At 73.5% G+C, this 53,896-nt stretch carries 62 protein-coding genes and 1 riboswitch (1 of these 63 cut by a window edge); of the genes, 47 read left to right on the top strand and 15 right to left on the bottom strand.

The window, feature by feature from the left end; all coding sequences use genetic code 11:
• Positions 1–246: 246 nt before the first annotated feature.
• The 4 genes from ABKW28_RS10125 to ABKW28_RS10140 form a co-directional block, all read right to left on the bottom strand.
• Complete coding sequence (locus ABKW28_RS10125; RefSeq protein ID WP_348608956.1) at positions 247–555, bottom strand: hypothetical protein; 309 nt, start codon at positions 553–555, stop codon at positions 247–249.
• 45 nt (positions 556–600) lie between these two features.
• The gene (locus tag ABKW28_RS10130) at positions 601–861 is read right to left on the bottom strand and encodes a hypothetical protein (RefSeq protein WP_348608958.1); all 261 of its coding nucleotides are present in this window, start codon (positions 859–861) and stop codon (positions 601–603) included.
• 342 nt (positions 862–1,203) lie between these two features.
• On the bottom strand, positions 1,204–2,088 hold the full coding sequence (locus ABKW28_RS10135; protein ID WP_348608961.1) for an AAA family ATPase: 885 nt from the start codon (positions 2,086–2,088) through the stop codon (positions 1,204–1,206).
• Positions 2,060–2,518, bottom strand: a complete 459-nt coding sequence (locus tag ABKW28_RS10140) for a hypothetical protein (protein WP_348608964.1) — start codon at positions 2,516–2,518, stop codon at positions 2,060–2,062. The genes ABKW28_RS10135 and ABKW28_RS10140 overlap by 29 nt, the downstream gene beginning before the upstream one ends.
• Positions 2,519–2,804: 286 nt before the next feature.
• Here ABKW28_RS10140 and ABKW28_RS10145 point away from each other — a divergent pair, with 286 nt between their 5' ends.
• Together ABKW28_RS10145 and ABKW28_RS10150 are read left to right on the top strand one after the other, a co-directional pair.
• Positions 2,805–3,170, top strand: a complete 366-nt coding sequence (locus ABKW28_RS10145; RefSeq protein WP_348608967.1) for a hypothetical protein — start codon at positions 2,805–2,807, stop codon at positions 3,168–3,170.
• Positions 3,171–3,349: 179 nt separating this feature from the next.
• Positions 3,350–3,964, top strand: a complete 615-nt coding sequence (locus tag ABKW28_RS10150; protein WP_348608970.1) for a DUF998 domain-containing protein — start codon at positions 3,350–3,352, stop codon at positions 3,962–3,964.
• Here ABKW28_RS10150 and ABKW28_RS10155 read toward each other — a convergent pair.
• Entirely contained in the window at positions 3,919–4,587 is a 669-nt protein-coding gene (locus ABKW28_RS10155) for a hypothetical protein (protein WP_348608973.1), read from the bottom strand. The genes ABKW28_RS10150 and ABKW28_RS10155 overlap by 46 nt on opposite strands.
• Positions 4,588–4,713: 126 nt before the next feature.
• Between ABKW28_RS10155 and ABKW28_RS10160 the strand changes: the two genes are divergently transcribed.
• Complete coding sequence (locus ABKW28_RS10160; RefSeq protein ID WP_348608976.1) at positions 4,714–5,733, top strand: LLM class flavin-dependent oxidoreductase; 1,020 nt, start codon at positions 4,714–4,716, stop codon at positions 5,731–5,733.
• Between the two features lie 61 nt (positions 5,734–5,794).
• Complete coding sequence (locus ABKW28_RS10165; protein WP_193670799.1) at positions 5,795–5,977, top strand: zinc finger domain-containing protein; 183 nt, start codon at positions 5,795–5,797, stop codon at positions 5,975–5,977.
• 22 nt (positions 5,978–5,999) lie between these two features.
• On the opposite strand, the gene ABKW28_RS10170 is transcribed toward ABKW28_RS10165, so the two are convergent.
• Both ABKW28_RS10170 and ABKW28_RS10175 read right to left on the bottom strand, forming a co-directional pair.
• Positions 6,000–6,191, bottom strand: a complete 192-nt coding sequence (locus tag ABKW28_RS10170) for a hypothetical protein (protein WP_348608979.1) — start codon at positions 6,189–6,191, stop codon at positions 6,000–6,002.
• A 74-nt stretch (positions 6,192–6,265) separates the two neighbouring features.
• The gene (locus ABKW28_RS10175) at positions 6,266–6,970 is read right to left on the bottom strand and encodes a helix-turn-helix transcriptional regulator (protein ID WP_348608982.1); all 705 of its coding nucleotides are present in this window, start codon (positions 6,968–6,970) and stop codon (positions 6,266–6,268) included.
• A 191-nt stretch (positions 6,971–7,161) separates the two neighbouring features.
• On the opposite strand from ABKW28_RS10175, the gene carA reads away from it, so the two are divergent.
• The 16 genes from carA (at position 7,162) to ABKW28_RS10255 (ending at position 24,607) form a co-directional block, all read left to right on the top strand.
• A complete protein-coding gene (gene carA / locus ABKW28_RS10180; protein WP_193670796.1) occupies positions 7,162–8,331 on the top strand; it encodes a glutamine-hydrolyzing carbamoyl-phosphate synthase small subunit in 1,170 nt (389 codons plus the stop codon).
• A gap of 1 nt (position 8,332) precedes the next feature.
• The gene (carB, locus tag ABKW28_RS10185) at positions 8,333–11,665 is read left to right on the top strand and encodes a carbamoyl-phosphate synthase large subunit (protein ID WP_348608985.1); all 3,333 of its coding nucleotides are present in this window, start codon (positions 8,333–8,335) and stop codon (positions 11,663–11,665) included.
• Positions 11,662–12,714: a quinone-dependent dihydroorotate dehydrogenase gene (locus ABKW28_RS10190; RefSeq protein ID WP_348608988.1), complete on the top strand. Its 1,053-nt coding sequence runs from the start codon at positions 11,662–11,664 to the stop codon at positions 12,712–12,714. Before carB ends, ABKW28_RS10190 begins: the two co-directional genes overlap by 4 nt.
• Positions 12,711–13,559, top strand: coding sequence for a dihydroorotate dehydrogenase electron transfer subunit (locus ABKW28_RS10195; protein WP_193670793.1), 849 nt, complete (start codon positions 12,711–12,713; stop codon positions 13,557–13,559). Before ABKW28_RS10190 ends, ABKW28_RS10195 begins: the two co-directional genes overlap by 4 nt.
• Complete coding sequence (locus tag ABKW28_RS10200) at positions 13,556–14,407, top strand: nitronate monooxygenase (protein ID WP_348608995.1); 852 nt, start codon at positions 13,556–13,558, stop codon at positions 14,405–14,407. The genes ABKW28_RS10195 and ABKW28_RS10200 overlap by 4 nt, the downstream gene beginning before the upstream one ends.
• Positions 14,407–15,252 carry an orotidine-5'-phosphate decarboxylase gene (pyrF, locus tag ABKW28_RS10205; RefSeq protein ID WP_348608998.1) on the top strand — a complete coding sequence of 282 codons (846 nt, stop codon included), beginning with the start codon at positions 14,407–14,409 and terminating at the stop codon, positions 15,250–15,252. Before ABKW28_RS10200 ends, pyrF begins: the two co-directional genes overlap by 1 nt.
• Positions 15,249–15,692 (top strand): hypothetical protein, encoded by a 444-nt coding sequence (locus tag ABKW28_RS10210; RefSeq protein ID WP_348609001.1) that lies wholly within the window; start codon positions 15,249–15,251, stop codon positions 15,690–15,692. The genes pyrF and ABKW28_RS10210 overlap by 4 nt, the downstream gene beginning before the upstream one ends.
• Positions 15,693–15,803: 111 nt before the next feature.
• Positions 15,804–16,130, top strand: coding sequence for an integration host factor, actinobacterial type (gene mihF / locus ABKW28_RS10215; RefSeq protein WP_193670789.1), 327 nt, complete (start codon positions 15,804–15,806; stop codon positions 16,128–16,130).
• Positions 16,127–16,732: a guanylate kinase gene (gene gmk / locus ABKW28_RS10220; protein WP_348609004.1), complete on the top strand. Its 606-nt coding sequence runs from the start codon at positions 16,127–16,129 to the stop codon at positions 16,730–16,732. The genes mihF and gmk overlap by 4 nt, the downstream gene beginning before the upstream one ends.
• 7 nt (positions 16,733–16,739) lie before the next feature.
• Positions 16,740–17,075, top strand: a complete 336-nt coding sequence (gene rpoZ / locus ABKW28_RS10225; protein WP_193670787.1) for a DNA-directed RNA polymerase subunit omega — start codon at positions 16,740–16,742, stop codon at positions 17,073–17,075.
• A gap of 73 nt (positions 17,076–17,148) precedes the next feature.
• Positions 17,149–18,348 carry a bifunctional phosphopantothenoylcysteine decarboxylase/phosphopantothenate--cysteine ligase CoaBC gene (gene coaBC, locus ABKW28_RS10230; protein ID WP_348609007.1) on the top strand — a complete coding sequence of 400 codons (1,200 nt, stop codon included), beginning with the start codon at positions 17,149–17,151 and terminating at the stop codon, positions 18,346–18,348.
• A gap of 71 nt (positions 18,349–18,419) precedes the next feature.
• Complete coding sequence (metK, locus tag ABKW28_RS10235) at positions 18,420–19,616, top strand: methionine adenosyltransferase (protein WP_193670786.1); 1,197 nt, start codon at positions 18,420–18,422, stop codon at positions 19,614–19,616.
• 47 nt (positions 19,617–19,663) lie between these two features.
• Complete coding sequence (locus ABKW28_RS10240) at positions 19,664–21,721, top strand: primosomal protein N' (RefSeq protein WP_348609010.1); 2,058 nt, start codon at positions 19,664–19,666, stop codon at positions 21,719–21,721.
• A gap of 28 nt (positions 21,722–21,749) precedes the next feature.
• Positions 21,750–22,295, top strand: a complete 546-nt coding sequence (def, locus tag ABKW28_RS10245) for a peptide deformylase (RefSeq protein WP_193670784.1) — start codon at positions 21,750–21,752, stop codon at positions 22,293–22,295.
• 16 nt (positions 22,296–22,311) lie between these two features.
• Positions 22,312–23,247 carry a methionyl-tRNA formyltransferase gene (gene fmt / locus ABKW28_RS10250; RefSeq protein ID WP_348609013.1) on the top strand — a complete coding sequence of 312 codons (936 nt, stop codon included), beginning with the start codon at positions 22,312–22,314 and terminating at the stop codon, positions 23,245–23,247.
• A gap of 1 nt (position 23,248) precedes the next feature.
• Complete coding sequence (locus ABKW28_RS10255; RefSeq protein WP_348609016.1) at positions 23,249–24,607, top strand: transcription antitermination factor NusB; 1,359 nt, start codon at positions 23,249–23,251, stop codon at positions 24,605–24,607.
• 21 nt (positions 24,608–24,628) lie between these two features.
• On the opposite strand, the gene ABKW28_RS10260 is transcribed toward ABKW28_RS10255, so the two are convergent.
• Positions 24,629–25,378 carry an AAA family ATPase gene (locus ABKW28_RS10260; protein WP_348609019.1) on the bottom strand — a complete coding sequence of 250 codons (750 nt, stop codon included), beginning with the start codon at positions 25,376–25,378 and terminating at the stop codon, positions 24,629–24,631.
• 23 nt (positions 25,379–25,401) lie between these two features.
• On the opposite strand from ABKW28_RS10260, the gene ligD reads away from it, so the two are divergent.
• From ligD to ribH, 6 genes are all read left to right on the top strand, one after another.
• The gene (gene ligD, locus ABKW28_RS10265; RefSeq protein WP_348609026.1) at positions 25,402–26,349 is read left to right on the top strand and encodes a non-homologous end-joining DNA ligase; all 948 of its coding nucleotides are present in this window, start codon (positions 25,402–25,404) and stop codon (positions 26,347–26,349) included.
• 81 nt (positions 26,350–26,430) lie between these two features.
• Positions 26,431–27,093 carry a ribulose-phosphate 3-epimerase gene (rpe, locus tag ABKW28_RS10270; RefSeq protein ID WP_348609028.1) on the top strand — a complete coding sequence of 221 codons (663 nt, stop codon included), beginning with the start codon at positions 26,431–26,433 and terminating at the stop codon, positions 27,091–27,093.
• 93 nt (positions 27,094–27,186) lie between these two features.
• Positions 27,187–27,332, top strand: a riboswitch (FMN riboswitch).
• 86 nt (positions 27,333–27,418) lie between these two features.
• Entirely contained in the window at positions 27,419–28,504 is a 1,086-nt protein-coding gene (ribD, locus tag ABKW28_RS10275) for a bifunctional diaminohydroxyphosphoribosylaminopyrimidine deaminase/5-amino-6-(5-phosphoribosylamino)uracil reductase RibD (RefSeq protein WP_348609031.1), read from the top strand.
• The gene (locus ABKW28_RS10280) at positions 28,504–29,127 is read left to right on the top strand and encodes a riboflavin synthase (RefSeq protein WP_348609034.1); all 624 of its coding nucleotides are present in this window, start codon (positions 28,504–28,506) and stop codon (positions 29,125–29,127) included. The genes ribD and ABKW28_RS10280 overlap by 1 nt, the downstream gene beginning before the upstream one ends.
• Positions 29,124–30,407, top strand: coding sequence for a bifunctional 3,4-dihydroxy-2-butanone-4-phosphate synthase/GTP cyclohydrolase II (locus ABKW28_RS10285; protein ID WP_348609036.1), 1,284 nt, complete (start codon positions 29,124–29,126; stop codon positions 30,405–30,407). The genes ABKW28_RS10280 and ABKW28_RS10285 overlap by 4 nt, the downstream gene beginning before the upstream one ends.
• Positions 30,407–30,883, top strand: coding sequence for a 6,7-dimethyl-8-ribityllumazine synthase (gene ribH, locus ABKW28_RS10290; RefSeq protein ID WP_348609040.1), 477 nt, complete (start codon positions 30,407–30,409; stop codon positions 30,881–30,883). The genes ABKW28_RS10285 and ribH overlap by 1 nt, the downstream gene beginning before the upstream one ends.
• Before the next feature lie 29 nt (positions 30,884–30,912).
• Here ribH and ABKW28_RS10295 read toward each other — a convergent pair whose 3' ends face one another.
• Positions 30,913–31,260, bottom strand: a complete 348-nt coding sequence (locus ABKW28_RS10295; RefSeq protein WP_348609043.1) for a hypothetical protein — start codon at positions 31,258–31,260, stop codon at positions 30,913–30,915.
• An 83-nt stretch (positions 31,261–31,343) separates the two neighbouring features.
• On the opposite strand from ABKW28_RS10295, the gene ABKW28_RS10300 reads away from it, so the two are divergent.
• Entirely contained in the window at positions 31,344–31,682 is a 339-nt protein-coding gene (locus ABKW28_RS10300; protein WP_193670774.1) for a hypothetical protein, read from the top strand.
• On the opposite strand, the gene ABKW28_RS10305 is transcribed toward ABKW28_RS10300, so the two are convergent.
• Positions 31,636–32,259, bottom strand: coding sequence for a GNAT family N-acetyltransferase (locus tag ABKW28_RS10305; protein ID WP_348609046.1), 624 nt, complete (start codon positions 32,257–32,259; stop codon positions 31,636–31,638). The genes ABKW28_RS10300 and ABKW28_RS10305 overlap by 47 nt on opposite strands.
• 79 nt (positions 32,260–32,338) lie before the next feature.
• Between ABKW28_RS10305 and ABKW28_RS10310 the strand changes: the two genes are divergently transcribed.
• Genes ABKW28_RS10310 through ABKW28_RS10320 form a run of 3 tightly spaced genes read left to right on the top strand, consistent with a single transcriptional unit; the run spans position 32,339 to position 33,905 of the window.
• Positions 32,339–32,602 carry a phosphoribosyl-ATP diphosphatase gene (locus ABKW28_RS10310; protein ID WP_179616417.1) on the top strand — a complete coding sequence of 88 codons (264 nt, stop codon included), beginning with the start codon at positions 32,339–32,341 and terminating at the stop codon, positions 32,600–32,602.
• 12 nt (positions 32,603–32,614) lie between these two features.
• Positions 32,615–33,463: an ATP phosphoribosyltransferase gene (gene hisG, locus ABKW28_RS10315; protein WP_193670772.1), complete on the top strand. Its 849-nt coding sequence runs from the start codon at positions 32,615–32,617 to the stop codon at positions 33,461–33,463.
• Positions 33,447–33,905 carry a PH domain-containing protein gene (locus tag ABKW28_RS10320; protein ID WP_193670771.1) on the top strand — a complete coding sequence of 153 codons (459 nt, stop codon included), beginning with the start codon at positions 33,447–33,449 and terminating at the stop codon, positions 33,903–33,905. Before hisG ends, ABKW28_RS10320 begins: the two co-directional genes overlap by 17 nt.
• A 24-nt stretch (positions 33,906–33,929) precedes the next feature.
• Here the strand turns inward: ABKW28_RS10320 and ABKW28_RS10325 are convergent, their stop codons facing one another.
• Genes ABKW28_RS10325 through ABKW28_RS10340 form a run of 4 tightly spaced genes read right to left on the bottom strand, consistent with a single transcriptional unit; the run spans position 33,930 to position 37,155 of the window.
• Positions 33,930–34,853, bottom strand: coding sequence for an aldose 1-epimerase family protein (locus ABKW28_RS10325; RefSeq protein ID WP_193670770.1), 924 nt, complete (start codon positions 34,851–34,853; stop codon positions 33,930–33,932).
• 10 nt (positions 34,854–34,863) lie between these two features.
• Entirely contained in the window at positions 34,864–35,454 is a 591-nt protein-coding gene (locus ABKW28_RS10330; protein ID WP_307822742.1) for a 4-amino-4-deoxy-L-arabinose transferase, read from the bottom strand.
• A gap of 1 nt (position 35,455) precedes the next feature.
• Complete coding sequence (locus ABKW28_RS10335) at positions 35,456–36,706, bottom strand: amino acid deaminase/aldolase (protein WP_348609049.1); 1,251 nt, start codon at positions 36,704–36,706, stop codon at positions 35,456–35,458.
• A complete protein-coding gene (locus ABKW28_RS10340) occupies positions 36,706–37,155 on the bottom strand; it encodes a hypothetical protein (protein ID WP_348609052.1) in 450 nt (149 codons plus the stop codon). The genes ABKW28_RS10335 and ABKW28_RS10340 overlap by 1 nt, the downstream gene beginning before the upstream one ends.
• Before the next feature lie 62 nt (positions 37,156–37,217).
• Here ABKW28_RS10340 and ABKW28_RS10345 point away from each other — a divergent pair, with 62 nt between their 5' ends.
• From ABKW28_RS10345 to pheT, 8 genes are all read left to right on the top strand, one after another.
• Positions 37,218–37,781: an SseB family protein gene (locus tag ABKW28_RS10345; protein ID WP_348609055.1), complete on the top strand. Its 564-nt coding sequence runs from the start codon at positions 37,218–37,220 to the stop codon at positions 37,779–37,781.
• Between the two features lie 352 nt (positions 37,782–38,133).
• Complete coding sequence (gene infC, locus ABKW28_RS10350) at positions 38,134–38,856, top strand: translation initiation factor IF-3 (RefSeq protein WP_341229822.1); 723 nt, start codon at positions 38,134–38,136, stop codon at positions 38,854–38,856.
• Between the two features lie 67 nt (positions 38,857–38,923).
• Positions 38,924–39,118 (top strand): 50S ribosomal protein L35, encoded by a 195-nt coding sequence (gene rpmI / locus ABKW28_RS10355; protein ID WP_179616425.1) that lies wholly within the window; start codon positions 38,924–38,926, stop codon positions 39,116–39,118.
• 83 nt (positions 39,119–39,201) lie between these two features.
• Positions 39,202–39,594, top strand: coding sequence for a 50S ribosomal protein L20 (rplT, locus tag ABKW28_RS10360; RefSeq protein WP_179616426.1), 393 nt, complete (start codon positions 39,202–39,204; stop codon positions 39,592–39,594).
• Positions 39,595–39,746: 152 nt separating this feature from the next.
• On the top strand, positions 39,747–40,418 hold the full coding sequence (locus tag ABKW28_RS10365; RefSeq protein ID WP_348609058.1) for an RNA methyltransferase: 672 nt from the start codon (positions 39,747–39,749) through the stop codon (positions 40,416–40,418).
• A 32-nt stretch (positions 40,419–40,450) separates the two neighbouring features.
• Positions 40,451–41,536 (top strand): PAS domain-containing sensor histidine kinase, encoded by a 1,086-nt coding sequence (locus ABKW28_RS10370; protein ID WP_348609061.1) that lies wholly within the window; start codon positions 40,451–40,453, stop codon positions 41,534–41,536.
• A gap of 52 nt (positions 41,537–41,588) precedes the next feature.
• Complete coding sequence (gene pheS, locus ABKW28_RS10375; protein ID WP_348609064.1) at positions 41,589–42,686, top strand: phenylalanine--tRNA ligase subunit alpha; 1,098 nt, start codon at positions 41,589–41,591, stop codon at positions 42,684–42,686.
• A 6-nt stretch (positions 42,687–42,692) separates the two neighbouring features.
• Positions 42,693–45,173, top strand: coding sequence for a phenylalanine--tRNA ligase subunit beta (gene pheT, locus ABKW28_RS10380; protein WP_348609067.1), 2,481 nt, complete (start codon positions 42,693–42,695; stop codon positions 45,171–45,173).
• 13 nt (positions 45,174–45,186) lie between these two features.
• Here pheT and ABKW28_RS10385 read toward each other — a convergent pair whose 3' ends face one another.
• On the bottom strand, positions 45,187–45,900 hold the full coding sequence (locus ABKW28_RS10385) for a maleylpyruvate isomerase family mycothiol-dependent enzyme (protein ID WP_348609070.1): 714 nt from the start codon (positions 45,898–45,900) through the stop codon (positions 45,187–45,189).
• A 95-nt stretch (positions 45,901–45,995) separates the two neighbouring features.
• Here ABKW28_RS10385 and argC point away from each other — a divergent pair, with 95 nt between their 5' ends.
• The 9 genes in view from argC to argH are tightly spaced (at most 26 nt apart) and all read left to right on the top strand, a layout consistent with a single transcriptional unit that may run on beyond the window.
• Positions 45,996–47,033: an N-acetyl-gamma-glutamyl-phosphate reductase gene (gene argC / locus ABKW28_RS10390; protein WP_341229992.1), complete on the top strand. Its 1,038-nt coding sequence runs from the start codon at positions 45,996–45,998 to the stop codon at positions 47,031–47,033.
• Positions 47,033–48,184, top strand: coding sequence for a bifunctional glutamate N-acetyltransferase/amino-acid acetyltransferase ArgJ (gene argJ / locus ABKW28_RS10395; RefSeq protein WP_348609073.1), 1,152 nt, complete (start codon positions 47,033–47,035; stop codon positions 48,182–48,184). The genes argC and argJ overlap by 1 nt, the downstream gene beginning before the upstream one ends.
• A gap of 26 nt (positions 48,185–48,210) precedes the next feature.
• A complete protein-coding gene (gene argB, locus ABKW28_RS10400) occupies positions 48,211–49,143 on the top strand; it encodes an acetylglutamate kinase (RefSeq protein WP_193670811.1) in 933 nt (310 codons plus the stop codon).
• Complete coding sequence (locus ABKW28_RS10405) at positions 49,140–50,327, top strand: acetylornithine transaminase (protein ID WP_348609075.1); 1,188 nt, start codon at positions 49,140–49,142, stop codon at positions 50,325–50,327. Before argB ends, ABKW28_RS10405 begins: the two co-directional genes overlap by 4 nt.
• The gene (argF, locus tag ABKW28_RS10410) at positions 50,327–51,277 is read left to right on the top strand and encodes an ornithine carbamoyltransferase (RefSeq protein ID WP_341229990.1); all 951 of its coding nucleotides are present in this window, start codon (positions 50,327–50,329) and stop codon (positions 51,275–51,277) included. The genes ABKW28_RS10405 and argF overlap by 1 nt, the downstream gene beginning before the upstream one ends.
• An 11-nt stretch (positions 51,278–51,288) precedes the next feature.
• Positions 51,289–51,828: an arginine repressor gene (locus tag ABKW28_RS10415; RefSeq protein ID WP_193670809.1), complete on the top strand. Its 540-nt coding sequence runs from the start codon at positions 51,289–51,291 to the stop codon at positions 51,826–51,828.
• Positions 51,825–53,258, top strand: a complete 1,434-nt coding sequence (gene argG / locus ABKW28_RS10420) for an argininosuccinate synthase (protein WP_348609078.1) — start codon at positions 51,825–51,827, stop codon at positions 53,256–53,258. Before ABKW28_RS10415 ends, argG begins: the two co-directional genes overlap by 4 nt.
• Positions 53,259–53,271: 13 nt before the next feature.
• Entirely contained in the window at positions 53,272–53,745 is a 474-nt protein-coding gene (locus ABKW28_RS10425) for an NUDIX domain-containing protein (protein ID WP_193670757.1), read from the top strand.
• Positions 53,742–53,896: the 5' end (the start) of an argininosuccinate lyase gene (gene argH / locus ABKW28_RS10430; protein WP_193670756.1), read on the top strand. It continues 1,303 nt past the right edge of the window; 155 of the gene's 1,458 nt are visible here — the first part of the coding sequence; the start codon lies at positions 53,742–53,744; its stop codon lies off the right edge, out of view. The genes ABKW28_RS10425 and argH overlap by 4 nt, the downstream gene beginning before the upstream one ends.

Genomic DNA, 53,896 nt, shown 5'->3' on the forward strand with positions numbered 1-53,896 from the left:
GGTGATCTCGACCTGGCGCGCAGCGAGGTGCGACTTCAGCGCCTCGAGCTCCTCCAGCATCGCGACACACTCGCCCGCCGTGGCGGGCAGTTCGTCGCTGGTGGTCATGTCTTCGACCCTAGAGGCGACCACCGACAGTGGCGCTGGACCCGGGATCGATCTCCACAAGCCACGATCAAGCGGCTGCTCGGGGCGTACGCCCATCCCGCCGCGGGTGAGCGCTCCAGTGCGCCGTGGGCGTCGCGTCTAACCCGAGAGCGGCGGCACCCCTCGACGGTAGAAGCGAATGGACTCCGACGACAGAAAGCCTTTGCGGTCTGCGCGCGTGCATATGCCTCCCTGTCCGTAATTGCTGTCGACGACCTGGGTCCATTCCAGCGCCGGGCCGAACCTCGGCTTATGCACATTCGTCAGGCCTCTACCAAGGAGGTCGACGAAAATCGCTTCCATCTCCTTAATGCGGTCTTCGGTGTTGCCTCCGCTCAACTTCTCCCTGTCTCTGATGCGAGCCCAGTTAGAGTGGATCGGGTCGGCGCGAGTCCCGGTGTCGGTCACGCCGTCGAAGCTGAACCAGGAGAAAGTCGTCCACTCCTTCTTGCCTTAACGGTGATGGTTGACCAACCTTCCGGCAAAGCCCTTGTCGCCTCGCGCGATGCCGACGTACGCAGGTTTGCCGCGACGTTCCAGTACGTAGACGCCTCGCGCCGCCTTGAAGTCGCACAGCCGCAGTCCGGGGCGCCTGTTCCCGACGCGCCCGAGCATCTGCCAGTCCCAACCGGTGCTCCAACTGACTTCGTTGCGCTTCCAGTTCAGCCCGTAAGCAAGGACGAGCCGGGACTTGTCGAGAGGTTCAATACGCATGCCCCAACTCTGCCCTTCCTGACCGGCCGGAGACGTGGCATTGCGCAACGGGTTGCCACCAGCGGAATGCGTCCTTCCGTCGCTCCAGACCTATCTCCGCGCATTACGGACACCCCGCGCGCGGGGGGGCCGGGGCTCATCTAGGTCTCCTCACACACCTCGGTCCGCACTAGCGTCTCAGCAGCGCAATTCAAATGGGTTCGCATCTAACGATCAACGTCCTTCGGCACGACCGGCGCTGACGCGTCTTCGTCCCTCCTAGCAGCCGAAGGCACGCGCCTGGGAGCCAACGTCTCAGAAGGTCTCCTCCACGTTGCACCTTCGGCACGGGTGTCTGTCTGCCTAGCTCGGGTCAGCGGGCGGGAAGATGTCGCCTACGACAAAACCCTTCCGGCTCTGGCGTCGTAAGGCCGTGGTCTCGTGGTCGCCATTTCTGGTCACCCGCTCGTGAACCACATCGAAGTCCTGCCAGGTGCGGTCCCATAGCTCGTCGGCAGTCACCGCGCACTTCGAGTGCGTGGCGTCCAGGAAGGCCTCGTGTACCCACTCGTCGAGCATGAACCGGCCGCCGAGCGGGTCGGTGCACCGGCGGTTCCACCAGCGCTGCCGTGCGCTCTCGATTGCGAGGGTCTCGTCGACCTCGACGTCGATGATGTGCAGCGAGTCGTAGCGGAAACGGCGCAGGGCGGTGTCGTACTCCTGGGCGAGCGGTCGGTATTTCAGTGTTCCCTCAATGACGATGTTTTCGCGACGGCGCATCGAGGCGCGCACGACGCGATTCCAGACCGAGGTCGAGGCACCGTGGACCCAGCCCGCGAGTTCACGGCGCATGATCGGTCGCCCGTCGACCAGCGACACGGCAGCCAGGAAGTCGAGCTCACCCGCCTTTGCGAGCAACTCCAGCAGGAGGTCCTTGATCTCGTCGGCGTCGACGCGGCGGTAGGTGTCGAGGTCTTCCACATGCTCGACTGACGTGCTCTTGCCGGCGCCCGGCGGTCCGGCAGTCACTACGGCCATAGCCCCACCGCGCGCGACATCAGCCTGGGAGTCCAGGTAGAGGCGTGCGACGGCGTTGATGACGTCGGTGTCGAAGTTGTAGCGCGGGTTCTCGTAGGGACCTCCGGGGCCGAGGAATTGCGCCAGTTGCAGGTAGACCTCGTCGCGCAACTCTGTGTCGGCGGTCGAATCCCCGCTGTCGTCAAATGGCGTCGGGTCCGGCGACGGCACGGATCTCCTCGTACTCGTCCTTAGTCAGCAGACCCTCGAAGTAAGCATCCTCTATGTCGTCCCAGGTACCGGTAGTAGTCCCCTCGAACGGTGCGGGTGCGGCTTCGCCGTAGGTGAAGGGAAACTTCTTCAGCGCCGCGACCAGCGCTGCGCGGTCACCATGCTGGACGACGGTGCGCAGGATAAGTTCTTCGACACTCTCGGGTGGCGTGCGATCCGGGGTGCCGAGTATCTTCTCGATCCGGCCGATGCGCGGCTGAGTGGTGTTCAGGCGCTCGGCGATGTCGCGCTGTGAGAGTCCGTCGCGCCACAGTAGACAGACGTCGCGCATCTCCTCGATCTCCGAGAGACGGAGCCGGGCGAGACGCTCGATGGCGCGCGAACGCACGGCGACATCGGATGTCTTGATCGTGCCTAGTGCGAAGTTCATCGAAACCTCTCTCCGCTTCGAGGATAGTCTGGTGAAACGCGACGTTTCAAGGCGGAGCCCGCGCCCCTAGCCCCTGATGAGTGCGGTCGCTGTCTCCGCCGCTGCCCCGCTCGTGTCCCAAGTCGAGAAGGAGCGCGGAGAAGCACAGTCCCAAAGCAGTGATCAGCCGCGCTAGAGCGAAGGTGAGGGTGGCCCCGTCGCGACAAGGCCCACCCCGGCGAGTGCGTCACTTCGCCGCGATCGGCTCGGCCCACGCTCTCTCAGGCACTGACTATCGTTGGGGACGATGATCACCCGCCGCGACGCTGCCCAACGCTTGGACATCCCCCTGGAGATGGCCACCCGACACGGCTTGCCCACGACGCTCACCGAAGCCCAGCTGCGTGAGATAGAGGACAACCCGCCACCGTGGCTGGTCCAGTCCCGTGCCAATCGGACCGGCAAGAAGCCGGTGTGGGTCGATCTGGTCTGCAGTGTCTGCGGGTCCGCCGAGAGAGCTCGGCCGAAGAAATGGTGGCCGACATTCACCTTCATCAGTTGCGACCACCATCAGCCCTCCGAGCTGCCGCCTCCGCTCCGCGGCGCCCATCGTGAGGAGATCATGGGAGTTGGCAGCCGGTTCATCGGCTGGGTCGACACCCCACCGGACTGAGCGAACGGTCGGCCAGCTCTGGGACTGAGAACCGGTGCTCCGCCGCACAGGTACTGGGGGAGGGTTCACGGCCCCGACGGGGACGTGAGGGCTCCAGCGCGGTCTAGGGTGACCAGGTGCTTCGAGCCCAAGGACGACGGCGTTGGCAGTCGCCCGGCTCCGGTCACCGCGCTGCGCAATTGGGCGCGCTCGCACTCCTCGTGCGGCCGCTCTACATCGCGACCGAGTTCGTCGTCGCGGCGGCGACGACGGGTGGCTACAGCTTCGTCTCCGACTCGGTCAGCAGGCTGGGGGAGGTGGGCTGCTCGGTGGCGTACTGCTCGCCGCGTCACGAGGTCATGAACGGTTCGTTCATCGGCTTCGGGCTGTTGCTGGCCGCCGGTGCCGTGCTGCTCTCGCGGTCGTTGGGACCATGGGTCACGGCGTTGCTCGTGGTCTCCGGGTTGAGCTCGGTCGCCACTGGCCTCGCGCCCCTCGACCAGGACGCCGCCCTGCACGCGTTCGCCGCGACCCCCTTGTTCGTGGCGCAACCGGTCGCGCTGGTCGTCCTCGGCGCACGGTTGAGGAGTGGCCGCCCGCGCCTGGCCAGGGCGCTGCTGGCTGGGGGAGTCGTGACCGCCGCGGCAGCCGTGGGGTTCGTGCTCTCCGCTGACGGCCCCGCAGCGGGTGCCCTCGAGCGCCTCGCCCTGTGGCCGGTGCTCGTCGGGCTGGCCGCGTTCGCCTGGACGCAGCTCCCCGCCGGGCGTCGTCAGCCGGCGGCCGAGGGCGCCGCCGGGCGCACGGCAGGCACGTAGGGCTCCAGCTGGGGCGCCGCCGACATCAGCAGGCCGCGTCGCCACATCCCGTGCACGACGACCCCGGCCACCACGGCGCCCAGGGAGCCGAGCGCGAGGTCGCCGAGCGTGTCGGCGTACGCGTGCCGCTTCTCCGACGACTTGCTGATGAAGGCGAAGTACTCCGCGATCTCCCAGCTGACGGCCGCGGTGACCCCGAAGGCCAGCGACCTCTCCAGGACCGCCGCCAGGGTGGAGCTGTGCCGCATCGTCAGCAGGATGATCGCGGCGGTGATCAGCCCGGTGTTCATGAAGTGCATCAGGTCGTCGAACCAGACCACCGAGTCGTAGAGGTCGAGCCGGTTGCCGAGGGTGTCGGTGAAGCACGTGGAGGTGATCATCAGGTCGGCCACCCACGGGAACGACGCCCGCTCGCGCCAGAACACCCACCACACCAGCGGCACGGTGAAGGCCAGCATCGGGTACGCGGCCGCGCGCAGCCCCGCGGCCTTGTCCTCGACGTTGCCCAGGTCGGGGTAGAGCAGCGACATGACCAGGAGCATCACGAGACCCGCCTTGGCCGTCACATCGAGCGCCGCCACCAACGGCGGGGTGGCATGGCGCAGGGCGTCGGTCTCGTTCATCCGGCGCAACGGTATGCCACCCCCTGCGCCACGACCGATCTCGCCGCGCTCCGCCCGGGTCAAGATCGGCCCGCACCAGCGCAGGGGCGCGGGAAGAACGACGGGCCCGCGCCGGTTGGCCACCACATGAAGAAGATCGGCTTCCTGTCCTTCGGCCACTGGAACCCCTCGCCGCAGTCGCAGGCGCGCACCGCCTCCGACGTGCTGCTGCAGTCCATCGACCTCGCGGTCGCGGCCGAGGAGCTCGGCGTCGACGGCGCGTACTTCCGCGTGCACCACTTCGCCCGCCAGCTCGCCTCGCCGTTCCCGCTGCTCGCCGCGGCCGGCGCGAGGACGAGCCGGATCGAGCTCGGCACCGGCGTGATCGACATGCGCTACGAGAACCCCCTCTACATGGCCGAGGACGCCGGGGCCGCCGACCTGATCGCCGGCGGCAGGCTGCAGCTCGGCATCAGCCGCGGCTCACCGGAGCAGGTCGTCGAGGGCTACAAGCACTTCGGCCACGACCCCGGCGAGGGCGGCGACCACGCCGAGATGGCGCGCGATCACACCCGGAGGTTCCTCCGGGCGATCGACGGGGACCGGTTCGCCGAGCCCAACCCACGGCCGATGTTCCCCAACCCGCCCGGCCTGCTCGGCATCGAGCCGCAGTCGCCGGGTCTGCGCGAGCGGATCTGGTGGGGCGCCGGCACCCGCCAGACCGCCGTCTGGACCGCCGAGCAGGGCATGCACCTGATGAGCTCGACCCTGCTCACCGAGGACACCGGCGTGCCGTTCCACCAGCTGCAGGCCGAGCAGATCCAGATGTACCGGGACGCGTGGACCGCCGCCGGCCACCAGCGCGAGCCCCGCGTCTCGGTCAGCCGCAGCATCTTCCCGATCGTCAACGGCACCGACCGCGCCTACTTCGGCGTGGCCGGCGGGGGAGGGGACCAGGTCGGCCACATCGACGGTGGCGTGGCCCGCTTCGGCAAGACGTACGCCGGCGAGCCCGACCAGCTCGTCGAGGAGCTCGCCGCCGACGAGGCGATCGCCGCCGCCGACACGCTGCTGCTGACCGTGCCCAACCAGCTCGGCGTCGACTACAACGCGCACCTGCTCGACAGCCTCGTCAGGTACGTCGCGCCCGAGCTCGGGTGGCGCTGAGCCCAGGCGACGCCGGGGCGTGTGCCGGTACGGTGTCGAACCCGGCGACGTGGAGGTCCACATGGAGCAGGACGAGAAGAGGAAGACCCTGCGCTGCTGGGTCGGCGCCCACCGCTGGGTGACCCGCACCAACGCCGGGGCCCGGTGGCACGAGTGCGCCCGGTGCGGCAGGTACAGCAAGAAGGTGAGGGTGGCCCCCCGCTACCCGCCCGGAGGGACAGGGGCCAGCGCCGGCGGCCTCTAGGCCTGCCACCGGCGCCGTGCGCTCAGCAGGTCGGCTGCGGGCCGTCGAGCGCGTCGTTCCAGTGGGCGCGGACCATGAAGCAGGGTCGCTCCTGGTCGGTGGACCCGGGGCCGGGCTGCGGCTCCGGCTCGGGGATGGCGGCGGACGCGCTGCTCGCGAGTGCGAGGCAGAGCAGGGCGCCGGCGGCGGTGACGGTGCTGCAGTGGTGGGACATGGGTGGCTTCTCTCGGGAGTGGGTCTGCTTCTCCCTCGAGACTGCGCCGGTCGACCGGCCGGGGGTATTCGCCGTCAGGCGTATCTCTGCACCCGCTCGAGCAGGTCGAGGTCGGGCTCGTCGCTGCCGCGCAGGACGGCCAACGCCTCCAGACGGGTGTGCACGCCGAGCTTGGCGTAGACGTGCTCGAGGTGCTTGCGCACGGTGCTCGGCGCGATGAACATCGCCTGGGCGATCTCGGCGTTCGAGGCCCCGGTCGCGACGTGCATCAGCACCCGCCGCTCCTGCACGGTCACCGACGCCGGCAGGTGCGGGGTCGGGCGCTCCCGCAGCAACCGCAGCAACACGGGCGCGACGAGCCTGAGCAGCGCCAGATCGCGCTCGGAGAACGGTCGGTGCCGCCGGTCCAGGCAGACCTGGGCGACGTGCTCCGCCCCCACCCGGAACCCGATCGCGATGGCGTCGACGCCGGGCAGGCTCTGGCAGGCGGCGGCCTCCGCCGGGTGCTCGGGCCAGTGCATGAGGCCGACGTAGAGCGGGCCGCAGTCGCCCGCGCAGTCGTCGTTCGCCCAGGGTGTCCAGAGCGGCAGGTCGATCCGGTCGGCCACGATCCGGCCCCGCTGGTCGGCGAGCACCGTCTCCAGCGCGTCGGCCGGCACCAGCGTGAGCAGGGCCTCGAGCGCCTCGACCGGCGGCATCGGATCTCCCGGCACCGGCTCGGCGGCCACCAGCGTCGCGAGCGCGGACTGCTCAGCGGGGTTCAGCAGCAGGTCGGCCATCCGGGGCCCCCTCGGGAGAAGGGTCTCGACGCTACGCCTGCCGTCCACCGGATTCATCTCCATTGCCGGCGAGCGGCGCACCGCCCGAGCCACGGACACGTGGTCGGACGCAGGGCCGCGCGCTGCTAGGCTCAGCGCGCTGATCACATCCTTTAACGATCCGTCCTGTGAGGCGGAGAAGGAGGTACGGCGTGCCCGTGCATGCCCCTGCCCCGGCGATCCTCGTGCTCGAGGACGGCCGCACCTTCCACGGCGAGGCGTACGGCGCCCCCGGGGAGACCTTCGGCGAAGCCGTCTTCAACACCGGCATGACCGGCTACCAGGAGACGCTCACCGACCCGTCCTACCACCGCCAGGTGGTCGTGATGACGGCCCCGCACATCGGCAACACCGGGGTCAACGACGACGATCCCGAGTCGCGCCGCATCTGGGTGGCCGGGTACGTCGTGCGCGACCCCGCCCGGGTGCCGAGCAGCTGGCGATCGGTGCGCTCGCTCGACGACGAGCTGCGCGAGCAGGGCGTCGTGGGCATCAGCGGCGTCGACACCCGCGCCCTGACCCGCCACCTGCGCGAGCGCGGCGCGATGCGCGTGGGCATCTCCTCGACCGAGACCGATCCCGCCGCGCTGCTGGAGCGGGTGCGCACCTCCGGCGAGATGACCGGCTCCGAGCTGGCCAGCGAGGTCTCCACCACCGAGGCCTACGTCGTGCCGGCGCACGGCGAGAAGCGCTTCACCGTGGCCGCCCTCGACCTGGGCATCAAGACGATGACCCCGCACCGGATGGCCGAGCGCGGCGTGGAGGTGCACGTGCTGCCCGCCACCGCCAGCCTCGACGACGTGCTCGCCGTCTCGCCCGACGGGCTCTTCTACTCCAACGGCCCCGGTGACCCGGCCGCCACCACCCACCAGGTCGAGGTGCTCCAAGGCGCCCTGGCCCAGGGCGTGCCCTACTTCGGCATCTGCTTCGGCAACCAGCTCTTCGGCCGCGCGCTGGGCTTCGGCACCTACAAGCTCACCTACGGCCACCGCGGCATCAACCAGCCGGTGATGGACCGCACCACCGGCAAGGTCGAGGTCACCGCGCACAACCACGGCTTCGCCGTCGACGCGCCGCTGGCCGGCAGCACCACCACGGCGTACGGCGAGGCCACCGTGAGCCACGTCTGCCTCAACGACGACGTCGTCGAGGGTCTCGAGCTGCGTGACGACCAGGGGGCCCTGAGGGCCTTCTCGGTGCAGTACCACCCGGAGGCGGCCGCCGGCCCGCACGACGCGGCGTACCTCTTCGACCGCTTCGTCGACCTGATGGTTTCGAGACGGTCGCAGGGCGACCTCCTCAACCACCGAACGGGAGCCTGACATGCCCAAGCGCGAGGACATCAAGAGCGTCATGGTCATCGGCTCCGGGCCGATCGTCATCGGCCAGGCCTGCGAGTTCGACTACTCCGGCACCCAGGCCTGCCGGGTGCTCAAGGAGGAGGGCCTGCGGGTCGTCCTGGTCAACTCCAACCCGGCCACGATCATGACCGACCCCGAGTTCGCCGACGCGACGTACGTCGAGCCGATCACCCCCGAGTTCGTCGAGAAGGTGATCGCCAAGGAGCGCCCCGACGCGCTGCTGGCCACCCTCGGCGGCCAGACCGCGCTCAACGCGGCGATGGCCCTCGACAAGGCCGGGGTGCTCGAGAAGTACGGCGTCGAGCTGATCGGCGCCTCGATCGAGGCCATCGACCGCGGCGAGAACCGCCAGGTCTTCAAGAAGATCGTCGAGAGCCTGGGCGGCGAGTCGGCCCGCTCGGCGATCTGCCACAGCATGGACGACTGCCTCGGCGCCGTGGGCGACCTGGGCTACCCGGTCGTCGTGCGGCCCTCCTTCACCATGGGTGGCGCCGGCTCGGGCATGGCCTACGACGAGACCGACCTGCGCCGCATCGCCGGCGCCGGCCTGGCCGCCAGCCCGACCACCGAGGTGCTCCTCGAGGAGTCGATCCTCGGCTGGAAGGAGTACGAGCTCGAGGTGATGCGCGACACCGCCGACAACGTGGTGATCATCTGCTCCATCGAGAACCTCGACCCGATGGGCGTGCACACCGGCGACTCGATCACCGTCGCCCCGGCGATGACGCTGACCGACCGCGAGTACCAGCACATGCGCGACATGGCGATCGGCATCATCCGCGAGGTCGGCGTCGACACCGGCGGCTGCAACATCCAGTACGCCGTCAACCCCCGCGACGGGCGCCTGGTCGTCATCGAGATGAACCCGCGGGTCAGCCGTTCCAGCGCGCTGGCCTCGAAGGCGACCGGCTACCCGATCGCCAAGATCGCCGCGAAGGTGGCCATCGGCTACACCCTCGACGAGATCCCCAACGACATCACGGTGCGCGCCGACGGCACCAGCACCCCGGCGGCCTTCGAGCCCACCCTCGACTACGTCGTGGTCAAGGTGCCGCGCTTCGCCTTCGAGAAGTTCCCCGGCGCCGACCCCACGCTCACCACCCACATGAAGTCGGTGGGCGAGGCGATGGCGATCGGGCGCAGCTTCACCGAGGCGCTGCAGAAGGCGCTGCGCAGCCTGGAGTCCAAGGACGCCGTCTTCGACTGGGAGAAGGAGTTCGTCGACCTCGACAAGCCCGCCCTGCTCGAGGCCGTGCGCACCCCCCACGACGGGCGCCTGCGCAAGGTGATGGACGCGATCCGCGCCGGGGCCAGCGCCGAGGAGGTCTTCGAGGCCACCGGCATCGACCCGTGGTTCGTCGACCAGCTCGCCCTCATCAACGAGGTCGCCGTCGAGGTCACCAACGCCCCCGAGCTGACCCCGGGGCTGCTGCGCCGGGCCAAGCGGCACGGCTTCTCCGACCACCAGATCGGCAAGATCCGCGGGATGAGCGCCGACGTGGTGCGCGGGGTTCGCCACGCGCTGGGCATCCGCCCGGTCTACAAGACCGTCGACACCTGCGCGGCCGAGTTCGCCGCGGCCACGCCCTACCACTACTCGGCCTACGACGAGGAGAGCGAGGTGGCCCCGCGCGAGCGGGAGGCGGTGATCATCCTCGGTTCCGGGCCCAACCGGATCGGCCAGGGCATCGAGTTCGACTACTCGTGCGTGCACGCCTCGCTGGCGCTCTCCGAGGCCGGCTACGAGACCGTGATGGTCAACTGCAACCCCGAGACCGTCTCGACCGACTACGACACCTCCGACCGGCTCTACTTCGAGCCGCTGACCCTCGAGGACGTCCTCGAGGTGGTGCACGCCGAGATGGCCGCCGGCCCGGTCGTCGGCGTGATCTGCCAGCTCGGCGGCCAGACCCCGCTCGGCCTGGCCCAGGGCCTGGCCCGCAACGGGGTCCCGATCGTGGGCACCAGCCCCGACGCCATCGACCTCGCCGAGGAGCGCGGCGCCTTCGGGCGGGTGCTGGCCGAGGCGGGCCTGGTCGCGCCCAAGCACGGCACCGCGACGTCGTACGTCGAGGCGCAGCGCATCGCTGCCGAGATCGGCTACCCGGTGCTGGTGCGGCCCTCCTACGTGCTCGGCGGGCGCGGCATGGAGATCGTCTACGGCGACGAGTCGCTCGAGGTCTACCTCGAGAAGTACGTCGCCGCCGGCCTGATCAGCCACGAGGCGCCGGTGCTGGTCGACCGCTTCCTCGACGACGCCGTCGAGATCGACGTCGACGCCATCTTCGACGGCGAGGAGCTCTTCCTCGGCGGGGTGATGGAGCACATCGAGGAGGCCGGCATCCACTCCGGCGACTCCTCCTGCGCGCTGCCCCCGATCACCCTGGGCGAGCTCGAGATCGGGCGCATCCGCGAGGCGACCGAGGCGATCGCGCGCGGCGTGGGCGTGCGCGGGCTGCTCAACATCCAGTTCGCGCTGGGCTCCGACATCCTCTACGTGCTCGAGGCCAACCCGCGCGCCAGCCGCACCGTCCCCTTCGTCTCCAAGGCGACCGCGACCCCGCTGGCCAAGGCGGCCGCGCGGGTGATGCTCGGCGAGAGCATCGCCGACCTGCGCCGGGTCGGGCTGCTCCCGGCCACCGGCGACGGCGGCACGCTGCCGGCCGACCAGCCGATCGCGGTCAAGGAGGCGGTGATGCCCTTCAACCGCTTCCGCACCGCCGACGGCTCGCAGGTCGACACCGTCCTCGGCCCCGAGATGAAGTCGACCGGCGAGGTGATGGGCTTCGACCGCGACTTCGGCACCGCCTTCGCCAAGGGCCAGGCGGCCGCCTTCGGGCCGCTGCCGACCAGCGGCAAGGTGTTCGTCTCGATGGCCAACCGCGACAAGCGCTCGATGATCTTCCCGGTCAAGGTGCTGGCCGACATGGGCTTCGAGATCCTCGCGACCCAGGGCACCGCCGAGGTGCTGCGCCGCAACGGCGTGGCGGCCACCGTGGTGCGCAAGCACTACGAGGGCCCCGGCCCGGCGGGTGAGAAGACCACGGTGCAGCTGATCCACGACGGCGAGATCCAGCTGATCGTCAACACGCCGTACGGCGCCGGCGGCGGCGGGCACGCCCGTCTCGACGGCTACGAGATCCGCACAGCGGCGGTGATGGCCAACGTGCCGTGCCTGACCACGGTGCAGGGCCTCGGCGCGGCGGTGCAGGGCATCGAGGCGATGCGGCGCGGCGACATCGGCGTGCGCTCGCTGCAGGACTGGGCGGCAGCGCTGAGGGCCACCCGCTCGTGACCGCCTACCGGGTGCTCTTCGACCGGCTCGCGACCCGGGTCGACCCCGAGCGCGCCCACCACGCGGGGTTCCGCGCGGTGCGGGCCGGGGCACCCGTGCTCGGCCGCCTGGGCGTGCCCGGGCGCCCGGTCCAGGCGCTGGGCACCGTCTTCCCCAACGTGCTGGGGATGGCGGCCGGCTTCGACAAGAACGCCGTCGGCATCGACGCCCTCGGGGCGCTCGGCTTCGGCCACGTCGAGGTCGGCACCGTCACCGGTCGCGCGCAGCCCGGCAACCCGCAGCCGCGGCTCTTCCGGCTCGTCGAGGACCGGGCGGTGCTCAACCGGATGGGCTTCAACAACGACGGCGCCGAGGTGGTGGCCGCCCGGCTCGCCGAGCGGGCCCGCCGGCGCGGCGGGCGGCCCGGCCCGGTGCTGGGCGTCAACATCGGCAAGTCCAAGGTGGTGCCCGAGGACGACCAGGCCGCGGTCGAGGCCGACCACGAGTTGAGTGCCCGGCTGCTGGCGCCGTACGCCGACTACCTCGTGGTCAACGTCTCCTCGCCGAACACCCCGGGCCTGCGCTCGCTGCAGGCGGTCGAGCGCCTCGAGCCGCTGCTGGCCCACGTGCGCCGCACCGCCGACGCCGCGAGCGGCGGACGGCGGGTGCCGCTGCTGGTCAAGATCGCCCCCGACCTGGCCGACGCCGACATCGACGCGGTCGCCGACCTGGCCGTGGCCGGGCAGCGCGACGGCGTGCTCGACGGGCTGATCGCCACCAACACCACCATCTCGCGCGACGGCCTGCGCACCCCGGCCGCCGAGGTCGAGGCGCTCGGCGCCGGCGGCATCTCCGGCCGCCCCCTGACCGCTCGCTCCACCGAGGTGGTGCGGCGCCTGCGCGAGCGGGTCGGGCCCGGCCTGACCCTGGTCGGGGTGGGCGGCATCAGCAGCGTCGAGGACGCCCGCGACCGGCTGGCCGCCGGCGCCGACCTGCTGCAGGCCTACACGGCGTTCGTCTACGAGGGGCCGGGCTGGCCGCGCCGCCTGGTCAGGGGCGCCCAGGCATGACCGGCAGCGGTCCCGCCTCGCCCGTCCACGTCACCGGTGAGGTGCTGGCCAGCAAGCGCATCGGCGCCTTCTGGCACCTGACCCTGGTGGCGCCGGGCGTGGGGGAGCGGTTCCGCCCCGGCACCTTCCTGGCCGTCTCGGTCGGCAGCCCCGACGAGGGCCGCACCCGCCTGGGGCGCCGCGCCCTGTGGATCCACCAGGTCCGCCCGCTGGGCGGGTACGCCGCGACCGTGCAGGTCGTCGTCGAGCCGGTCGGGCCGGGCACCCGCTGGCTGGCCGGGCTCGAGCGCGGTGACCGGCTCGAGGTGACCGGGCCGCTCGGCCGCCCCTTCGCGCTGCCCAAGGAGCCGGTCTCGACGGTGCTGGTCGGCGAGGGGTACGCCGCCGCCCCGCTCTTCTCCCTCGCCGAGCGGCTGCGCGAGCGCGACTGCCCGGTGACGCTGGTGCTCGGTGCCCCCGACGAGGCCCGCCTGCTCAACGCCCTCGAGGCCCGACGCACCGCGCGAGCGGTCACCGTGGTGACCCGCGACGGCTCGGTCGGCGCCCGCGGAGAGATCGCCGACGTGCTCGACGAGGTGCTGCGCCGCGCCGGCGCCGACGTCGTCTACGCCGCCGGTCCCACCCCCGTGCTGCACGCCGTCGCACTGGCCGCCGAGGCCCACGGCGCCTGGAGCCAGACCGCCCTCGAGCAGCCGCTGACCTGCGCGACCGGGCTGTGCCACGGCTGCCCGGTGCCGGTCGTGGGCGAGGACGGGGTGGCCCGCACCGCCCGCGCCTGCGCCGACGGCCCGGTGCTGCGCGGCGACCGGGTGCGCTGGGACGACCTGGCGGGGGCCCGGTCGTGACCGTGCTCGCCGGGCTGCGCCTGGCCTCCCCGGTGGTCGTGGCCGCCGGCTGCGGCGGCACCGGCCGCGAGCTCGCGGCGTACGGGGCGTTGGAGGCGCTGGGTGCCTTCACCACCCGCACCATCACCCTCGACTCGCGCCGGGGCGGTCCGGTGCCGCGGCTGCTCGAGACACCGTCGGGGCTGCTGCACGCCACCGGCCTGCCCAACCCCGGCGTCGACGGGTTCCTGGCCACCGAGCTGCCCTGGCTGCTGCAGCAGCGGGCCCGGGTCGTGGTCTCGGTCGCCGCACGCAGCCTCGGTGAGCTGGCCGAGCTGGCGCGCCGCCTGGGCACCGCGCCGGGCGTCAGCGCCGTCGAGGTCAACCTCTCGCCGCCCGACACCGGCCCGGAGCCCGAGCTGATGATGGCCCGCGAGCCGTTCCAGGTCGGCGCCGCGGTCGCGGCGGTCGAGCGCGAGCTGCCGCGCGGGGTGCCGGTGCTGGCCAAGCTGCGTCCCGACGCCGTGCGCGTCGCCGAGGCCGCGCGGGCCGCCGTCGAGTCCGGCGCCCAGGCCCTGGTCGTCGGCCAGGCCCTGCCCGCCGCGATGCCCGACGGGCGGGCCGCCGGCCTGAGCGGGCCGGCCGTGGGGCCGCTGGCGCTGCGCTGCCTGACCGAGGTGCTGGGCGCCGTCGACGTGCCGGTCGTGGCCGGCGGGGGCGTCGCCACGGTGGCCGACGTGCGCACGCGGCTCGCGCTCGGTGCCGTCGCCGTGCAGGTCGGAGCCGCGCTGCTGCACGACCCGACCACCGCCGCGCGGCTGGTCGCCGCGCTCGACCCTGACGCGACGAGCGAGGAGACACCCAGCTGATGAGCACCTTCGGAACCCGTCTGCACGGCGCGATGGCCACTCGCGGCCGGCTGTGCGTCGGCATCGACCCGCACGCCGCGCTCCTGCGCGGCTGGGGCCTCGACGACGACGTCGCCGGCCTCGAGCGCTTCGCGCTGTCGGTCGTCGAGGCCGTGGCCCCGGTGGCCTCGGTGGTCAAGCCGCAGTCGGCCTTCTACGAGCGGTTCGGCAGCCGCGGCATCGCCGTGCTCGAGCGCGTCGTGGCCGAGTCGCGGGCCGCCGGGGCGCTGGTGCTGCTCGACGTGAAGCGCGGCGACATCGGCTCCACCTCGCAGGCCTACGCCGACGCCTACCTCGACCCCGCCTCCCCGCTGGGCGTCGACGCGATCACGGTGAGCCCCTACCTCGGCCTGGGCTCCCTCGACCCGTTCGTCGACACCGCGCGCCGCCACGACGCCGGCGTCTTCGTGCTGGCGCTGACCTCCAACCCGGAGGGCCCCGAGGTCCAGCACGCGGTGGGTGCCGACGGGGTGCGGGTCGCCGACCGGGTGCTCGACCACCTGCGCGGGCTCAACGCCGAGGCCGGGTCGCTCGGGCAGCTCGGGTCGTTCGGGGCGGTGGTCGGCGCGACGATCGCGCAGCCCGAGGAGGGGCCCGCCTTCGACCTGGCGACCGGCGGCCCGGTCCTGGCTCCGGGCTTCGGTGCCCAGGGCGGCACCGTCGGCGACCTGAGGCGGATCTTCGGCGCCTCCGCCTCCCACGTGCTGGCCAGCTCCTCGCGCGAGGTGCTGGGCCTGGGCCCCGACCGGCTCGCGATGCGCGACGCCGTGCGGGCCACCAACGACGAGCTGGCCGCGCTCGGATGAGGCGGCTCCCGGTCGGGCTCCTGGTGCTCGGGCTCGCGGTGCCCCTGGCGGCCTGCGGCCAGGACCGCTTCGAGGCCTACTGCGAGCGCGTCGAGGAGCACCAGGTGGCGCTGACCGAGGCGGTCGCCGAGGGCGGCCCCGACGCCCTGCTGGGCGTGCTGCCGCGGCTGCAGGACATCAGCGAGGCCGCCCCGCGCGACGTCACCGACGAGTGGCAGCAGGTCGTGGGTCGGCTGGAGGTCCTCGAGGCCGCGCTCGAGGACGCCGGGGTCGACGCCGCCGACTACGACCGGGCCGAGCCCCCGGCCGGCCTCGCCGACGCCGACCGGGCCGCCATCGACGGTGCGGCCCGCGAGCTGGTGCGTCCCACCACGGTGGCCGCGCTGCAGTCGGTCGAGACGCAGGTGCGCGACGTGTGCGGCACCCCGCTGTACCAGTGACCCCGGGCGGGCCCGACCCGGGCGGTTGCGTTGCCGCCCGCTGAGACTTCTGACTAGATTGGCCCCTCCCGACCCTGCTCCCGACCCACCGACACAAGGACCTGAGACGACGTGGCACTCCCTCCGCTCACACCTGAACAACGACAGGCGGCACTCGAGAAGGCAGCCGCCTCCCGTCGGGAGCGGGCCGAGGTGAAGAACCGCCTCAAGAACTCCGGCGCCTCGATCGTCGACGTGCTCGCCGAGGGCCAGACCAACGAGGTCATCGGCAAGCTGCGGGTCGTCGACCTGCTGCAGTCGATGCCCGGGCTGGGCAAGGTGCGCGCCAAGCAGATGATGGAGCGCCTCGGGATCGCCGAGAGCCGTCGGGTGCGCGGGCTGGGCACCAAGCAGGTCGCCGCCCTCGAGAAGGAGTTCAGCTCCCGAGAGGCCCGGTGAGCCCCGCGGAGCCCACGCCCGCGCGTCGTACCCGCCTGGTGGTGCTGGCCGGACCCACGGCCGTCGGCAAGGGCACCGTGGCCGCTGCCGTGCGCGACCTGCACCCCGACGTGTGGATCTCGGTCTCGGCCACCACGCGTGCGCCGCGCCCCGGCGAGGTCGACGGCGTGCACTACTGCTTCGTCAGCGACGAGGAGTTCGACGCGCTGGTCGAGGCCGGCGAGATGCTCGAGTGGGCGGTCGTCCACGGCGCCGCCCGCTACGGCACGCCGCGCGGGCCGGTGGAGGAGGCCCTGGGTGCCGGTCGGCCCTCGATGCTCGAGATCGACCTGCAGGGCGCCCGCCAGGTGCGCGCCACGATGCCCGACGCGCTCTTCGTCTTCCTCAAGCCGCCGTCGTGGGAGGAGCTGGTGCGCCGGCTGGTCGGGCGCGGCACCGAGACCGAGGAGCAGCGCGAGCGTCGCCTGGTCACCGCGCGCGAGGAGCTGGCCGCCGAGCCGGAGTTCGACGTGACCATCGTCAACCAAGAAGTTCACGCCGCGGCCCACGACTTGGTAACCTTGATGATGCTCGACCCGAGCAACCACCCCAACGATCTGTGAGGCCTTCTTGTCTGCCCCGAACATCGACGCCGTGGGAGTCACCAACCCCTCGATCGACGACCTGCTGACGAAGACCGACAGCAAGTACAAGCTCGTGCTGTACAGCGCCAAGCGGGCGCGCCAGATCAACGCCTACTACTCCCAGCTCGGCGAGGGCCTGCTGGAGTACGTCGGCCCCCTCGTGGAGACCCACGTGCAGGAGAAGCCGCTGTCGATCGCGCTGCGCGAGATCAACGACGACCTGCTCACCTGCGAGGACGTCGACCCCGCCGAGCTCGCCGCCGAGGAGGCCGCCGCCAAGGCTGCTGCCGCCGACGCCGCGGCGTTCAGCCAGGGCGAGTGAGCTGAGCACCCACGCCACCACGCAGGCCGCTTCCCCGTCGGGGGAGCGGCCCGCTGCGATTTCGAGGCCGCGCGTGGTCCTCGGCGTCGCCGGCGGGATCGCGGCCTACAAGGCCTGCGAGCTGCTGCGGCGCCTGAGCGAGTCGGGCCACGACGTCACCGTGGTGCCCACCGCCGCCGCGCTGCGCTTCGTCGGGGCGCCCACCTGGTCGGCGCTGTCGGGCAAGCCCGTCAGCGACGAGGTCTGGGACGACGTGCACGAGGTGCCGCACGTGCGGATCGGCCAGCAGGCCGACCTGGTCGTGGTCGCGCCCGCCACCGCCGACCTGATGGCCAAGGCCGCGCACGGCCTGGCCGACGACCTGCTCACCAACACGCTGCTCACCGCGCGCTGCCCGGTGGTGCTGGCCCCGGCCATGCACACCGAGATGTGGGAGCACCCCGCCACCCGCGCCAACGTCGCCACCCTGCGCGAGCGCGGCGTGCTGGTGCTCGAGCCCGCCGAGGGCCGCCTGACCGGCGCCGACACCGGCAAGGGGCGCCTGCCCGAGCCGGCCGAGATCTTCGAGGCCTGCCGCGAGGTGCTGGTCGGCGGCGGGCGGCGCGACCTGGCGGGTCGCCACGTGCTGGTCTCGGCGGGCGGCACCCGCGAGCCGCTCGACCCGGTGCGCTACCTGGGCAACCGCTCCTCGGGCCGGCAGGGCTACGCGCTGGCGCGCGCGGCGCTGGCCCGCGGCGCCGAGGTCACGCTGGTCAGCGCGAACGCCTCGCTGCCGGACCCCGCCGGGGTCAAGGTCGTGCACGTCGCGACCACCGCCGAGCTGCGCGAGGCCGTGGTCGGCGCTGCAGGCGGCGCCGACGCCGTGGTGATGGCCGCGGCCCCCGCCGACTTCCGCCCCGTCGACGTCAGCGGCGCCAAGATCAAGAAGCGCGAGGACGGCTCGGTGGCCCCCGTCGAGCTGGTGCAGAACCCCGACGTGCTCCACGAGATCTCCCACGAGCGCGCCCGCGCCGGCCAGGTCGTGGTCGGCTTCGCCGCCGAGACCGGTGACGAGAGCGGCAGCGTCCTCGACCACGCCCGCGCCAAGCTGGCCCGCAAGGGCTGCGACCTGCTCGTCGTCAACGACGTCAGCGGGGGAGCGGTCTTCGGCAGCGAGGACAACCAGGCCCTGGTGCTGGCCGCCGACGGCGACGGCGTCGACGTACCGCTGGGCTCGAAGTCGCAGCTGGCGCACGTGATCTGGGACCAGGTCGCCATCCGGATGAGGACCTGAGCGACCGCACCCGGTAGAAATGACACGCCCCGCCCGAGGACCGGGCGGGATACCGCAACCGAGGAGCCGAGATGTCCGGACGCCTGTTCACCTCCGAGTCGGTGACCGAGGGTCACCCCGACAAGATCGCCGACCAGATCAGCGACAGCGTCCTCGACGAGATGCTGCGCCAGGACCCGCACAGCCGCGTGGCCGTCGAGACGCTGCTGACCACCGGCCTGGTCGTGGTGGCCGGCGAGGTCGCCACCACCGGCTACGTCGACATCAAGTCGATCGTGCGCCAGCGGATCCTCGACATCGGCTACGACCACTCCGACAAGGGCTTCGACGGCACCACCTGCGGCGTCATGGTCGCCATCGGCGGCCAGTCGGGCGACATCGCCCAGGGCGTCGACACCGGCTACGAGTCGCGCCTGGAGTCCTCGGTCGACGCGATGGACAAGCAGGGCGCCGGCGACCAGGGCCTGATGTTCGGCTACGCCTGCGACGACACCCCCGAGCTGATGCCGCTGCCGATCAAGATCGCGCAGACGCTCTCGGAGCGGCTCTCCGCGGTGCGCAAGGACGGCACGCTGGCCTACCTGCGCCCCGACGGCAAGACCCAGGTCACCGTCGAGTACGACGACGACAACCGGCCGGTGCGCATCGACACCGTCGTGCTCTCCACCCAGCACGCCGAGGACGTCGACCTCGAGACGATGCTGCAGCCCGACATCAAGAAGCACGTCATCGACCCGGTGCTGGCCTCCTTCGACATCCCCAGCGAGGGCTACCGGCTCCTGGTCAACCCCACCGGCCGCTTCGTGGTCGGCGGCCCGATGGGCGACGCCGGCCTGACCGGGCGCAAGATCATCGTCGACACCTACGGCGGCATGGCCCGCCACGGCGGCGGCGCGTTCTCGGGCAAGGACCCGTCGAAGGTCGACCGCTCGGCTGCCTACGCGATGCGCTGGGTGGCCAAGAACGTCGTGGCCGCCGGCCTGGCCCGCCGCTGCGAGGTCCAGGTCGCCTACGCGATCGGCAAGGCCCAGCCCGTCGGCGTCTTCATCGAGACCTTCGGCACCGGCACGGTGGCCGACGACGTGATCCAGAAGGCGGTCCTCGAGGTCTTCGACCTGCGCCCCGCCGCGATCATCGCCGCCCTCGACCTGCTGCGCCCGATCTACGCCCAGAGCGCCGCCTACGGCCACTTCGGCCGCGAGCTGCCCGACTTCACCTGGGAGCGCACCGACCGCGCCGACGCGCTGAAGGCCGCTGTCGGGGGCTGAGCCCGCCCGGCGGCGCGGCGTCACCGGCGGCTGCTAGACAACACCCCATGGCCGCAGGACCCGACGACGCCCACCCCGAGCAGCCCGAGCTGCTGCCCGGGCTGGTCCGCGCCACCCTCAAGCAGTCGCAGGCCAAGGCCCGCGCCACCCGTGAGCGCAAGGCCGCCGAGGCCGAGACCGCGGCGGTGCTGCCGGTGGCGCGGGTGCTGGTCGACGTGCCGCTGGCCCACCTCGACCGTCCCTTCGACTTCTCGGTGCCGGCCGCGATGGCCGAGGACGCCGTGCCGGGCACGCGGGTCAAGGTGCGCTTCGCCGGCAAGGAGACCGACGGGTTCCTCGTCGAGCGCGCCGAGACCAGCGAGCACACCGGCACGCTGCTGCCGCTGCGCCGGGTCGTCAGCGCCGAGCCGGTGCTCAGCGCCGAGGTGGCCGCGCTCAGCGCCGCCGTCGCCGAGAGGTACGCCGGCAGCCGCGCCGACGTGCTGCGCCTCGCGGTGCCGCCGCGGCACGCGACCACCGAGAAGGCCGAGGCGGCCGCGCCCCTGCCGGCGCCGGTGCACCCGCTCGAGCAGGCCGTCGAGGCGTGGGGCGACCACCCGCACGCCGAGGCGTGGCTGGGCCACCTGCGCTCGGGGGGCGCGCCGCGGGCGGTGTGGAACCCGCCGCCGGGCGCCGACTGGCCGAGCCTGGTCGCCCACGCCGCCCTCAGCGCCCCGGGGGGAGTGGTGGTGTGCCTGCCCGACGGCAAGGACGTCGAGCGGGTCGACGCGGCGCTGACCGCCCTGGGTGGCGAGCGGCCCGAGCACGCGGTGCTGACCGCCGACCTGGGCCCGGCCGCCCGCTACCGCTCCTTCCTCCAGCTGTCCCGGGGCCACCGGCGCATCGCCGTCGGCACCCGTGCCGCCGCCTTCGCCCCGGTCGCCGACCTGTCCCTGGTCGTGGTGTGGGACGACGGCGACGACCTGCACGGCGAGCCGCGGGCGCCGTACTGCCACACCCGCGAGACGCTGCTGCTGCGCGCCGAGCTCGCGGGCGCCGCGGCGCTGGTCGGCGGCTTCGCCCGCACCGTCGAGGCCGACCACCTGCTGCGCTCGGGCTGGGCCCACGAGCTGGTCGCGGCGCGCGAGCGGGTGCGGGCCGCCGCCCGCGTCGAGGTCGCCGGCGCCACCGACTTCGACCTGGTGCGCGACCCGCGGGCGCGCACCAGCCGGCTGCCCCGCCAGGTGCACGACCTGGTCCGCTCGGCGCTGGCCGAGGGCCCGGTGCTGGTCCAGAACCCCCGCCAGGGCTACGTCGCCTCGCTGGCCTGCGAGCGCTGCCGCACCCCGGCGCGGTGCGCCACCTGCGAGGGACCGCTGCGCCTGCCCTCGCCGACCAGGCCCCCGGCCTGCCGCTGGTGTGGCACGGAGGCGCCCGCCTGGGCCTGCGGCGAGTGCGGCCACCGCGGGCTGCGGGCCCCGGTGCTCGGCGAGGCGCGCACCGCCGAGGAGCTCGGGCGGGCCTTCCCCGCCGTGCGGGTGCGCACCTCCGCCCGCGACGGCGTGCTGGCGCGCGTCGACGACGCCCCCGCCATCGTCGTGGCCACCCCGGGGGCAGAGCCCGTCGCCGAGGGCGGGTACGCCGCCGTGGTGCTGCTCGACGCCTGGCTGCTGCTGGCGCGCCCCGACCTGCGCACCGACGAGGAGGCGCTGCGTCGCTGGGCCAACGCCGTGGGGCTGGTGCGCCCCGGGGGCCGGGCGATGGTGGTGGCCGACGCCGCGCTGACGCCGGTGCAGGCGCTGGTGCGCTGGGACATGGGCGGCTTCGCGGCCCGCGAGGCCGACAGCCGCTCCGAGGCCCACCTGCCGCCGGCCTCGCGGCTGGCCACGATCACCGGCGAGCCGGGAGCCGTCGACGACGCGCTGGTGCTGCTGGAGGTGCCCGAGCCGGCCGAGGTCCTCGGGCCCGTCGAGCTGCCCGACGACGAGGACCGCTGCCGGGTGGTGGTGCGGGTGCCCCGGGCCCAGGGCCCGGCGCTCTCGCGCGCCCTGGGCGACCTGCAGCGGATGCGCTCCTCGCGCAAGCTCGACCCGGTGCGGATCCAGGTCGACCCGCCGAGCCTGTGACCTGCCCCGGGCTCCTAGGATGGCCGCCATGCCCACCCAGCCGATCCGTCTCTTCGGCGACCCCGTGCTGCGCCGGCCGGCCGTCGAGGTCGTCGACTTCGACCGTGAGCTGCGCAAGCTGGTCGAGGACCTGACCGACACCATGCGCGAGGCGCCCGGCTCCGGCCTGGCGGCCCCCCAGATCGGGGTGGGCCTGCGGGTCTTCACCTGGTGGGTCGACGGCGAGCTGGGGCACCTGGTCAACCCGGTGCTCGACCTGTCGGAGGAGGAGCAGGACGGCCCGGAGGGCTGCCTGTCGCTGCCCGACCTGGTCTTCGACACCAAGCGCGCCCTGCGCGTGGTCGCCAAGGGCATGGACATGCACGGCGAGCCGGTGAGCATCGAGGGCTCCGAGCTGCTGGCCCGCGCGATCCAGCACGAGACCGACCACCTCGACGGCATCCTCTTCATCGACCGGCTCGACACCGAGGCCCGCAAGGCCGCGATGCGCGAGATCCGGGAGTCGGAGTGGTTCGGCCTCGAGAAGCCCACCGTCAAGCTCAGCCCGCACGCCACGCGCGGGCTGGGCCTGTGAGGAGAGAGACCACCTGATGCGCGTCGTCTTCGCCGGCACCCCCGAGGTCGCCCTGCCCGCCCTGGACGCGATCGTCGCCTCCGAGCACGAGCTCGTCGGGGTCGTCACCCGCCCCGACGCCCCGGCCGGGCGCGGTCGCAAGCTGGTGGCCAGCCCCGTGGCCCAGCGCGCCGAGGAGCTCGGCGTCCCCGTCCTCAAGCCCGAGCACCCCCGGGAGCCGGAGTTCCAGGAGGCGCTGCGCGCGCTGCGCCCCGACTGCTGCCCCGTCGTGGCGTACGGCGCCCTGCTGCCGCAGTCGGCCCTCGACATCCCCGAGCACGGCTGGGTCAACCTGCACTTCTCGTGCCTGCCCGCCTGGCGCGGCGCGGCGCCGGTGCAGCACTCGATCTGGGCCGGCGACGAGGTCACCGGCGCCACCACCTTCCGCATCGTCAAGGCCATGGACGCCGGCCCGACCTTCGGCGTGATGACCGAGCGGATCCGCGAGCACGACACCGCCGGCGACCTGCTGACCCGCCTCGCCGAAGGCGGCGCCGGGCTGCTGGTCAAGACCCTCGACGGCATCGAGGACGGCTCGCTCGTCGCGCGCGAGCAGCCCGAGGACGGCGTGTCGATGGCGCCCAAGATCCTCGTCGAGGACGCGAAGGTCGACTGGAGCGAGCCCGCGGCCGCCGTCGACCGGCGGATCCGCGCCTGCACGCCCTTCCCGGGCGCCTGGTCGCTCTTCGAGGGCGAGCGCATCAAGATCGGCCCGGTCACCCCCGCCGAGGGCAGCCTCCCGCCGGGCGAGCTGGCGGTCGGCAAGAACCACGTCGTGGTCGGCACCGGCAGCGGTGCGGTGCGCCTGGGCGAGGTCAAGGCCTTCGGCAAGAAGCAGATGGCCGCGGCCGACTGGGCCCGCGGGGCCCGGCTGGCCAGCGGCGCCCGCCTCGGCGACCCGGCCGAGGACTGAGGTGGGCAGGGCGCGGGTCGACCCGGCCCGCAAGGTCGCCTTCGAGGTCCTCAAGGCCGTGCGCGTGCAGGACGCCTACACCAACCTGGCGCTGCCGGCGCTGCTGCGCAAGCACGGGCTCGGGGGGCGCGACGCCGCCTTCGCCACCGAGCTGGCCTCGGGCACGCTGCGCCGCCGCGCGACGTACGACGCCGTGCTCGACGCATGCACCGACCGGCCGCTGCGCAAGATCGAGGCCAAGGTGCTCGACTCCCTGCGGCTGGGCGCCCACCAGCTGCTCGCGATGCGGGTGCCCCAGCACGCCGCGATCTCCACCACCGTCGACCTGGTGCGCTCCGAGGTCGGCCCCGGCGCCGGCGGGTTCGCCAACGCGGTGCTGCGCAAGGTCTCGCAGCGCGACCTCGACGCCTGGCTCGTCGAGCTGGCCCCCGCGCGCGACGCCGACCCGGTCGGCCACGACGCGCTGGTGCACAGCCACCCGACGTGGGTCGTGGAGGCCCTCGGTGCCGCGCTGGAGGGGGTCGGCGCAGGAGCCGAGGTCGGCGACCTGCTGGCCGCCGACAACGTCGCGCCGGCCGTGACGCTCGTGGCCCGCCCCGGCCGGAGCACCCGGGACGAGCTGCCGGGCGAGCCCACCCCCTGGTCGCCGTACGGCGTCGTGCTCGGCTCCGGCGACCCCGGTCAGGTGCCCGCGGTCGCCGAGGGGCGGGCCGGGGTGCAGGACGAGGGCTCCCAGCTCGTCGCCGTCGCCCTGGCCGATGCCCCGCTCGAGGGGCCCGACGAGCACTGGCTCGACCTGTGCGCGGGCCCCGGCGGCAAGAGCGCCCTGCTGGCGGCGCTGGCCGCCGGCCGTGGCGCCGACCTGCTGGCCGTGGAGCGCCAGCCGCACCGCGCCGAGCTGGTGCGCCGCGCGCTGGCCGGCGCCGACGGCGTGCGCGGCGTGGTCACCGCCGACGGCACCCGTCCGCCGCTGGCGGCCGGGTCGTTCGACCGGGTGCTCGTCGACGCCCCGTGCACCGGCCTGGGGGCGCTGCGCCGCCGGCCGGAGTCGCGCTGGCGGCGCCGCCCCGACGACCTCGACGTGCTGGTCGACCTGCAGCGCCGGCTGCTGGCCTCGGCGCTCGACCTGGTGCGCCCCGGCGGCCTGGTGCTCTACGCGACCTGCTCGCCGGTGCTGGCCGAGACCCGCGAGGTGGTCACCGCGACACTGGGGGCCGTCCCCGGCGCCGAGCTGGTCGACCTGGGCCCGCAGCACGCCGCGGTGCCCGGCGCCGAGGGGCCGCTGGCCGGCACCGTGCAGCTGTGGCCGCACCGGCACCGCACCGACGCGATGTTCATGGCGCTGCTGCGCCGCGGCTGACCCAGCCGTCCTCAGGCGTCCTCAGTCGTCGCGCAGGTGCCGCAGGTAGCGGCCCGGCTCGTCCAGGTAGCGGCGCCAGTGCTGGACCAGCTCGAGGTCCTCCCAGGTGGTGCGGCGCAGGCCCCACGGGCCGACCTCGAGGATGGTGGCGCCCGGCATCGCCGCCAGCACGGGGGAGTGGGTGGCGCAGAGCACCTGACCGCCGTCGTCGACCACCCGGTCGAGCGCGGCGACCAGGCCCAGGGTGGAGGAGAACGACAGCGCGGCCTCCGGCTCGTCGAGGCAGTAGAAGCCGGAGCCGTCGAAGCGGTGGGCGAGCACCGAGAGGAACGACTCGCCGTGGCTCATCTCGTGGAAGGCCGGCTCGTCGGGACGCCGCGCGCCCGCCGGGTGGTCGGTCAGGCTCTCCTCGAGGTAGGTGTACCAGCCGTGCATGGTCTCGGCGCGCAGGAAGAAGCCCCAGCGACCGGCGCCCAGCCCGCGCCGCAGCCGCAGCGCACCGGCCAGCGGCGACTCCGAGGTGCGGGTGCGGTGCCGGCTGCCGGTCGAGCCGCCCTCCGGTGAGAGCCCGTACGCCGCCGCCACGGCCTCGACGAGCGTCGACTTGCCCGACCCGTTCTCGCCGACCAGGAAGGTCACGCCCCGCGGCAGCTCGAGGCCCTCGCGTGCCAGCTGGGCCACGGCCGGGATGGTCATCGGCCAGACGCCGGAGCGGGGCGCCCGCCCGGGGTCGACCTCCACGCCGACCACCGGCGGCTGGTCGAAGTCCATGGCCGCCACCCTAGGCTCGGGCCATGCCAGCCCAGCCGCCCGCCGTCGAGATCGAGGTCGACGACAAGGTCGTGCGCGTCAGCAACCCCGACCGGGTCTACTTCCCCGAGTCGGGCGCCACCAAGCTCGACCTCGTCGAGTACTACCTGGCGGTCGGCCCGGGCATCGTCAACGCGCTGTGGGAGCGGCCCTGCATGCTGCACCGCTTCCCGAAGGGCCTGGCCGGCCCGAAGGTGCACCAGAAGCGGCTGCCGAAGGGCGCCCCGGCGTGGGTCGAGACGGTCGAGCTGCACTTCCCGCGCTTCGACCGCACCGCCGACGAGCTGTGCGTGACCGAGCTGGCCTCGGTGATCTGGGCGGTGCAGATGTCGACCGTGGAGTTCCACCCGTGGAACAGTCGGCGCGCCGACACCGAGAAGCCCGACGAGTGGCGCATCGACCTCGATCCGGGTCCCGAGTGCGACTACGCGACGGTCCAGCGCGTGGCCGGGGTGGTGCACGAGGTGCTCGACGAGCTCGGGGCGACCGGCTTCCCCAAGACCAGCGGCAGCAAGGGCCTGCACGTCTACGTCCGGATCCCGCCCGAGCACGGCTTCGCCCAGGTCCGCCGCGCGGCGCTGGCCTTCGCCCGTGAGGTCGAGCGCCGCAGCCCCGACGTCACGACGACCTGGTGGACCAAGGACCGCGACCCGGCGGTGGTCTTCGTCGACTACAACCAGAACGCCCGCGACCACACCATCGCGGCGGCGTACTCGGTGCGGGGGCTTCCCGACGCCCGTGTCTCGACGCCGCTGCGCTGGGACGAGGTGGACGACGCCGACCCGCGCGACCTCACCATCGCCACCGTGCCGCAGCGCTTCGCCGAGGTGGGCGACCTGCACGAGGCGATCGACGAGCACCCCTTCGACGTCGCGCCGCTGCTGGAGTGGGCCGACCGCGACGACCTGCCCGTCGAGGAGGGGGAGGTGTGATGTCCAGGGACGCCGGCCCTGTCGCTGGTCGAGCAGGAGCGCCTCCTCGAGCCGGTGGCCGGTCTGGGAGGATGACGTCTCGTGGGCATCCAGATCACTCCGAGCATCCTCAACGCCGACTTCGCGAGCATCGGGGCGGAGGTGGCCCGCATCCCCAGCGCCGACTGGGTGCACGTCGACGTGATGGACAACCACTTCGTGCCCAACCTGACCTTCGGCCCGACCATGGTCGAGGCGATCGCGCGCTCGACCGGCACCCCGCTCGACGCGCACCTGATGATCAACGACCCCGACCGGCACGCCCCGGCGTACGTCGAGGCCGGCGCCGCGTCGGTGACGTTCCACGTCGAGGCGGCCGCCGCACCGGTGCGCCTGGCGCGCGAGATCCGCTCCGCGGGCGGGCGGGCCAGCATGGCGCTCAAGCCGGCCACCCCGGTCGAGCCCTACGAGGACCTGCTGCCCGAGCTCGACATGCTGCTGCTGATGACGGTCGAGCCCGGCTTCGGCGGCCAGAAGTTCCTCGACCTGGTGCTGCCCAAGATCCGCCGCGCCCGCGCGCTGATGGACAAGCACGGCGTCGAGACCTGGCTGCAGGTCGACGGCGGCGTCTCGCTCGAGACCATCGAGCGCTGCGCCGAGGCCGGCGCCGACGTGTTCGTGGCCGGGTCGGCCGTCTACTCCGCCGAGGACCCCGACGCGATGGTCGAGGAGCTGCGCGCTTCCGCCGCCGCAGCCCAGGGCTGACGCCCGGCCCTCGCCCAGCCCAACCGTGTGGTGGGGCTCACCCCCGTCGACGGCGCCGTGTGTGGGAGACTGCGGGGGACGAGTGAACATTGCTCGCGTGCTCTGGGGTCGGTGAAAATCCGAGCCGGCGGTGACTGGCCGAGAGGCCGGAAGTCCGCGACCCGGTCACCGCCAGTGACCGGTTGACCAGGTGTGAGTCCTGGACCGACGGTCAAAGTCCGGATGGGAAGTGCACGCACAGCAGGCTCATCCGCCGACGCTTCGCGCGCGGCGTGGGTCCGCAGTCAGCCCCGGGGTCCGCGACGGACCGAGAAGGGCGGCGCAGATGGCCGGCACGAGCGACGTCGAGCGCGACGCGATGCGTCGTGCGCTCGAGCTCGCCGCACGCCCCGGCGCCCCGCTGCACCCCAACCCCCGGGTCGGGTGCGTGCTCCTGCGCCCCGACGGCAGCACCCTCGCCGAGGGCCACCACCGCGGCGCCGGCACCCCGCACGCCGAGGTCGACGCGCTGGCCCGGGCCGGGGCCGAGGCCCGCGGCGCGACGGCCGTGGTCACCCTCGAGCCGTGCGACCACACCGGCCGCACCGGCCCGTGCTCGCAGGCCCTTGTCGCCGCCGGCGTACGCCGCGTGGTGCTGGCCCAGCGCGACCCCAACCCGCTCGCGACCGGCGGGGTCGAGACCCTGCGTGCCGCCGGCATCGAGGTCGAGGCCGGGCTGATGGCCGCCGAGGCGACCGCCCTCAACCGGGTCTGGACCTTCGCGGTCGAGCACGGCCGCCCGTTCGTGACCTGGAAGCTGGCGACCACCCTCGACGGGCGCAGCGCCGCGGCCGACGGGACCAGCCGCTGGATCAGCGGCACCGCCGCGCGCCGCGACACGCACCGGCTGCGGGCGCTCGCCGACACGATGCTGATCGGCACCGGCACGGTCGCCGCCGACGACCCGCTGCTGACCGTGCGCGACGCCGACGACCGGCCGCTGCCGCGCCAGCCGCTGCGCGTGGTGATGGGGCGCCGCGACCTCGACCCGGCCGCGCGGGTGCTGGCCCCGGTCGCCGGCGTCGACGACGCGCCCACCCTGCACCTGCGCACCCGCGACCCCCACGAGGCCCTGGCCGAGCTCGCCGCCCGCGAGCGGCGCCACGTCTTCCTCGAGGGCGGACCCACCCTGGCCGCGGCGTTCCTGGCCGCCGGCCTCGTCGACGAGGTCGTCGCCTACGTCGCACCGTTCCTGCTCGGGGCCGGGCGCAGCGCCGTGGCCGACCTGGGCATCACCACCATCTCCGGGGCCTGGCGCCCCGAGGTGCTCGACGTCGCGGTGCTCGACCCGGTCGTCGACGGCGAGCAGCCGGACGTCCGGTTCACGCTCGCGCCACCAGCCCCCACCCCACCCGCACGAGGAGACGCCTGATGTTCACCGGCATCGTCGAGGAGCTCGGCACGGTCGCCGCGATCGACGACCTCACCGACGCCGTCCGACTCACCATCGACGCCAGCGAGGTGCTCGAGGGCACCGGCCTGGGCGACTCGATCGCCGTCAACGGCTGCTGCCTGACCGTGGTCTCCGTCGACGGCGGGGGCTGGACCGCCGACGTGATGAAGGAGTCCCTCGACAAGACGTCGATGGGCGGCCTGCGCCCCGGCGACCCGGTCAACCTCGAGCGCGCGGTCACCGCCGAGAAGCGCCTGGGCGGCCACATCGTCCAGGGCCACGTCGACGGGGTCGGCGAGGTGCTGCGCCGCGAGCCCAGCGAGCACTGGGAGGTCGTGGAGATCTCCCTGCCGCCCGGGCTGGCGCGCTACCTCGTCGACAAGGGCTCGATCACCGTCGACGGGGTCAGCCTCACCGTCGTCGAGGCCGGTCCCACCAGCTTCACCATCAGCCTGATCCCCGAGACCCTCGCACGCACCACGCTCGGGCGGCGCCGGGCAGGGGACCGGGTCAACCTCGAGGTCGACATCCTCGCCAAGCACGTCGAGAAGCTGTTGGCAGCGCAGCTGCCCGGCAGCCAGCAGAAGGAGCACCACGCATGAGCGAGCAGAACCCCACGCTGCAGCGCGTCCGCCTCGACAGCGTCGAGCGGGCCGTCGCCGACATCGCGGCCGGCAGGGCCGTGGTCGTCGTCGACGACGAGGACCGCGAGAACGAGGGCGACATCATCTTCGCCGCCGCCAAGGCCACGCCCGAGCTGATGGCCTTCACCATCCGCCACTCCAGCGGCGTGATCTGCGTGCCGATGCCCGCCGACATGCTCGACCGGCTCGAGATCCCGCTGATGACCCCGCACAACAAGGACAAGCTGCGCACGGCGTACACGATCTCGGTCGACGCCCGCGACGGCGTCTCCACCGGCATCTCGGCCGCCGACCGGGCGCACACCGCCCGGGTGCTGGCCGACTCCGCGACCGAGCCCTGGGAGATCACCCGCCCCGGTCACGTCTTCCCGCTGCGCTACCGCGAGGGCGGGGTGCTGGTGCGCCGCGGCCACACCGAGGCGGCGGTCGACCTGGCCCGGCTCGCCGGGCTCACGCCGGCCGGCGTGCTGGTCGAGGTGGTCAACGACGACGGCACGATGAAGCGGGCCGTCGAGCTGCGCGAGTTCGCCGACGAGCACGACCTGGCGATGATCTCGATCGAGGACCTGGTCCGCTACCGCCGCCGCCACGAGACCCTGGTCGAGCGGGCCGCGGTGACCCGGCTGCCCACCCGCCACGGCGAGTTCACGGCCTACGGCTACCGCATCACCGTCGACGGCTCCGAGCACGTCGCGCTGGTGCACGGCGACCCGGCCGACCTGGCCACCGACGAGCCGGTGCTGACCCGGGTGCACTCGGAGTGCCTGACCGGCGACGTGCTGCACTCCTTCCGCTGCGACTGCGGGCCCCAGCTCGACGAGGCCCTCGAGCGGGTGGTGGCCGAGGGCCGCGGGGTCGTGGTCTACCTGCGCGGCCACGAGGGCCGCGGCATCGGCCTGCTCGGCAAGCTGCAGGCCTACCAGCTGCAGGACGGCGGGCGCGACACCGTCGACGCCAACCTCGACCTGGGCCTGCCGGCCGACGCGCGCCACTACGGCACGGCCACCCAGATCCTGCGCGACCTCGGGGTGCGCTCGGTGCGGCTGATGACCAACAACCCCGACAAGGTCAGCAGCCTCGAGGACTTCGGGGTGCCGGTGGCCGAGCGGGTCCCGCTGACCCCGCACCCCAACGACCACAACCTGGGCTACCTGCTGACCAAGCGCGACCGGATGGGCCACGTGCTGCCCGACCTCGTCGACCCCGCTGTCGACCCTGCCACGAACGGAGCTGTCTGATGAGCGGCCACGGAGCCCCCACCGCCGAGCCCGTCGACTGCAGCGACCTGCGCGTCGCCGTCGTCGCCGCCTCCTGGCACACCGAGGTGATGGACGGACTGCTCGCCGGCGCCCGGCGCGCGGCCGACGACTTCTCGGTGCGCGACCTCGAGGTCGTGCGGGTGCCGGGCACCTTCGAGCTGCCCGTGGTCGCCTCGGCCCTGGCCGAGCGGGGCTACGACGCCGTGGTCGCCCTGGGCGTCGTCATCCGCGGCGGCACCCCGCACTTCGACTACGTGTGCAACGCCGCCACCGACGGCCTGGGCCGGGTCGCCCTCGACCACACCGTGCCGGTGGGCTTCGGGGTCCTGACCTGCGACGACGACCAGCAGGCGCTCGACCGCGCCGGGCTGGAGGGGTCGAAGGAGGACAAGGGCTACGAGGCCACCGCCGCCGCCCTGCACACCGCCCGCACGCTGGGCTCGCTGCGCGGCTGAGCCGGTCGAGCCCGCGGGGCGCTGCCGCGTCAGGACGTGCGGCGGTGCCCCGGGCGGTCCTCGGCGATCCAGGCGGCACCCAGCCGCATGCCCTCCGCGATGACGCCGATGGCCAGGTAGATGCCCGAGACGCCGGCGACCACGACCCCGAGGGCGAGCAGCACGACGTTCGAGTCGTCCTGGCGGCCGCCTGTGCCTGCGCCGACGAGCAGCCACCCCAGCACCTGGCCGATCGAGGCCACGACGATGACCGCCCAGGGCCGCCACCGCCCCGAGGCCGTCGTGTGCTCGCCCGAAGGCTGACCGAGCGCCTCGCGCCGCAGCGCGTCGTGGCGCGCGGCCCGCTCGGCGAGGTCGTCCTGGCCAGGCTCGACCATCGGCTTCTCCTTCGTGCTGGTCCCGGAACCTGGGAGATCTCTACCACGTCCGCCCGCGGCGTCGGCTCTGACAGGCTGGGGCGATGAGCGCAGGGCTGACGGGAGTGGTGGTCGCGGTCGTGGTGGCCGCGGGGGTGCTGGTGTGGCTGGGGGCCGAGACGGCGCTGGGCCGAGGCGCTGACCGCTCGCGGCCCCGGCCCCCGGTCGCCGAGCGCTGGCGGCGCCGCCCCGGCCTGCGCAGCGCGGCCCTGGTGCTGCTCGGACTGGGCGTGGGCGCCGGCGTGCTCGGCGCGGCCGCCCTGACCGGGGGCGCCACCGACCGCGGGACCGGGCTCGACCTCGTCGGCCTGGCGACGGCGCTCGTGCTGGCCGGGGTCAGCCTGCTGGCGACCTGGTGGCGCCTGGCCGGCCGGCGTCGGTGAGGCGCGCGCGCCACTCGTCGGCCAGCAGCGCGTAGGCGTAGGAGTCCACCCAGCCCAGGTCGCGGTGCAGCGACTCGGCGACCCGGTGCGCCTCGCGGCGCATCCCGACCCGCTCCATCAGCCGCCACGACGGCGAGTTGGCCGCGAAGCAGTCGGCGGTGACCCGGCGCAGCCCCAGGTCGTCGAAGCAGATCGCCAGCACCGCCTCGAGCGCCTCGGTGGCCAGCCCCCTGCCGGCGTACGCCGGGTCGAGGACCCAGCCGAGGTCCGCCTCCACCGCGTGCGCCCGCCCGGCCACGTCGAGCTGCGCCCAGCCGTCGCCCACCGACACCATCAGGTCGCCGACGACCCGGCCGTCGTGCTCGACCAGCAGCGTCTTGGCCAGCCGGTCCGGGCGGGCGTACCACTCGCGGAAGGCGTCGAGGTCCTCGGTGCGTCCGCCCAGCCACCGACCCACGTCGTCACGGCGCCGGTAGGCCCACACCGCCTCCGCGTCGTCGGGCTCGGCGGGCCGCAGCGAGGCGCGGTCGGTGGGGCGGGGCCAGCGCAGACCGGCCAGGGGGTGAGGGGCGTCCACGCGACCATGGTGTCGTGCAGGTCTCGTTCCCGCGATCCGGTACCGGGCGCCGGGGCCCCACCACCTAGGCTGGTGCCTCGTGAAGACGTTCGAGGAGCTGTGGACCGAGCTGGCCGAGAAGGCCCGGACCCGTCCCGAGGGGTCGGGCACCGTGCGAGAGCTCGACGCCGGGGTCCATGCGATCGGCAAGAAGCTGGTCGAGGAGGCCGCCGAGTCCTGGATGGCCGCCGAGCACGAGGGCAAGGAGCGCGCGGCCGAGGAGATCAGCCAGCTGCTCTACCACGTGCAGGTCCTGATGCTCGGGCTCGGCCTCGAGCTCGACGACGTCTACACCCACCTCTGAGAGGCCACCGCCATGTCGTTGCTGAGAGTGGCGGTCCCCAACAAGGGATCGCTGTCCGTCTCCGCCTCCGAGATCCTCAAGGAGAGCGGCTACCGCCAGCGTGAGGACTCCAAGCAGCTCACGCTCACCGACGCCGAGAACGGCGTCGAGTTCTTCTACCTGCGCCCCCGCGACATCGCGCTCTACGTCGGCGAGGGCACCCTCGACGTCGGCATCACCGGGCGCGACCTGCTGCGCGACTCGGGAGCCAAGGCCGACGAGGCGCTCGACCTGGGCTTCGGGCGCAGCCGGTTCCGCTTCGCCGCGCGCCCCGGGCGCTACACCGAGCTCTCCGACCTCGCCGGCGCGCGGATCGCGACGTCGTACACCGGGGTCGTCCGCTCGTTCCTGGAGGAGCGCGGCATCGAGGCCAGCGTCACCCGCCTCGACGGCGCCGTCGAGACCAGCATCCAGCTGGGTGTCGCCGACGTGATCGCCGACGTCGTCGAGACCGGCAGCACGCTGCGCCAGGCCGGCCTCGAGGTCTTCGGCGAGACCATCCTGGAGTCGGAGGCGGTGCTGATCACCCGCTCCGGCGACGTCCCGGAGGGCTTCGAGTCGCTCAAGCGCCGCATCGAGGGCGTCCTGGTGGCGCGCAGCTACGTGATGATGGACTACGACATCCCCAGCGACCAGGTCGCCGACGCGGTGCGCCTGACCCCCGGGATCGAGAGCCCCACGGTCGCCCCGCTGCACCGCGAGGGCTGGTCGGCGGTGCGGGCCATGGTGCCGCGTGCCGGTGCGCAGCGGCTGATGGACCAGCTGTGGCAGCTCGGGGCCCGCGGCATCCTCCTCACCGACATCCATGCCTGCCGCCTCTGAGGGCGGGGCGCCGGCGCTGCCGGTGACCTACCGCCCGCTGGGTCCGCGCATCGTGGGCATCGGGCTGGGCGTCGGCCTGCTCGTGGTCTTCGCCGCGGCCTGGATCAGCTTCGGGCCCGACGTGCGGGCCCGGTTCACCCTCTTCCAGCGCAGCACGCTGGTCTTCCTGGGGGCGTTGGGGTTCGGCTCCATCTTCGCGCTGGTGCGCTCGCGGGTGGTCGCCGAGCGCGGCCGCCTGGTGGTCGTCAACGGCTTCCGGCGCCGCGAGCTGGCGTGGGAGCAGGTGGTCAGCGTGCGGATGCCGCCCGGCGCACCCTGGGCGACCCTCGACCTCACCGACGGCACCACCATCGCCGCGATGGGCATCCAGGGCTCCGACGGCGCCCGCGCGCAGCGGGCGGTGCGCCAGCTGCGCTCGCTCGTCGACGATCCTGCGCGCTGAGCGCGGGCCGGTCGTCGCGGCCGGTCAGTCGACGGCGCGGACGCCCCACGAGCCCGAGTGCTCGTCGCCGGGGCTGCCGGCCGGTGCCAGGACCACCAGGTCGGTGCCCGAGCGCAGCGCGTCGGGCGGCGCGGTCATCGGCTCCACCGCCAGCGAGCGGCGGGCGCTGGGGCCCGCGTCGTCGGCGGTGTAGACCTGCAGGTGGGTCCAGGCCGGATCCACCCACAGGCTCACGCCCTCACCGCTGCGCGGGTCGCGCAGGGTGGTGGTGGCCCGGCCCCACTCGTCGCGCTCGAGGTCGGTGAAGGCGGTGTCGAGCACGGTCGAGCGCAGCGGCCGGGAGATCCGGAAGTCGAGCTCGCCGCCCTCGACCTGCTCGGAGCCGACCGGGCGCTTGAGCTCGTCGGTGCGCAGCGCGGTCGCGGCCGGCAGCGTCAGCTCGAGCTGGTCGACCGGGCCCGCCCCGACGCACAGGTAGGGGTGCGAGCCGGCGGCGTACGGCGCCTCCTCGGGCGACATGTTGGTCGCGGTCACGGTCACCGTCAGGCCGTCGGCGGACAGGTCGTGCACGACGTGCAGGTCGAGGGTCCAGGGCCAGCCCGGGCGGGCCATCAGGCGGTAGGTCAGCGAGACCGAGTGGGCGGTGTGCTCCTCCAGGGTCCACGCCGCCCAGCGCACCAGCCCGTGGGAGGCGTTGCGCAGCTCGGGCTCGGTCAGCGGCAGGACCAGCTCGTGGCCGCCGAAGCTGAAGCGTCCCTCGGCGAGCCGGTTGGGCCAGGGCGCCAGCAGCTGGCCGCGCCCGCCCCAGGAGTGCTCCTCGAGGCCGAACCCGTCGACCAGCGGCCGACCGGCGTACGACAGCTCGCGCAGCGCGGCGCCGCTCTCGGTGACCACGGCGCGGTAGCCGCCGCCGGAGATCTCGAACTGGTCTCCGCTGGGTGCAAGCATGCGCCGCACCCTAGTGGTCCGAGGAGGCGGCGCCGGGCACGACCGTGCGCGGCGGGACGCGACCGGTGCCGTCGACCAGCACGTCGGCCCGGCCGCGGGTGCCCTGGCGCTCGAAGTGGTGGGCCTCGGCCTCGGCCCAGGCCTCCCAGTGCGGCTCGAAGGAGTCGCCGTCGCGCTCCACCCCGCGCCGGCGGCGCAGCTCGGCGGGGGCGTCGACCCAGACCAGCACCGTGGTCAGGGGAGAGATGCGGGCCGTGCCGGCGCCGACGCCCTCGAGCACCAGCAGCGGCACCGGGGTGACGGTCACGTCCTCGCCCGGAGCGCCGGCCCGCCAGTCGTAGCGGGTGTAGCTGCTGGCGGCGTCGCGGTCGAGGGGGCTGAGCAGCTGCTCGAGCTGGTCGGGCAGGTGCGGCAGGCCGTCCCAGCCCTGGTACATGTCGTCGAGGCGCACGACGCGGGTGCGCACCGACGCGGCCCGCTCGACGGCGTCGGCCAGGGTGGACTTGCCGGCGCCCGAGGGGCCGTCGATGCACACCAGCCAGCCCGAGCCGCCCAGCGTGGGCGGGCGGCTGGTGGCCAGGTCGAGGACCAGGCGGGCCACCTCAGAAGGCGAGACCGAGGCCACGGTAGGTCTCCACCTCCGCCTCGAAGCGCTCGCCGGTCAGCAGCCGCACGCTGCGGCCGTGCTCGAACAGCTCGCCGGACTTCGCGTGCCGGAACCACACCAGGTCGCCGATCGAGAGCATCCCCGCCGAGGGACCCACCAGGGGGCTCTGCACCTCGCCGGCACCCTCCAGGCCGGTCAGGCGCAGGCCGGGGGGAGCCCAGGGGGTCGGCAGCCGGTCGGGGCCGGCCGCTCCCGAGGCCACCAGCCCGCCGCCGTGCACGGTCGCGACGTCGGCGGAGGGGCGCCGGGTCACCGGGAGCCCGAAGAACGCGGCAGGTCGCGGGGCGAAGGAGCGGTAGTGGTCGAACAGCGTCGGGACCAGCAGCCCGGAGCCGGCCGCCACCTCGGTGACGACGGGGTCGGCGGCGCTGGTCTCGACCGACCCGGTGCCGCCGGCGTTCCACAGCTCGAGCCCCTCGGGCCCGACGAGGTCGACGAGCGCGGTGTGGACCTGTCGGCGCCGCTCGGCCAGCTGGGCGAGCGAGGCGTCCTTGAGCCGGCGCACCACCAGCGAGCGGGCCCGGGCGCTCGGCACGTCGTCGGGCACCCCGGCCACCTGGCCCTCGTAGGTCATCGCCCCGACCAGCGTGAAGCCGGGCCGGGCGACGACCTCGCGGGCCAGGGCGGCCACGGCCTCGGCGTCGCGCAGCGGCGAGCGCTTCGGGCCGACGTGCCGGCCGCCGGCCTGCAGGCCCGCGTCGACGTCGAGCGCGACCCGCACCGGCACCGCCCGCGAGGAGCGCACCGAGTCGACGACGTCGAGGTGGGCCACGTCGTCGACCATCAGCGTGATCCGGCCCGCGGCCCGCGGCGAGACCACGAGCGCGGCGAGCGCCGCCCGGTCGACCGTGGGGTAGGCGACCAGCAGGTCGTCGGTGACGTCGTGCTCCTCGAGCCACAGCGCCTCGGCCAGGGTGTAGGCGAGCACGCCCCGGAAGCCGTCACGGGCCAGGGCGCGCGACATCAGGGCCGGCACCCGCACCGACTTCGAGGCCAGCCGCAGCGGCGTGCCGCCCGCGCGGCGCTCGAGGTCGGCGGCGTTGGCGTCGAAGGCGTCGAGGTCCACGACCAGCAGCGGGGTCGGCGCCGGCTCCTCCAGGGCGCGCACCGCCGCGTCGAGGCGGGCCCACAGCCGGCTGCGCGCCGCCGCGCTGCCCGGGTCGCCCGGGCCGGTGCCACGGGCCATCAGGAGATGCCGCGCTTGCGCAGCAGTGCCTCGATGTCGGCCAGGTCGTCGTCGATCGCCGGCTTGCCCTTGCCCGCCCGGTCGGCGGGCGCGGCCTCACCGGCGGGGGAGGACAGCTCCTCGCGCCGGGCGCCGTCGACCCGGCGCGAGCCGGAGCGCCGGTCGAGCAGGCCGGCGCCGACCAGCAGCAGCACGGAGGTGCCGGCCAGCGCCGCACCGATCCACACCACGGGGCTCAGCACCAGCCCGAGCGCCCAGTCGGAGACCGCGCCGGCGATGCGGGTGAACATCTCGAGGGTCCCGGTCAGGTAGGCCGCCGGCACCAGCAGCGTGAGCGCGGCGGCCCGCATGGCCGGCACCGCACCCCGGCGACGCCAGGCCCAGACCGTGACGAGAGCGCCCACGACGGTCAAGGCGATCGCGAGCGCTGTCCAGGCTGCCTCGTCCATGCCTCCAGGGTGTCACAGGAGGCCAGCGCGTGGGCGCTGCGACCGGCAGGGATGATGGGGGAGTGGACGACCACGACCATGACCAGACCCCGGACCAGACCCCGGACCAGGCCCCGCACCAGCGCCTGCTGGCCGGCCCCGGCTTCCCCGACGACACCGGCGAGGCCGAGCCGGCCCTCGTGGCCGCGCTCGCGGCGTACGACGCGGCCCCGCGCGACCCCGACACCTACCTGGCCTGCCTCGAGGTGCTGCGCACCGCCCGGCTGCTGGTGCCGGTGGTGGCGCTGCTCGGCGAGGTCGAGGTCGACGAGCGCGGGCTGGCCCACGACAAGTCCAGCGACATGGCCGCGGTGCTGCTCACCGGCGCCGACGGGCGCACCGCCCTGCTCTCCTTCACCGGCACCGCCGCGATGACCGCCTGGGACCCGCAGGCGCGGCCCGTGCCGGTCACCGCGCCGTACGCCGCCCAGGCCGCGGTGCAGGAGGGCGCGGCGGCGCTGCTGGTCGACGTCGCCGGCCCCGCGCGGCTGGTGGTGCAGGGCGGCGACCTCGAGGCGCTGGGCGCCGGGTGGCAGCCGGTGCGGCTGGGCGCGGGCATCGGCTGGCTGCGACCCGGCGAGGCCTGACCGGCCCGAGGTCCGGGGCTTGGGGACTGGGGTCTGGGGCTTGGGGCCTGGGACTGAGGTTTGGGCGCGCGGCGCTGCGTCGGCTAGAGTCTGACAACGACCGATCAGCCCGTCCTGTGCTCCGCCCAGGAGTGCGAGGCAGGCTGATCTCCAAGCGGAGGCCAGGCACGATCGTCTCCCACCCGCATCGACCGCCAGCACCACAGGTCGTCGGGTCCGGTCCCGGACGAGCACCCGTGCTCGTGCGTAGATGCTGAACCCCGCGTCAGGGGGGACGTGTCGCGACTGGCTTCCGCTTGCTGCAAGCGGAAGCCTTTGTTCATTTCTCGGCCCTCTTCCACGGCCGGGACCTGTGCGAGGACCTCCGAGGACATCCCCACCAGGAGGACACATCAGCACCGAGCTCCGAATCAACGACCGGATCCGCGTCCAGGAGGTCCGGCTCGTTGGCCCCAGCGGCGAGACCGTCGGCATCGTTCCCACCGCCGACGCGCTGCGCCTTGCCCAGGAGGCTGACCTCGACCTCGTCGAGATCGCCCCGATGGCCCGCCCCCCGGTCTGCAAGCTCATGGACTACGGGAAGTTCAAGTACGAGAACGCCCAGAAGGCGCGCGAGGCACGGCGCAACCAGACGAACGTGATCATCAAGGAGATGAAGCTTCGTCCCAAGATCGACTCGCACGACTACGAGACCAAGAAGGGTCACGTGGTCCGGTTCCTCAACGCCGGCGACAAGGTCAAGATCACGATCATGTTCCGCGGCCGCGAGCAGCACCGCCCCGAGCTGGGCTTCCGGCTGCTGCAGAAGCTGGCCGAGGACGTCACCGAGCTCGGCTTCGTGGAGTCCTCGCCCAAGCAGGACGGGCGCAACATGACCATGGTCCTGGGCCCGCACAAGAAGAAGGCCGAGGCCAAGGTCGAGCACAAGGCGGCCAAGGAGGCCAAGGCCGCCGAGCGTGCCGCCGAGGAGGCCGAGGAGCGCGCCGAGCGCACCGAGCGCAACGCCGGTCGCCAGGCTGCTCCGAAGAAGGAGCGCGGTCGCTCCGAGAACCTCGATCCCGAGATCGAGGCCTGAGCACCGCCCGGGGCCGGCACCGGCCCCGCACCGAACTGCCGCAGCACGCAACGAGAGAGAGACACAGATGCCCAAGAACAAGAGCCACTCCGGCGCCGGCAAGCGCTTCCGCGTGACCGGCTCCGGCAAGATCCTTCGCGAGAAGGCCGGCAAGCGCCACAACCTCGAGAAGAAGCCCTCGAAGGTCACGCGCCGCATGACCGGCACCGTCGAGGTGGCCAAGGCCGACACCGCGCGCGCCAAGAAGATGCTCGGCATCTGAGCCTCGCCCACCCGTCAACCACCGGGCCGGCGCACCGGCCCTGACGTCGACCACCACGGTCGGCAGAGCACCAAGGAGACACCATGGCACGCGTCAAGCGCGCAGTGAACGCCCAGAAGAAGCGTCGTACCACCCTCGAGCGCGCCAGCGGCTACCGCGGCCAGCGCTCGCGCCTGTACCGCAAGGCCAAGGAGCAGGTCACCCACTCCCTGGTCTACAACTACAACGACCGGCGCAAGAACAAGGGCAACTTCCGCAAGCTGTGGATCCAGCGGATCAACGCCGCGGCCCGTGCCCAGGGCATGACCTACAACCGCTTCATCCAGGGCCTGAACCTGGCTGGTGTCGAGGTCGACCGCAAGATCCTGGCCGACCTGGCCGTCAACGACATCGCGGCGTTCAACGTCCTGGTCGAGACCGCCAAGAACGCCCTGCCCGAGGACGTCAACGCCCCCAAGGCGGAGGCTTCGGCCTGACTTCCTCCTGGGGCCCCTCGGGCCCCTCGGCTCCCCTCGTCGCGGGCAACACCCGCGTCAAGGACGCGCGCAGGCTCAGCCGCCGCTCGGTCCGTTCCGAGCGGCGGCTGTTCCTCGCTGACGGCCCGAAGGCCGTCGAGGGCGCCCTCGAGGTGCCCGGCGCGCTGGTGGAGGTCTTCGCGACACCCGCGGCCACCGAGCGGTACGCCGCCCTGGCCGGCACCGCGCAGGAGTCCGGCGTCGCCTGGACCCTCGTCGACGACCGCGCCCTGGCCTCGCTGAGCGAGGCCGTCAGCCCGGCCGGGCTGGTCGGGGTGTGCCGCTTCCTCGACACCGACCTCGAGTCCGTGCTGGCCGCCGCGCCGCGCCTGGTCGCGGTCTGCGCCGACGTGCGCGACCCCGGCAACGCCGGCACGGTGCTGCGCTGCGCCGACGCCGCCGGCGCCGACGCCGTGGTGCTGGCCGGCAGCTCGGTCGACGCCTACAACCCCAAGACCGTGCGGGCCTCGGTGGGCTCGCTGTTCCACCTGCCGGTCGTGGTCGCCCCCGACGCCGCCGGCGCGGTGCGGGCGTTGCAGGCCGCGGGCCTGCAGGTGCTGGCCGCCGACGGTGCCGGCGAGCGCGACCTCTACGACTCCGCGCCCCTCTCGGGGCCGGTGGCCTGGCTCTTCGGCAACGAGGCCTGGGGCCTGCCCGCCGAGCTCGCCGACCTGGCCGACCACCGCGTCTCGATCCCGATCCACGGTCGCGCCGAGAGCCTCAACCTCTCGACCGCCGCGGCGCTGTGCCTCTACGAGACCGCCCGCACCCAGCGGCGTACCTGACCCGGGTCGTGGCGGCCTCCTAGGGTGGGGCCATGCCGCCGGTCGCCTCGCCCCCGCCCTCCGACGAGGCGCGGGCGCTGCTGGACGACCTGCCCGACGGTGTGGTCCTGGCCGGCGCCGACGGGCGCGTGCGCCACGTCTCCGCCCCGGCGGCCCGGATGCTCGGCGTCGAGGCCGACGCGGCGCGGGGCCGGCCGCTGCCCGAGGTGCTGCGCCTGCAGGACCGCGAGGGGGAGTCGTGGTGCGCCTGCAACACGCCCTTCGAGGGGCTGGCCACCCGCACCGCCGTGCCGGAGCAGCCGTGGCTGCTGCCCGACGGCAGCGAGGTGCTGGTGGCCGCGCGCATCCACCGCACGTCGCTGCGCGACCCGGTCGACCGGGTCGCGGTGACGCTGCGCTCGGGCCGGGGCCGGGCGCGCCTCGACCGGGAGCGCTCCGACCTCGTCGCCACCGTCGCCCACGAGCTGCGCTCGCCGCTGACCGGCGTCAAGGGTTTCGTGCAGGCCCTGCTGAACCGCTGGGACAAGCTCAACGACGAGCAGAAGAAGCTGATGCTCACCACGGTCAGCTCCGACTCCGACCGCCTGAGCCGGCTGATCGCCGAGCTGCTCGACGTGGCGCGCATCGACACCGGGCGGCTCCAGCTGCACCGCCGGCCCACTGACGTGGGCGTCGTCGTGGGGCGGGCGGTCGCCTCGGTGCAGGCGGCCACGTCGCGACCGGTGCTGCTGGAGGACCCGGGCGACCTCCCCGACGTGCTGGCCGACCCCGACAAGCTGGCCCAGGTGGTGACCAACCTCGTCGAGAACGCGGTGCGGCACGGCGACGGCACGGTGCGGGTGCGGCTCGAGGCGCTGGCCGCCGGGGCCCCGGGGTCCGCCGAGGCGGGAGGCGCGGTGCGGCTGTGCGTCGACGACGAGGGCGAGGGCATCCCCGAGGAGCTGCGGCGCCGCGTCTTCACCAAGTTCTGGAAGAGTGGGGCCCGCGGAGGCTCGGGCCTGGGCATGTACATCGTGGGCGGCCTGACCCGTGCCCACGGGGGCTCGGTCACCATCACCGACGCGCCCGGCGGGGGCGCGCGGGTGCAGGTGACGTGGCCGGTCGGTCCCGAGGCCTGAGCCGGTCGCGGTCGTCCGTAGACTGCGCGCGAGCACCCAGCGAGAGGCAGTGATGTCGGGCCCGAACACCGATTACGACCCCGTCGAGGTCACCCCGCTCCAGGCGGAGGAGGTCGAGGCGGCACGTGACGCCGCGATCGCCGCGATCGAGCAGGCCGGCGACCTCGAGGCGCTGAAGCAGGCGCGCCTCGAGCACGCGGGCGACCGCTCGCCGCTGGCGCTGGCCAACCGCGAGATCGGGGCGTTGCCCCCGCAGGCCCGCAAGGACGCCGGGCAGCGCATCGGCCGCGCCCGCAAGGACGTCAGCACGGCGATCGCCGACCGCCAGGTGGTGCTCGAGGCCGAGCACGAGGAGCGGATGCTGGTCGAGGAGACCGTCGACGTCACCCTGCCCACCGACCGGCGCCGCCCCGGCAGCCGGCACCCGCTCACGCTGCAGTCCGAGCTGATCGCCGACCTGTTCGTCGCGATGGGCTGGGAGGTCGCCGAGGGCCCGGTCGTGGAGGCCGAGTGGCTCAACTTCGACGCGCTCAACCTGGGCCCCGACCACCCCGCACGCACCATGCAGGACACGTTCTGGACCGAGCCGGCCGACCACCACGTCGTGCTGCGCACCCAGACCTCGCCGGTGCAGGCGCGCACCATGCTCACGCGCGAGCCACCGATCTACGTCGTGTGCCCCGGTCGGGTCTTCCGCACCGACGAGTACGACGCCACGCACAGCCCGATGTTCCACCAGGTCGAGGGCCTCGTGGTCGACAAGGGCATCACGATGGCGCACCTCAAGGGCACCCTCGACCATTTCTTCGGCCAGCTGTTCGGCGACGGGATCACCGCCCGGTTCCGTCCCTCGTACTTCCCCTTCACCGAGCCGTCGGCCGAGGTCGACGTGCGCTGCTTCGTGTGCCGTGGCGTGGACGCGGACTCCTGCCGCACCTGCCGGGGCGAGGGCTGGATCGAGTGGGGCGGTTGCGGCGTCGTCAACCCGCGGGTCCTGGTGGCCTGCGGCGTCGACCCCGACGTCTACAGCGGCTTCGCCTTCGGCATGGGCATCGACCGCTCGTTCATGTTCCGCCACGACCTGGAGGACCTGCGCCCGCTCTTCGAGGGCGACGTCCGGTTCAGCGCCGCATTCGGCACCGAGATCTGAGGAATCATGAAGGCACCCGTCTCCTGGATCCGTGAGCACGTCGACCTGCCCGCCGAGGTGGGCACCGAGGAGCTCACCGACCGACTGACCATGCTCGGGCTCAAGCTCGAGGCGATCGAGCGCCCCGGTGAGGAGATCACCGGCCCCCTGGTGGTGGGCCGCGTGCTCACCATGGAGCCTGAGCCGCAGAAGAACGGCAAGACCATCAACTGGTGCACCGTCGACGTCGCCGACGCCAACGGCACCGGCGAGCCGCAGGGCATCGTGTGCGGAGCCCACAACTTCGCCCCCGGCGACCTGGTCGTCACCGTGCTGCCGGGCGGCGTGCTGCCCGGCGGGTTCGCGATCAGCGCCCGCAAGACCTACGGCCACGTCTCGGCCGGGATGATCTGCTCGGCCGCCGAGCTCGGCCTCGGCACCGATCACGACGGCATCATCGTGCTCCCGCCGGGCACGGGGGAGCCCGGCCAGGACGTGCGTCCGCTGCTCGGCTTCGACGAGGAGATCATCGAGTTCGAGATCAACCCCGACCGGGCCTACGCCCTGTCGCTGCGCGGCATCGCCCGCGAGGCCGCGCTGGGCTTCGACGCCCCGTTCCGCGACCCCGTCGAGCGCGACCTGCCCCCGGCCGACGACGCGGGTCACGCCGTCGAGGTCGACGACCCCGAGGGCTGCCCGGTCTTCGTGGCCCGCACCGTCAGCGGCTTCGACCCCGCCGCCGAGACCCCGGCCTTCATCGCCGACCGGCTGCGGATGGCCGGCATGCGCCCGATCTCGCTGGCCGTCGACGTCACCAACTACGTGATGCTCGAGACCGGCCGGCCGATCCACGGCTACGACCGCGACAAGGTGCAGGGCACCGTGCGCGTGCGCCGGGCCCGCGACGGCGAGCGGCTGACCACCCTCGACGGCAGCAACCGCGAGCTGCACCCCGAGGACCTCGTCGTCACCGACGACTCCGGCGTGATCGGCCTCGGCGGCGTGATGGGCGGCGAGGCCACGGAGATCTCCGCGACCACCACCCGGGTCCTCGTCGAGGCCGCCCACTGGGAGCCGGTCGCGATGTTCCGCACCGGCAAGCGCCACAAGATCAGCTCCGAGGCCGGCAAGCGCAACGAGCGGGGCGCCGACCCGACCACCTGCGAGCCGGCGGCCGACCGCGTGGTCGAGCTGCTGACGACGTACGGCGGCGCCACGGCGGAGCCCGGCGTCACCGTCGTCGGTGCGCCCCAGCCGCGCGACGCCGTGCGCCTCGACGCGGGCCTGGCCCGCCGGGTCAGCGGCATGCCGATCGACGACGAGACCGCGGTCGCGCACCTGCGCGCCGTGGGCTGCGACGTGGTCGTCGAGGGGGAGCACCTCCAGGTCACCCCGCCGCCGTGGCGCCCCGACCTGACCGACCCCCAGGACTTCTCCGAGGAGGTCGTGCGGGTCGTCGGCTACGACAAGGTCCCCTCCGTGCTGCCGACCCCGCCGTCGGGCCGCGGCCTGACCCGCGAGCAGCGCCTCCGCCGCCGCGTCGGGCGCACGATGGCCGGCCAGGGCTTCGTCGAGGTGCTGACCTTCCCGTTCATCGGCACCGGCGACCTCGACCTGCTGGGCCTGACCCCCGACGACGACCGGCGCAGCCTGCTGCGGCTGAGCAACCCGCTCAGCGCCGAGGCGCCGTACATGACCAGCACCCTGCTGCCGGGGCTGCTGCGCGCCGCCGAGCGCAACGTCGGCCACGGCACCACGTCGTTCGCCGTCTTCGAGAGCGCGCCGGTCACCGCGCCGCGCGGCAGCGGCCCGGCGCCGATCCTGCCCGTCGACCGACGGCCCACCGACGCCGAGCTCGAGGAGCTCGAGAAGGCGCTGCCGGCCCAGCCGGTGCACCTGGGCCTGGTGGCCGTCGGCGAGGCCGACGCCTCGGGCTGGTGGGGCACCGGACGCCACGTCGACTGGTCCGACGCCGTCGAGGCCGTCCGTGGCGTGAGCGACGCGCTGGGCCTGGAGCTGCAGACCCGGGCCGCGGCCCTGGCCCCCTGGCACCCCGGTCGCTGCGCCGAGCTGCTGGTCGAGGGTGTCGTCGTCGGCCACGCCGGCGAGTTGCACCCGCGGGTCTGCACCGCCTTCGGCCTGCCGCCCCGCTCGGTCGCCGCCGAGGTCGACCTCGACCTGCTGCTCGAGCGTGCCGTCGACCTGCGCCCCGCCCCGGTCTTCTCGACCTACCCGGTGGCCAAGGAGGACGTCGCCCTCGTCGTCGACGCCGACGTGCCGGCCGCCTCGGTCGAGGCGGCGCTGCGCGAGGGCGCGGGCGAGCTGCTCGAGTCGGTGCGCCTCTTCGACGTCTACACCGGTGACCAGGTGGGGGAGGGGCGCAAGTCCCTGGCCTTCGCGCTGCGCCTGCGCGCCCACGACCGCACCCTGGTCGAGGGCGAGGCGGCCACCGCCCGCGACGCCGCCGTGGCCCTCGCAGCCGAGCGCACCGGAGCCACCCAGCGCTGACCAGTCCCAAATCTCACCCTGACCCGGCCAGGATCTCCAGCCGAGCCGGCCCGGAGACCACCGCGTCCGGGGCGCGGCCGGGGTCGGCGCCCACCCCGATGTCGGGCTCGTCGTACGACGTGCCGGTGCGCGGGTCGGTGCCGGTGAAGCGGCCCAGCTCGACCCAGACCCGGTCGCCGGTGTCGGTGCAGTCGACCCGCACGTGCTCGCCCCCGCCGGCGAAGCGTCCCCAGGGCGGGGTGCCGCCGTACATCACGTCGAGCGCCTCGAGCACCCCGTCGGCGGCCAGCGCCGGGTCGATCGGCGTCACCACACCCGCGGCCTGCTCGGCGTCGACGCGGTGCACCAGCGCTTCGAGCGCCTGGCGGCGGTAGGTGAAGCCCACCGTCTGCTCGCTCGACCAGGTCCAGGCCGGCTCGGCGGGGTCGGCATCGCGCAGCTGCTCGAGCAGCGCGGCGCTGTGCTGGTCGAAGAGCGCCAGCAGGTCGTCGTACGCCGCTGGGCGCACCGGGGCCGGTGCGTCCTCGGCGGGCGCCGCGGGGCGGGTGCGCACCACCTCGGCCCAGAACCGCTGCACCTCGGTGAGGTGCCACAGCAGGTCGGCGGCCGACCAGTCGGGACAGCCCGGCACGCGCGCCACCGCAGGGGTGGTGGCGAGCACCTCGCGGAAGCGGGTTGACTCACGGTGCAGGTGCGCCAGGAGTTCGGTGGGCTCGAGTGCCGTCATGGTCGCGAACCTAGGCCGCGACGCCCCGCACTGCCACCGGGTTCTCCGCCGCCCACCCCCCGGTTGCACATGAACATGCAGATCTGCGTATAGTCATGCACATGGCGAGAGTGCGAGTGGCCGTGGCCGGAGCGAGCGGGTACGCCGGAGGTGAGGTCCTGCGGCTGCTGCTGTCCCATCCCGAGGTGGAGATCGGCGCGCTGACGGGCGCGTCCAACGCGGGCCAGCCGCTGGGGGCCCTGCAGCCGCACCTCGTGCCGCTGGCCGACCGGGTGCTCGAGCCCACCACCATCGAGGTGCTGAGCGGCCACGACGTCGTCTTCCTCGCGCTGCCGCACGGCCAGTCCGGCGAGGTCGCCGCCCAGCTCGGCGACGACACCGTCGTCATCGACTGCGGCGCCGACTTCCGGCTGCGCGACGCGGGGGAGTGGGAGAAGTTCTACGGCGGCGAGCACGCCGGCACCTGGCCCTACGGCCTGCCCGAGCTGCCCGGCCGGCGCGAGGAGCTGCGCGGTGCGCGCCGCATCGCCGTGCCCGGGTGCTACCCGACCATCTCGACGCTGAGCCTGGCCCCCGCCGTCGCCGCCGGCATCATCGAGCCCAACGTCTCGGTGGTCGCGGTCAGCGGCACCAGCGGGGCCGGCAAGGCCGCCAAGGCCCACCTGCTCGGCTCCGAGATCATGGGCAACGCCAGTGCGTACGGCGTCGGCGGCGGCCACCGCCACACGCCCGAGATCACCCAGAACCTCTCGGCGCTGACCGACGCCACGGTCGCGGTCAGCTTCACGCCGCTGCTGGTGCCGATGCCGCGCGGCATCCTGGCCACCTGCTCGGCCGACCTGGTCGGCGAGGTGAGCGCCGACCAGGCCTACGCGGTCTACGCCGAGGCCTACGCCGACGAGCCGTTCGTCCACGTGCTGCCCCAGGGCCAGTGGCCCCAGACCAAGTCGGTGACCGGCTCCAACACCGTGCAGCTGCAGGTCACCGTCGACGAGACCGCCGGGCGCCTGGTCGCCGTCGGCGCCGTCGACAACCTGGCCAAGGGCACCGGCGGCGCCGCCGTCCAGTGCATGAACCTCGCGCTCGGCCTCGACGAGGGCACGGGCCTGACCACGATCGGACTGGCACCCTGATGAGCATCACCACCCCCCAGGGCTTCACCGCCGCCGGCGTCCCCGCCGGGCTGAAGTCGACCGGCGCCAAGGACGTCGCGCTGGTCGTCAACGCGGGCCCGCGCTTCGACTCCGCCTCGGTCTTCACCGCCAACCGCTGCAAGGCCAACCCGATCCTGTGGAGCCAGGAGGTCGTCAAGGACGGCACCGTCAAGGCGGTCGTCCTCAACTCCGGCGGCGCCAACTGCTACACCGGCCCCGAGGGCTTCCAGACCACGCACGCCGTCGCCGAGCGGGTCGCCGAGCACGTCGGCATCGGGGCCGGCGACGTGGTCGTGTGCTCCACCGGCCTGATCGGCCTGACCAACGACCGCGAGCAGGTGCTCGCCGGCGTCGACGCGGCGTACGACGCGTTGTCGGGCGAGGGCGGCGACGACGCGGCCGCGGCGATCATGACCACCGACTCGGTCAGCAAGCAGGTCGTGGTCGAGGGCGCCGGGTGGAGCATCGGCGGGATGGCCAAGGGCGCCGGCATGCTCGCGCCCCAGCTGGCCACGATGCTGGTGGTCCTGACCACCGACGCCGTGGTGCCCGCGGGCGAGCTCGACACCGCGCTGCGCGCCGCGACCCGGGTCTCCTTCGACCGCCTCGACTCCGACGGCTGCATGTCGACCAACGACACGGTCACCGTGATGGCCAGCGGGGCCAGCGGCATCACGCCCAGCCCCGACGACTTCACCGCCGCGCTCACCCAGGCCTGCACCGACCTGGCGATGCAGCTGCTCAAGGACGCCGAGGGCGCCGACCACGAGATCGCGATCACCACGCTCAACGCTGCCACCGAGGACGAGGCGGTGGAGGTCAGTCGCAGCGTGGCCCGCTCCAACCTCTTCAAGGCCGCGATCTTCGGCAACGACCCCAACTGGGGCCGGGTGCTGGCCAGCATCGGCACCACCGACGCCACCTTCGACCCCGCCGACCTCGACGTCGCCATGAACGGCGTCTGGGTCTGCCGGCAGTCCACCCCCCACGCCGACCCCGAGAGCGTCGACCTGACCTCGCGGGAGGTCAGCGTGACGATCGACCTGAAGTCCGGGTCCGAGCGGGCGACCGTGTGGACCAACGACCTGACCCACGCCTACGTCCACGAGAACAGCGCCTACTCCTCATGAGCACTCCTACGAACGACAGCGACCAGATGATCCGCAGCGAGGTCCCGCCCGCCGACCCGGACAAGGCGGAGATCCTCTCCGACGCCCTGCCCTGGCTCAAGCGCTACCACGGCAAGGTCGTGGTGGTGAAGTACGGCGGCAACGCGATGACCGACGACACCCTCAAGCGCGCCTTCGCCGAGGACATCGCGTTCCTGCGCTTCGCCGGGTTCCGGCCCGTCGTCGTGCACGGCGGCGGCCCGCAGATCTCCGCGATGCTCGACAAGCTCGACATCAAGTCGGAGTTCCGCGGCGGCCTGCGGGTGACCACCCCCGAGGCGATGGACGTGGTGCGGATGGTCCTGGTGGGTCAGGTGCAGCGCGAGCTTGTGGGCCTGATCAACGAGCACGGCCCGCTGGCCGTCGGCCTGTCCGGCGAGGACGCCGGGCTCTTCACCGCCGAGCCGGCCAACACCATCGTCGACGGCGAGGAGGTCGACCTCGGGCTCGTCGGCGAGGTCGCCAAGGTGCGCCCCGAGGCGGTGCGCGACCTCATCGAGGCCGGCCGCATCCCGGTCGTCTCCAGCGTCGCCCCCGACGTCGACGGCCTGGTGCACAACGTCAACGCCGACACCGCCGCGGCCGCCCTGGCGGTGGCGCTGGACGCCGAGAAGCTGCTGGTGCTCACCGACGTCGAGGGGCTCTTCCGCGACTGGCCCGACAGCGACGACGTGATCTACGAGATCAGCCCCGAGGCGCTGGCCGACCTGATGCCGAGCCTGGCCAGCGGGATGGTGCCCAAGATGGAGGCCTGCCGCAAGGCGGTCGACGAGGGCGTGCCGCGCGCCACCGTCGTCGACGGGCGCGAGAAGCACGCGGTGCTGCTCGAGCTCTTCACCAACGAGGGCGTCGGCACCCAGGTGCTGCCCGGGGTGGAGACCAAGGTCCGCAAGGCCCGGTCGAAGGCGGTGCGCAAGTGAGCGGCTCGACCGACCAGACCAACCGGCAGCTGGGGGAGCGCTACACCCACTCGCTGATGAACACCTTCGGCCCGCCCAAGCTCGCGCTGGTGCGCGGCGAGGGCGCCCACGTGTGGGACGCCGACGGCAAGGAGTACGTCGACCTGCTCGGCGGGATCGCCGTCAACACCCTCGGCCACGCCCACCCGGCGCTGGTCGCGGCGGTCACCGAGCAGATGTCCACGCTGGGCCACATCTCCAACTTCTTCACCTCCGTCCCCCAGGTCGAGCTCGCCGAGACGCTGCTGCGCCTGGTCGGCGCCGGGCCCGGCAAGGTCTTCCTGGCCAACTCCGGCACCGAGGCCAACGAGGCCGCCTTCAAGCTGACCCGCCGCACCGGGCGCACCCAGGTCGTGGTCGCCGAGGGCGGCTTCCATGGGCGCACCATGGGCGCCCTCGCGCTGACCTCGAAGGCCGCCTACCGCGAGCCGTTCGAGCCGCTGCCGGGCCACGTCACCTTCGTCCCGTACGGCGACGCCGACGCGCTGCGCGAGGCCGTCAGCGACCAGACCGCGGCCATCCTGCTCGAGCCGATCCAGGGCGAGGCCGGGGTCGTGCCGGCCCCCGACGGCTACCTGCACGCGGCCCGGGCCCTGGCCGACGAGTCCGGGGCGCTGCTGTGGCTCGACGAGGTGCAGACCGGCATGGGCCGCACCGGCGAGTGGTTCGCCCACGCCGGCCAGGTCGTGCCCGACGTGCTGACCCTGGCCAAGGGCCTGGGCGGCGGCTACCCGATCGGGGCGGTCATCGGCCTCGGCCGCGCCGCCGACCTCCTCGAGCCCGGCAACCACGGCACCACCTTCGGCGGCAGCCCGGTGGCGTGCGCCGCCGCGCTCGCGGTGATCCGCACCGTCGAGTCGGAGGGGCTGCTCGAGCACGCCCGGGCCGCCGGCGAGCGGCTGCGCGAGGGCCTGGGGGCCGACCCGCGGGTCACCGAGGTGCGCGGCCGAGGGCTGCTCATCGGCCTCGACCTGGTCTCCGAGACCGCCGCGGCCGTCGTCGACGCCGCCCAGGAGGCGGGGTGGATCGTCAACATGCCGACGCCGGACCGGATCCGCCTGGCTCCGCCCCTGGTGCTCACCGACGCCGACGTCGAGGCCTTCCTGCAGGCCTGGCCGGCGATCCTCGACAGGGCCGGCACCTGATGACGCGCCACTTCCTGCGCGACGACGACCTCACCCCGGCCGAGCAGGCCCGGGTGCTGGACCTCGCGGCGGCGATGAAGCGGGCGCCGTACGACGCCAAGCCGCTGGCCGGGCCGCAGTCGGTGGCGATGATCTTCGACAAGCCGACCCTGCGCACCCAGACCTCCTTCGGCGCCGGCATCGCCGAGCTCGGCGGCAACCCGATGCTGGTCGAGGGGCGCCTGGCCGGCATCGGCATCCGCGAGTCGGTCGAGGACGTCGCCCGGGTCCTGGGCCGCCAGGTCTCGGTCGTGGTCTGGCGCACCTTCCACCAGTCCGACCTCGAGCTGATGGCCGCCCACGCCGGGGTGCCGGTGGTCAACGCGCTGACCGACGACTTCCATCCCTGCCAGCTCATCGCCGACCTCCTGACCGTGCGCGAGCAGCGCGGGCGCCTCGAGGGCCTGAGCGTCGCCTTCGTCGGCGACGCCGCCTGCAACATGGGCAACTCGTGGCTGCTGGCCGGCGCGACCGCCGGGATGCACGTGCGGGTCAGCGGCCCCGAGGGGTTCCTGCCCCACCAGGAGGTCCTCGACCGCGCCGCCGAGATCGGCGCCGCGACCGGCGGCTCGGCGCGCGCCGAGGCCGACCCGGTCAAGGCCGTGGCCGGCGCCGACGTCGTGGTCACCGACACCTGGATCTCGATGGGCAAGGAGAGCGAGGAGCAGGCCCGCGAGCTGGTCTTCGCCGACTGGTCGCTGACCCCCGAGCTGCTGGCGCACGCCGCTCCCGACGCGGTCGTGCTGCACTGCCTGCCGGCCTACCGCGGCAAGGAGATCTCCGCCGAGGTGCTGGAGGGCCCGCAGAGCGCGGTGTGGGACGAGGCCGAGAACCGGCGCCACGCCCAGAAGGCGGTGCTGGCCTTCCTCCTCGCCGGCGGCGAGCAGCCCGCGGTCGGAGGTGTCACGTGACCGAGTTCGCGATGCGCCCCACCACCAAGAACGCGCGCCACCAGCGCATCGTGGAGCTGGTCGGCACCCACGAGGTGCACTCCCAGGGCGAGCTGGCGCTGCTGCTGGCCGAGAGCGGCGTGCGGGTCACCCAGGCCACGCTCTCGCGCGACCTCGTCGAGCTCGAGGCCGTCAAGGTCCGCGCCGCCTCCGGCGCCCTGGTCTACGCCGTGCCCGCCGAGGGCGGCGACCGGCGACCGGTCGCGCCCACCGACTCCTCGGCCGGGCGCGCGCGCCTGGCCCGGTTGTGCGCCGAGCTGCTCGTCAGCGCCGACGCCACCGCCAACCTCGTGGTCCTGCGCACGCCCCCGGGCGCAGCGCAGTTCCTGGGCTCGGCCTTCGACAAGGCCGAGTTCCCCGACGTCCTCGGCACCATCGCCGGCGACGACACGGTCCTGGTCATCGGCCGCGAGCCGACCGGGGGCGACGCCCTGGCGCGCCGCTTCCTGGAGATGGCCGACCACTCGACGTACGACCCGACCTTCACCCCCCAGATCGAGGAGCACCCATGAGCAAGGTCCTGACCACGCTGCCCAAGGGGGAGCGCGTGGGCATCGCGTTCTCCGGAGGTCTCGACACCTCCGTCGCGGTCGCCTGGATGCGCGACAAGGGCGCGGTCCCCTGCACCTACACCGCCGACATCGGCCAGTACGACGAGCCCGACATCTCCGGCGTGCCCGGCCGGGCCGTGGAGTACGGCGCCGAGATCGCGCGCGCCGTCGACTGCCGCACCCAGCTGGTCGAGGAGGGCTTCGCGGCGATCGCCTGCGGCGCCTTCCACATCCGCTCCGGCGGCCGCACCTACTTCAACACCACGCCGCTGGGCCGCGCGGTCACCGGCACCATGCTGGTGCGCGCCATGCACGAGGACGGCGTCGACATCTGGGGCGACGGCTCGACCTTCAAGGGCAACGACATCGAGCGGTTCTACCGCTACGGGCTGATGGCCAACCCCGACCTGCGCATCTACAAGCCGTGGCTCGACGCCGACTTCGTGCACGAGCTCGGCGGGCGCGACGAGATGAGCCAGTGGCTCACCGAGCACGGCCTGCCCTACCGCGACTCCAAGGAGAAGGCCTACTCCACCGACGCCAACATCTGGGGCGCCACCCACGAGGCCAAGACCCTCGAGCACCTCGACACCTCGCTCGAGGTCGTCGAGCCGATCATGGGCGTGAAGTTCTGGGACCCCTCGGTGGAGATCCCCACCGAGGACGTCACCATCGCCTACGAGGCCGGCCGCCCGGTCGCCATCAACGGGGTGCGCTTCGACGACCCGGTCGCGCTGGTCCACGAGGCCAACACGATCGGCGGGCGCCACGGGCTGGGCATGTCCGACCAGATCGAGAACCGCATCATCGAGGCCAAGTCGCGTGGCATCTACGAGGCCCCGGGCATGGCGCTGCTGTGGATCGCCTACGAGCGCCTGCTCAACGCGATCCACAACGAGGACACGATCGCCAGCTTCCACAACGACGGTCGCCGGCTCGGGCGGCTGATGTACGAGGGCCGCTGGCTCGACCCGCAGTCGCTGATGATCCGCGAGGCGCTGCAGCGCTGGGTCGCCTCGCTGGTCACCGGCGAGGTCGTGCTGCGGCTGCGCCGCGGCGAGGACTACTCGATCGTCTCCACCAACGGTCCCGCGTTCTCCTACCACCCCGACAAGCTGTCGATGGAGCGCACCGAGAACGCCGCGTTCGGCCCGCTGGACCGCATCGGCCAGCTCACGATGCGCAACCTCGACATCGCCGACAGCCGCGCCAAGCTCGAGCTGTACGCCGACCAGCCGCTCGACCAGGGCCAGGTGCTGGTCGAGAACGGCACGCTCTACGGCGAGATCGAGCCCGGCGGCTACGACCGGATCACCCAGAACCCCCGCTCGGGCGACGACATCGACGACGAGGCGCTCGACGCCGCGGCGATGGAGTCCGGCACCGACTGATGGGGCCGCGTTGATGGAGCCGGTGCTGCGCGCGACCGCCCGGGTGCTCCCGGTCAGCGCGGCGGGCGAGTGCCTGCTGCTGCTCGACCAGGACCCCGGGCGGCCCGGCGAGCTGCGCTGGGGCACCATCGGCGGCGCCCTGGACCCGGGGGAGGACCACGTGGGCGCCGCGCTGCGCGAGCTGCGCGAGGAGACCGGCGTGGTGGTCGCGGCCGACGCGCTCGTGGGGCCCTTCCACCGCGACCACCGGCACTTCACCTACGACGGGCGCGCCTACCTGGGCGACTCGACCTTCTTCGCGCTGCGGCTCTCGAGCGACGTCGCGATCACCTTCGAGCACCTTGAGCCCGGTGAGGTCGACAACGTCATCGAGGCGCGGTGGTGGACGCCGCACGACGTCGCCGCCGACGGCCGCCTGGTCGCCCCCGACCTGCCTGAGATCATGAGCGCCGCGATCGTCGCGGCGAGAGGAGCAGCACCAGCGTGAGCACGGAACAGCCCGGCAAGCAGGACGCGACCAACACCGGCAAGCTCTGGGGCGGCCGGTTCGCCGGGGGACCCTCGCCGGAGCTCGAGGCGCTCTCGCGCTCGACGCACTTCGACTGGCGCCTGACGCCCTACGACCTCGCCGGGTCGCG

The organism is Nocardioides sp. 31GB23 (assembly GCF_040012395.1).
Lineage (GTDB): Bacteria > Actinomycetota > Actinomycetes > Propionibacteriales > Nocardioidaceae > Nocardioides > Nocardioides salarius.

What these genes read in the sequence shown, in the direction of transcription:
- ABKW28_RS10130 (WP_348608958.1), bottom strand. Translation starts at nt 861, where the DNA reads ATGCGTATTGAACCTCTCGACAAGTCCCGGCTCGTCCTTGCTTACGGG.
- ABKW28_RS10140 (WP_348608964.1), bottom strand. Translation starts at nt 2,518, where the DNA reads ATGAACTTCGCACTAGGCACGATCAAGACATCCGATGTCGCCGTGCGT.
- ABKW28_RS10145 (WP_348608967.1), top strand. Translation starts at nt 2,805, where the DNA reads ATGATCACCCGCCGCGACGCTGCCCAACGCTTGGACATCCCCCTGGAG.
- ABKW28_RS10155 (WP_348608973.1), bottom strand. Translation starts at nt 4,587, where the DNA reads ATGAACGAGACCGACGCCCTGCGCCATGCCACCCCGCCGTTGGTGGCG.
- ABKW28_RS10160 (WP_348608976.1), top strand. Translation starts at nt 4,714, where the DNA reads ATGAAGAAGATCGGCTTCCTGTCCTTCGGCCACTGGAACCCCTCGCCG.
- ABKW28_RS10165 (WP_193670799.1), top strand. Translation starts at nt 5,795, where the DNA reads ATGGAGCAGGACGAGAAGAGGAAGACCCTGCGCTGCTGGGTCGGCGCC.
- ABKW28_RS10170 (WP_348608979.1), bottom strand. Translation starts at nt 6,191, where the DNA reads ATGTCCCACCACTGCAGCACCGTCACCGCCGCCGGCGCCCTGCTCTGC.
- ABKW28_RS10175 (WP_348608982.1), bottom strand. Translation starts at nt 6,970, where the DNA reads ATGGCCGACCTGCTGCTGAACCCCGCTGAGCAGTCCGCGCTCGCGACG.
- carB (WP_348608985.1), top strand. Translation starts at nt 8,333, where the DNA reads ATGCCCAAGCGCGAGGACATCAAGAGCGTCATGGTCATCGGCTCCGGG.
- ABKW28_RS10195 (WP_193670793.1), top strand. Translation starts at nt 12,711, where the DNA reads ATGACCGGCAGCGGTCCCGCCTCGCCCGTCCACGTCACCGGTGAGGTG.
- pyrF (WP_348608998.1), top strand. Translation starts at nt 14,407, where the DNA reads ATGAGCACCTTCGGAACCCGTCTGCACGGCGCGATGGCCACTCGCGGC.
- ABKW28_RS10210 (WP_348609001.1), top strand. Translation starts at nt 15,249, where the DNA reads ATGAGGCGGCTCCCGGTCGGGCTCCTGGTGCTCGGGCTCGCGGTGCCC.
- metK (WP_193670786.1), top strand. Translation starts at nt 18,420, where the DNA reads ATGTCCGGACGCCTGTTCACCTCCGAGTCGGTGACCGAGGGTCACCCC.
- ABKW28_RS10240 (WP_348609010.1), top strand. Translation starts at nt 19,664, where the DNA reads ATGGCCGCAGGACCCGACGACGCCCACCCCGAGCAGCCCGAGCTGCTG.
- def (WP_193670784.1), top strand. Translation starts at nt 21,750, where the DNA reads ATGCCCACCCAGCCGATCCGTCTCTTCGGCGACCCCGTGCTGCGCCGG.
- fmt (WP_348609013.1), top strand. Translation starts at nt 22,312, where the DNA reads ATGCGCGTCGTCTTCGCCGGCACCCCCGAGGTCGCCCTGCCCGCCCTG.
- ABKW28_RS10260 (WP_348609019.1), bottom strand. Translation starts at nt 25,378, where the DNA reads ATGGACTTCGACCAGCCGCCGGTGGTCGGCGTGGAGGTCGACCCCGGG.
- ligD (WP_348609026.1), top strand. Translation starts at nt 25,402, where the DNA reads ATGCCAGCCCAGCCGCCCGCCGTCGAGATCGAGGTCGACGACAAGGTC.
- ribD (WP_348609031.1), top strand. Translation starts at nt 27,419, where the DNA reads ATGGCCGGCACGAGCGACGTCGAGCGCGACGCGATGCGTCGTGCGCTC.
- ABKW28_RS10280 (WP_348609034.1), top strand. Translation starts at nt 28,504, where the DNA reads ATGTTCACCGGCATCGTCGAGGAGCTCGGCACGGTCGCCGCGATCGAC.
- ABKW28_RS10285 (WP_348609036.1), top strand. Translation starts at nt 29,124, where the DNA reads ATGAGCGAGCAGAACCCCACGCTGCAGCGCGTCCGCCTCGACAGCGTC.
- ribH (WP_348609040.1), top strand. Translation starts at nt 30,407, where the DNA reads ATGAGCGGCCACGGAGCCCCCACCGCCGAGCCCGTCGACTGCAGCGAC.
- ABKW28_RS10295 (WP_348609043.1), bottom strand. Translation starts at nt 31,260, where the DNA reads ATGGTCGAGCCTGGCCAGGACGACCTCGCCGAGCGGGCCGCGCGCCAC.
- ABKW28_RS10300 (WP_193670774.1), top strand. Translation starts at nt 31,344, where the DNA reads ATGAGCGCAGGGCTGACGGGAGTGGTGGTCGCGGTCGTGGTGGCCGCG.
- hisG (WP_193670772.1), top strand. Translation starts at nt 32,615, where the DNA reads ATGTCGTTGCTGAGAGTGGCGGTCCCCAACAAGGGATCGCTGTCCGTC.
- ABKW28_RS10320 (WP_193670771.1), top strand. Translation starts at nt 33,447, where the DNA reads ATGCCTGCCGCCTCTGAGGGCGGGGCGCCGGCGCTGCCGGTGACCTAC.
- ABKW28_RS10325 (WP_193670770.1), bottom strand. Translation starts at nt 34,853, where the DNA reads ATGCTTGCACCCAGCGGAGACCAGTTCGAGATCTCCGGCGGCGGCTAC.
- ABKW28_RS10335 (WP_348609049.1), bottom strand. Translation starts at nt 36,706, where the DNA reads ATGGCCCGTGGCACCGGCCCGGGCGACCCGGGCAGCGCGGCGGCGCGC.
- ABKW28_RS10340 (WP_348609052.1), bottom strand. Translation starts at nt 37,155, where the DNA reads ATGGACGAGGCAGCCTGGACAGCGCTCGCGATCGCCTTGACCGTCGTG.
- rpmI (WP_179616425.1), top strand. Translation starts at nt 38,924, where the DNA reads ATGCCCAAGAACAAGAGCCACTCCGGCGCCGGCAAGCGCTTCCGCGTG.
- rplT (WP_179616426.1), top strand. Translation starts at nt 39,202, where the DNA reads ATGGCACGCGTCAAGCGCGCAGTGAACGCCCAGAAGAAGCGTCGTACC.
- ABKW28_RS10370 (WP_348609061.1), top strand. Translation starts at nt 40,451, where the DNA reads ATGCCGCCGGTCGCCTCGCCCCCGCCCTCCGACGAGGCGCGGGCGCTG.
- pheS (WP_348609064.1), top strand. Translation starts at nt 41,589, where the DNA reads ATGTCGGGCCCGAACACCGATTACGACCCCGTCGAGGTCACCCCGCTC.
- pheT (WP_348609067.1), top strand. Translation starts at nt 42,693, where the DNA reads ATGAAGGCACCCGTCTCCTGGATCCGTGAGCACGTCGACCTGCCCGCC.
- ABKW28_RS10385 (WP_348609070.1), bottom strand. Translation starts at nt 45,900, where the DNA reads ATGACGGCACTCGAGCCCACCGAACTCCTGGCGCACCTGCACCGTGAG.
- argC (WP_341229992.1), top strand. Translation starts at nt 45,996, where the DNA reads ATGCACATGGCGAGAGTGCGAGTGGCCGTGGCCGGAGCGAGCGGGTAC.
- argJ (WP_348609073.1), top strand. Translation starts at nt 47,033, where the DNA reads ATGAGCATCACCACCCCCCAGGGCTTCACCGCCGCCGGCGTCCCCGCC.
- argB (WP_193670811.1), top strand. Translation starts at nt 48,211, where the DNA reads ATGATCCGCAGCGAGGTCCCGCCCGCCGACCCGGACAAGGCGGAGATC.
- argF (WP_341229990.1), top strand. Translation starts at nt 50,327, where the DNA reads ATGACGCGCCACTTCCTGCGCGACGACGACCTCACCCCGGCCGAGCAG.
- ABKW28_RS10415 (WP_193670809.1), top strand. Translation starts at nt 51,289, where the DNA reads ATGCGCCCCACCACCAAGAACGCGCGCCACCAGCGCATCGTGGAGCTG.
- argG (WP_348609078.1), top strand. Translation starts at nt 51,825, where the DNA reads ATGAGCAAGGTCCTGACCACGCTGCCCAAGGGGGAGCGCGTGGGCATC.
- ABKW28_RS10425 (WP_193670757.1), top strand. Translation starts at nt 53,272, where the DNA reads ATGGAGCCGGTGCTGCGCGCGACCGCCCGGGTGCTCCCGGTCAGCGCG.